This window comes from Ciceribacter sp. T2.26MG-112.2, from assembly GCF_900492205.1.
GTDB lineage: Bacteria > Pseudomonadota > Alphaproteobacteria > Rhizobiales > Rhizobiaceae > Allorhizobium > Allorhizobium naphthalenivorans_A.
Genome location: NZ_UEYQ01000001.1, coordinates 278,002 through 333,120, shown reverse-complemented (window position 1 = coordinate 333,120; position 55,119 = coordinate 278,002). Strand labels below are relative to the sequence as shown.

Genomic DNA, 55,119 nt, shown 5'->3' with positions numbered 1-55,119 from the left:
TAGGGGAACTGCTCAGCCGACGGCAGCATCGGGCGGATAGCGCGCCAGGCGAGCTTGCCGTGACCGATTTCGCGGCGGCCCGGGGAGCCCATGCGGCCCGTTTCACCGACCGAGTAGGGCGGGAAGTTGTAGTGCAGCAGGAAGCGTTCCTTGTACATGCCGGTCAGCGAGTCGACATACTGTTCGTCTTCGCCGGTGCCGAGCGTGGCAACCACGATCGCCTGGGTTTCGCCGCGGGTGAACAGGGCCGAGCCATGGGTGCGCGGGAGGATGCCGACTTCCGATACGATCGGACGAACGGTTTCCAGGTCGCGGCCGTCAATGCGGCTCTTGGTGTCGAGGATGTTCCAACGAACGATCTTCGCCTGCAGGGTCTTGAACACCGAACCGATGACTTCAGCCGTGTACTTGGCTTCGCCGCCCTCGGGCAGGAAGTGCGCCTTGACCTTCGCCTTCACGGCGTCGACGGCGGCGTAACGGGCGGCCTTCTCGGTGATCTTGTAGGCGTCGCGCAGTTCGGCCTCGGCCATCGCCAGCATTTCGGCTTCGAGCGCGGAATAGTCTTCCGGATCGAAATCGCGCGGTTCCTTGGCGGCAACCTCGGCGAGCTTGATGATCGCGTCGATGACCGGCTGGAAGCCCTTGTGGCCGAACATGACGGCGCCGAGCATGATCTCTTCGTTGAGTTCCTTGGCTTCCGACTCGACCATCAGGACGGCGTCCTGCGTGCCGGCGACGACCAGGTCGAGAACCGACTCGTCCATCTCGTCGAGATGAGGGTTCAGGACATATTCGCCGTTGATGAAGCCGACGCGTGCGCCGCCGACCGGGCCCATGAAGGGTACGCCGGAAAGCGTCAGTGCTGCCGAAGCGGCGACCATGGACAGGACGTCCGGATCGTTTTCAAGGTCGTGCTGGATAACGGTGACGACGACCTGAGTGTCGTTCTTGTAGCCATCGGGGAAGAGCGGGCGGATCGGGCGGTCGATCAGGCGGGAAACCAGCGTTTCCTTCTCCGACGGGCGACCTTCGCGCTTGAAATAGCCACCCGGGATCTTGCCGGCGGCATAGGTCTTTTCCTGGTAGTTGACGGTGAGCGGGAAGAAGTCCTGGCCCGGCTTCGGCGACTTGGCCGAAACGACGGTGGCGAGAACGACGGTCTCGCCGTAGGTGGCCATGACGGCGCCGTCAGCCTGACGGGCGATCTTGCCGGTTTCGAGCTTGAGCGGGCGGCCTGCCCACTCGATTTCCACGCTATGGATATCAAACATGTGTCTTGTCCTTCTTCCGCGGTTGCGGGCCTTCAAGGCCTGGCTCGAATTGAGCCGTTCGCATCCATGGGAATGCTGACGCATCACGGGCAAGACAGCGGGAGGCTCTCCTGAAAGATATCCTGAAGGTCTGGGACATCTTCTCTGACAGGTGCCGAAGGTCTTCGGCGAAAGCATCCGGCAATCCTGCCCCATGACAGGTCATCGGTTGGTTTTGGCAGCGCCGGCCCATCCGGCCTGCCCTTTTCGTGGGATCGCAAGGCAAGTCTGCCCATTGCGATCCGCCGGGACGGTGCCCCGAAAGGAACCGGCGGACCATCGCAAGGACGGTCCGCCGGAAGATTTTTTAGCGGCGAATGCCCAGGCTCGTGATGAGCTTCGTGTAGCGGCCTTCGTCCTTCTTCTTGAGGTAGTCAAGAAGCGAGCGGCGGCTCGACACCATCGTCAGCAGGCCACGGCGGGAATGGTTATCCTTCTTGTGGTCCTTGAAGTGTCCGGTGAGGTTGTTGATCCGCTCGGTGAGGATCGCAACCTGGACTTCCGGAGAACCGGTGTCGCCTTCGACGGTTGCGTATTCCTTGATGAGGGCAGCCTTGCGCTCTGCAGTGATCGACATCGGAAATCCTTTCTGAATATCAGGAGAAAAAGTCGCCATATGCCGGGATGTCGTCCAGCAAAGGCCGTGAAAGCAGGCGGAAAGCCGCCGTGCTGGCGTGCCTATAACGCATCCCGGGGTGAAATGAAAGTGTTGATTGTCCGGGCGCGGTTCAGGTGAAAACCCGCCGCGGGCGGAACTCACCTTCGCCGATCTCACCGATCGCCACCAGCTTGCCGAAGCAGGTGGCAAAGGCGTCAGCCTCTGCGACCGGCGCATTGCGACCCCTGAGCAGGATCGGATTGCCCATCCGCAGGCGATGCGCCTGGTCTTCGGTAATGGCGATGTGCGGCAGGCTGGACAGGGCTTCACCGGTATCGATCAGGAACGCATCGAGCGCGGCCAGCCGCTCCTGCTTGTCCTCGATCGCCTCCAGTGCCGTCAGTTCGGCAAGCGGAACCATCATCTCTTCGGCAAAGGGAGCGACGAAGGTCCGCCGAAGCGACGAAATGTGGCCGTAGCAGCCGAGTTCGCGGCCAAAATCGCGGGCGAGCGAGCGCACATATGTGCCCTTGCCGCATTCGACTTCGAAGCGCGCGCTGTTTACATCCGGACAGCCGATCAGCGTCAGGCGGAAGATCTCCACCTCGCGCGAGGGGATGTCGACGGTTTCGCCTTCGCGCGCAAGGTCGTAGGCCCGCTCACCGGCGATCTTGATCGCGGAGAACTGCGGCGGGGTCTGGGAAATCACACCAGTATAGTTTGGCAGCAGGGCGCGGATCGCTTCTTCGCTCGGACGATTGACCGAAGTTTCCGTCGCCTCGCCCTCGAGGTCGTCGGTCGTCCGCTCTTCTCCCCAGGTCACGGTGAATTCGTAGATCTTGCGGCCATCCATGACGTAAGGCACGGTCTTGGTGGCGTCGCCGAGCGCGATCGGCAGCATGCCGGAGGCGAGCGGATCAAGCGTGCCGGCATGGCCGGCCTTCTGCGCGTCGAACAGCCACTTGATCTTGGAGACGGCCTCGGTGGAGCCGAAATCGACCGGCTTGTCGAGGATCAGCCAGCCGGAAACCGGCCGGCCCTTGGGTTTGCGGGGTTTGGACATGCGCCTCTATTCTTGTTCGTCGTCGCTGTCGGTGTGCCCCAGATCGCGCTGGACCTCGGGCGAGCGCAAGAGCGCGTCGATCTTCTGGTAATTGTCGAAGCTGGTATCGTCGCGGAACCGGACCTCGGGCATGTATTTCAGCTGCCGGAGCTGGGGCCCGAGCCGTCCGCGGATATATTTGGCGTGGTGGTTCAGTGCGTCGATCACCGCCTGGTGGTCGGCCACGCCGAGCGGCGTCACATAGGCGTTGGCGACCCTTAGGTCCGGCGACATGCGAACCTCGGAGATCGAGATCACCGTCTTTTCAATCAGCGGATCGCGCACTTCGCCACGCTGCAACACCTGCGAGATCGCGGCGCGCACCTGTTCGCCGACACGCAGCATGCGCTGGTTGGGCGCGGAAGTCGTTGGTTTGGTCATATCTTTTCGCCTTAAACGAAGCGAGCGCCGGATCGTCCGGCGCCCGTCCTGTTATTCCGTGCGGATGGTCGCCTTAAAGCGTGCGGGTGATATGTTCCACGCGGAAGCACTCGATCGTGTCGCCGGCGCGGATGTCTTCGTAGTTCTCGAAGGCCATGCCACATTCCTGACCCATCGGCACTTCGGCCACTTCGTCCTTGAAGCGCTTGAGTGTCTTGAGCTTGCCTTCGTGGATGACGACGTTGTCGCGCACCAGACGGACACCTGCACCACGTTCGACCTTGCCTTCGATGACACGGCAACCCGCGACCTTGCCGACCTTCGTGATGTTGAACACCTCGAGGATCTCGGCATTGCCGAGGAAGGTTTCGCGCCGTTCCGGCGACAGCAGACCCGACATCGCCGCCTTCACGTCATCCACCAGATCGTAGATGATGTTGTAGTAGCGGATTTCGATGCCGGCACGCTCCGAGGCCGTGCGGGCCTGGGCGTTGGCGCGGACGTTGAAGCCGATGATGGCGGCATTGGATGCCTCGGCAAGCGAGATATCCGATTCCGTGATCGCGCCGGCGCCCGAATGGACGATGCGGGCCCGAACCTCATCGGTACCGAGCTTGTCGAGAGCCGCAATGATCGCTTCGACGGAGCCCTGCACGTCGCCCTTGATCACCAGCGGGAATTCCTTGAAGCCGGTATTCTGCAGCTGGGTCATCATCTGTTCCAGCGAACCGCGCTGGCCGGACTGACGGGCAGCGGCCTTGTCGCGGGCCAGTCGCTGGCGGTATTCGGAGATCTCGCGGGCGCGGGCCTCGTTTTCGACCACGGCGAAGCGGTCACCGGCAGCGGGCGTACCCGACAGACCGAGGATTTCGACCGGCATGGCCGGACCGGCTTCCTTGACGTGTTCGCCCTTGTCGTTGACGAGCGCACGCACGCGGCCCCACTGGTCGCCGGCGACGATGATCTGGCCGGGCTTCAGCGTACCCTTCTGCACCAGGACGGTGGCAACCGCACCGCGGCCACGGTCGAGCTGCGCTTCGATGACGGTGCCTTCGGCGGTGCGCTTCGGATCGGCCTTGAGGTCGAGAATTTCGGCCTGCAGCAGGACGGCTTCGAGAAGCTTGTCGAGGTTGATCTTGTTCTTCGCCGAGACCTCGACGTCGAGCACTTCGCCGCCCATCGATTCGACGAAAACTTCGTGCTGCAGCAGCTGGTTGCGCACCTTCTGCGGGTCGGCCTCATGCTTGTCGATCTTGTTGATCGCCACGATGATCGGCACGTTGGCGGCCTTGGCGTGGTTGATCGATTCGATCGTCTGCGGCATGACGCTGTCATCGGCCGCAACCACCAGAATGGCGATGTCGGTCGCTTGGGCGCCGCGGGCACGCATCGCGGTAAAGGCGGCGTGACCGGGGGTGTCGATGAAGGTGATCTTCTGGCCGTTCTGCTCGACCTGATAGGCGCCGATATGCTGCGTGATGCCGCCGGCTTCGCCCGATACGACCGAGGTCTTGCGGATGGCGTCGAGCAGCGAGGTCTTGCCGTGGTCGACGTGGCCCATGATGGTCACGACCGGCGGACGCGACACCAGTTCGCCTGCGTCGTCGGCAACATTGAAGATGCCTTCTTCAACGTCGGATTCCGAAACGCGCTTGACGGTGTGGCCGAATTCGGTGGCGATGAGTTCGGCAAGGTCGGCGTCGATGACGTCGCCCGGCTTCATCATCTGGCCTTCCTTCATCAGGTACTTGATGACGTCGACGGCGCGTTCGGACATGCGCTGCGACAGTTCCTGAATGGTGATTGTCTCGGGCAGGATGACTTCGCGCATGACCTTTTCACGCGTTTCCTGCATCTGCGACCGGCGGAACTTCTCCTGGCGGCGGCGCTGGGCTGCCATTGAGCGACCGCGGGCGTTGCCGTCATCGTCGACATTGGCCGTGGTGACGGTCAGCTTCCCGCGACGACGCTCTTCTTCGGCCTTCGGACGCGGCGGGACCTTGGCGGGGGTCGGAGCAACGACCTTGCCACGAACCGGAGCGCCGCGGCTGACGGTGCGTTCTTCCTCTTCCTCGTCGCCGGCCTTGCGGCCACGCACGAAGCCCGGCGCCGCGGGAGCGGACGGAGCAGCGGCGGGCTTTGCGCCCGGACGCGTTTCCGCTGCCGGCGCTGCGGCCTGGGTTTCGGCGACAGGTGCCGGTTCTTCCGGCTGGGGTTCGGCAGCACGGCGGGCAGCCTCTTCGGCAGCCAGACGTGCGCGTTCCTCAGCCTCCGCCACGCGGCGGGCTTCATCGATGACGCGCTGCTTGGCTTCCTCGACTTCGCGAGCCTGGGCTTCGAGCAGGGCGCGACGGCGCGCTTCCATCTCGCCGGCCGACAGGTCGTGCAGGACGGCGCCGCGCGGGCGTTCCTGGCGGACGGGCGGCTGCGGCGTGGGGCGCTGCGGCTGTGGGGTCGGCTGATGCGTGCGGGTCTGCTGAGCAGGTGCTGCGGGACGTGAAGGGACGACCGGTGCCGCCACGGGTTCTGCAGCGCGCGCGACCGGTGCGGCCGGCGTTACGATCTTTTCGTCTTCGGGGCGGATCGGGCGGCGCTTGCGCGTCTCCACCACGACGGCCTTGGTTCGACCGCGACCCATATCCTGGCGCACGGTCCCCTGGGTCACGCCTGACGGTTTCAGTGTGAGGGTCTTCTTGGGCGCGCTGAGTGTCTTGTCGTCGTTGTTGTCGGTCATTCCGTTCCGTTCCTTGGACAAGGACGGATGCGGCGCATCAGACCTCGTCGTTCAATTCGTCATTCCGATAAAGCGTCCGGCTGATACCGGTAGCCGCGTCATTGCTTCGGCATGTCAGAGACATCCTTTTTCTGGGACAGTCCGCCAGTGCGGTACTGTTCAAGCACGTTTGCGCGCTTCACTACACCTTCACCCGCCTGCCCTGCAAGCGCGCAAGCATGGATAAACGCATTCTGGCCCATCAGTTCGTCCATTTCCGCCCCTGAGAGCAGTTGGTAGGACGGTATTTCCGCGTCAGTCCCCATGCCGAGGTGCCAGGCCTTGCGCGCCTGGTCGATCTTTCTTACGCCATCGGCCGCCGCATCGGTCGAATGGAAGACGGCAAGCGCCTCGCCACTTCGCACCGCAGCCTCGACCTTTGCCGAGCCTGAAACGAACTGACCGGCCTTGCGTGCCAGGTTCATCATGCCGGCCAGTTGCTGGGCGAGCAACCGGTCGACCGTTTCGCCGAGATTGGCGTCCACCTTCACGTCCCGCTTCAAGGCACGGGCGAAGAGTTTCTTCGCCACGGCCTTGTCGACGGCCGCCCGGCTGGGCGAAACCCAGCAGCCCCGACCGGGAAGCGCGCGCTTCAGGTCGGGGACAATGGTACCGTCGGGTGCCGCCACGAACCGGATCAGCGTCTCAGGCGAGCCGCTTTCCCGCGTGGCGATGCACATGCGCCCGTTCACTTCGCCCACATCGAGGTCCTCCTCGTCGTCGGCGATGTCCGGCGCCCCGTCGATCATCACGCTTCCTGCTCGCCTTCGGCTTCTTCTTCAGCCGCGGCCTCGGTTGCGAGGTCTTCCTCGGTGATCCAGCCGGCCGCAAGGCGCGCCTGGACGATCATGTTCTCGGCCTCGGCACGCGAAACGTCGAACTTCGAGAACAGGCCCTCGAACTTCTTCGTCTCGCCGTCCTTGCGTTCGCTCCAGCCGACCAGGTCGTCGGCCGCGCAACCGGCAAAGTCCTCGACCGTCTTGATGCCGTCTTCGCCGAGAGCGACCATCATCTGCGAGGTCATGCCGTCGATCGAGCGCAATTCGTCGGCCACGCCGAGTTCCAAGCGCTTGGCGTCCATTTCCGCCTCGATCTTCTCCAGGTACTCGCGGGCGCGGGTCTGGATTTCCTGGGCGGTGTCCTCGTCGAAGCCGTCGATCGAAGCGATTTCCTCGAGGTCGACATAGGCGACTTCCTCGACCTGGGCGAAGCCTTCGGACGCCAGCACCTGGCCGACCATTTCGTCGACGTCCAGCGCGTCCATGAACAGGTTGGTGCGCTCGTTGAATTCCTTCTGGCGGCGCTCCGATTCCTCGGCTTCCGTCATGATGTCGATGTCCCAGCCGGTCAGCTGCGATGCGAGGCGCACGTTCTGGCCGCGGCGGCCGATGGCGAGCGACAGCTGCTCGTCCGGAACAACGACTTCGATGCGCTCGGCATCTTCGTCGAGAACGACCTTGGCGACTTCCGCCGGCTGCAGCGCGTTGACGATGAAGGCGGCCGGATCGTTGGACCACGGGATGATGTCGATCTTTTCGCCCTGAAGCTCGCCGACGACGGCCTGGACGCGGGAACCGCGCATACCGACGCAGGCGCCGACCGGATCGATCGAGCTATCGTTCGAGATGACGGCGATCTTGGCGCGTGAACCCGGGTCGCGGGCAACCGACTTGATCTGGATGATGCCGTCGTAGATTTCCGGCACTTCCATGGTGAACAGCTTCACCATGAACTGCGGATGGGTGCGCGACAGGAAGATCTGCGGGCCGCGCTGTTCGCGACGTACGTCGTAGACATAGGCGCGGACACGGTCGCCGTAACGGAAGGCTTCGCGCGGGATCATCTCGTCGCGGCGGATGATGCCTTCGCCGCGGCCGAGGTCGACGATGACATTGCCGTATTCGACGCGCTTGACGGTGCCGTTGACGATCTCGCCGACGCGGTCCTTGAACTCGTCGAACTGGCGGTCACGCTCGGCTTCGCGCACCTTCTGCACGATGACCTGCTTGGCCGACTGGGCAGCGATTCGGCCGAAATCCATCGGCGGCAGCGGGTCGGCGATGAAGTCGCCGATCTTGGCTTCGATGTTGCGGTCGCGGGCAAGTTCCAGTGCGATCTGGGTCGAATAATCCTCGACAGTGTCGACGACTTCGAGAAGACGCTGCAGGCGGATTTCGCCGGTCTTCGAATTGATGTCGGCGCGGATATTGGTTTCCGAGCCATAGCGCGAGCGGGCGGCCTTCTGGATGGCGTCGGCCATCGCGGCAAGGACGATTTCGCGGTCGATGACTTTCTCACGGGCGACCGCATCTGCGATCTGCAAGAGCTCGAGCCGGTTAGCACTGACTGCCATTGTCTTAAGTCTCCGTCTTCCTGCCGGGGCCCAGGCCCTCAAGGCGGTTAGTCAAACTTTATGCGTCGCTGTCTTCGTCATTCTGGTTGGCGGCCTGCGCCTTGGCCTGCTTGTCGGCGCGAAGCGCATCGCGAATGAGATCGTCCGTCAGGATCAGCTTCGCTTCGCTGAGCGTATTGAACGGGATCTTCACCCGCGGCTCTTCGCCATAGGCCACCTGATCGCGCTCGAGCATGAAGCCTTCGCTGTCGACCTCGGTGATCTTGCCGCGAAACCGCTTGCGGTTGTCGACCAGAATGGAGGTCTCGCACTTGACGATATGACCCTGCCAGCGCGTGAAATCCGACTTGCGCACCATCGGTCGATCGATGCCCGGCGACGACACCTCGAGGTGGTAGGCCTTTTCGACGGGGTCTTCGACATCGAGAACCGGAGAGATGGCCATGGAGACCTCCTCGCAATCGGTTACGGTCATCGTTCCATCGTTCTTCTCGGCCATGACCTGCAGCGTCAGGCCGTTCTGGTTCATCAGCCGCGCCCGAACCAGCTTGTATCCCAAGGCAACCAGAACCGGCTCGATGATCTCGGCGATGCGCCGGTCGAGACCCGTCTCGATGATGATCCGTGCTTCGCCGGCTTCCGGCGTCGGCATGCTGTCAGTCAATCGTCATACTCCTGGATAGGTCCGATCGCCAACAAAAAAGAGCGGGTCCTCGCGGCCCCACCCTTCATCTGTCGATCAAGAATTTACGGTTCGTATACGCCGGTTTCGGCCCGATTGCAAGCTTTTCGCGCGGCAAGGCCTATCTATGCCTTCAGGCTGCGGGATGGTAGACCATCGGCAAGATCCCCCTTGTCACCGGAGTGCCGGTTCCGCCGCGATCGAGACCTTCGAAAGGGTAAGTCCAAGTGCCCGAGCGCAGATCCTTCCTGTCCCCGCTGAAGCATCCGGTCTACCGCAGGATCTGGGGCGCCAGCATTGCCTCCAATCTCGGTGGACTGATCCAGGGCGTCGGCGCCGCCTGGATGATGGCCTCGATCTCCCAGTCGGAAAACATGGTGGCGCTGGTGCAGGCATCGACCACGCTGCCGCTGATGCTCTTCTCGCTGCTGTCCGGTGCGATCGCCGACAATTACGACCGGCGCCGCGTCATGCTGACGGCCCAGGTCTTCATGTTCTGCGTCTCGGCGCTGCTGGCGCTGTTTGCCTATCTCGGCCTGATTACCCCCTGGCTGCTCCTGCTGTTCACCTTCCTGATCGGCAGCGGTGCGGCACTCAACAATCCGTCCTGGCAGGCCTCCGTCGGCGACCTGGTGCCGCGCGAGGATCTGCCGGGCGCGGTTTCGCTCAACAGTGTCGGTTTCAATATTACCCGCAGCGTCGGCCCGGCCATCGGCGGCATGATCGTTGCTGCGGCCGGCGCGGCGGCGGCCTTCGCCGCCAATTCGCTCAGCTATTTCGCTCTCGTCTTTGCCCTTTATCGCTGGAAGCCGGATCTGCCGAAGCGCACCTTGCCGCGCGAGGCGCTCGGCCGGGCGATCTCGGCCGGTCTGCGTTACGTCGCCATGTCGCCGAATATCACCAAGGTCCTGTTCCGGGGCTTCGTCTTCGGCCTGACGGCGAGCGCCGTGATGGCGCTGCTTCCCATTGTGACGCGCGACCTGATCGGTGGCGGGGCGCTGACCTATGGTGTCATGCTCGGTGCGTTCGGCGCCGGCGCGATCGCCGGCGCGCTTGGCAATTCGAGGATTCGCGAAGTGCTCACGAGCGAAGATATCGTCCGCTGCGCCTTCGCCGGCTTCGCCCTAAGCTCGACCATCATCGGCATCAGCCCCTATGCGGTCGTGACTGGTCTCTCGCTTGTCGTTGCCGGCGCCTGCTGGGTGCTGGCGCTGTCGCTGTTCAACACGGTCGTGCAATTGTCCACGCCGCGCTGGGTGGTCGGCCGGGCCTTGTCGCTCTATCAGACAGCGACCTTCGGCGGCATGGCGGGCGGCAGCTGGATCTGGGGCCTGGTGGCGGAAAGCCATGGCGTCACGGCGGCCTTTTTCGCCTCCGCCCTGTTGATGATCCTCGGCGTCGGCATCGGACTCTTCCTGCCGATGCCGCCCTTTGCCTCGCTGGATCTCGACCCGCTCAATCGTTTCGCCGAGCCGCCGCTGAGACTTGACATCCGGCCGCGCAGCGGCCCGATCGTCATCAATATCGACTATGAGATCGCCGACGAGGACCTGCCGGAATTCCTGGCGGTCATGGTCGAGCGCCGGCGGATCCGCATCCGCGACGGCGCCCGCAACTGGGCGCTGATGCGCGACCTCGAGAATCCCGACATCTGGACGGAAACCTATCACACGCCGACCTGGGTCGAATATGTACGGCACAACCAGCGCCGCACCATAGCCGATGCCGAAACGACCGACCGGCTGCTGGCCCTGCATCGCGGCAAGGGGAAGCCGAGGGTCCACCGGATGATCGAGCGCCAAGCGATCCCGCCAACCGACGACGTCTTCCACAAACCGCATATCGAGCCGCATTGAACGGGACTTCTTGGCCTCAGCGCAGCTTGCCCTTCAGCGAGGCATCCGGATAGCAGGTCGGTTTCATTCCGTTCTTTTCCTGCCAGTCGCCCAGCGACCGCCGCGTCTTGAAGCCCGGCAGGCCGTCGACATTGCCGACGTCATAGCCCTTGGAGACGAGCGCCTTCTGCATGGCAAGCACGTCGGAGCGCAGCATCTTGCCGACGTCACCGAACGGAGCCTTGAACGCGCCGCTGCCATAGGCGATGCGGTCGGCAAGATTGCCGATGAAAAGGGCATAGAGGTCGGAGTTGTTATACTCCTTGAGCACGTAGAAGTTCGGGCTGACGAGGAATTCCGGGCCGTGCGTTCCGGCCGGCACCAGCATCATCGTCGAGGCGGAAAGTTCGCTTCCCGGAAAGGCCTTGCCGGAGATCCGGGTGATCCCCTGCGCCGACCATTCCGACAGCGGCTTGGCCCGGTCCGGGCCTTCCTGGGCGCAAGATACGCCATCTGGTATCTTGACCTCGAAGCCCCAGTCACGTCCCGTCTGCCAGCCGCTTTTCTTCAGGTAGTTGGCGATCGATGCCAGGCTGTCGGGCACCGAGTTCCAGATGTCGCGATGGCCGTCGCCGTCGAAGTCGACGGCATATTTGAGATAGCTGGTCGGCATGAATTGCGGCTGGCCGAGCGCCCCCGCCCAGGAGCCCTTCATCTGGCCCGCCCCGATATCGCCGCCCTCGATCATGTGCAGCGCCGAGATCAGTTCGCGGCGGAACAGGTCCTTGCGGGTCGACATGAACGCCTTTGTGGCCAGAACCTCGACGGCGGAATAGGGCAGCCTTGCGCCGCCGAAGCCGGATTCCCGGCCCCAGATGGCGACGATGATCGAGCCGGGAACGCCATAGGCCGCCTCGACCTTGCGCAGCGTCGAGGCGTGGCGATCGGCAAGGCTGCGGCCGGTGGCGGCCAGTCCCTGCAAGCGCTTTTCCGAGAAATAGGCGCCGGGCGAGGAGAACTCCGCCTGGCTCTGCTTCCGATCCTTGGGCGGTGCCGTCCCCGGGGGCACGAGGTCCGGCAGGTCCCAGTTGAGTGTCAGGCCGGCGACCGCCTTGTCGAAGGCCTGACGGGAAATTCCGGCCGTCTTCGCCTCCGGCCAGAGGTCGTTGGCAAGCCAGGCCTGGAACTGCTGTTCGACGGCCGCCTTGGACGGGGCGGCGATGGCGGCAGGGACGCTCCAAAGCAGGCAGACAGAAAGCACCAGCGCAAGGCTGCGTCGAACGCCCTTCCTAGGGATGGACTGCCCGACAGGGCGGAGGGGGCTAAGGCCGGTCATGACAGGTCTCCCGTCGTCGTACAGAGAATCAGATGACTGTCCTGGCGCGCAAAGCGGCCGAAAGTGTGCCTTCGTCGAGATAATCCAGCTCGCCGCCCACCGGCACGCCATGCGCCAGCCGCGTGATCCTGACATCGAGGCCGGCCAGGTGGTCGGTGATATAGTGGGCTGTCGTCTGGCCCTCGACGGTGGCGTTGACGGCGATGATGACCTCGCGGATGCCGCCCTTGGCGACGCGATCGATCAGCCCCTTGATGTTGAGATCGTCCGGCCCGACGCCGTCCAGCGGCGAGAGCGTGCCACCGAGCACGTGATAGGCGGCGTTCATCGCGCCGGCTCGCTCCAGCGCCCAGAGGTCGGACACATCCTCCACGACGATGATCATCGACTGGTCGCGCCTGTCGTCGGTGCAGACAGTGCAGGGATCGACGGTGTCGACGTTGCCGCAGTGCGAGCAGACCTTCACCTTGTCGAAGGCATCGCCCATGGCATGGGCGAGCGGACCCATCAGCTGGTCCTTCTTCTTGATCAGGTGGAGTGCCGCGCGGCGGGCCGAGCGCGGGCCCAATCCCGGCACCTTTGCCAGGAGCTGGATGAGTTTTTCGATTTCGGGACCGGTGACTCGCTTTGCCATTGGCCGCTTCTACTCCATATCCTCGCTAAACGGAATCGCCGAAGGGAGTGCCGCCGCATGAAAATCCTCGCCGTCTGCCGTGGCAGTGCCGAAATCCTGCCCGGCAAGAAATACAAGACCGGCATCAACAAGATGGCCGTGAACGGCCCGGTCATGGTCGACGCCCACGGCATTGTCGGCGATGCGATCTGCAATGGTGAACTGCATGGCGGCGAGGAACAGGCGGTCTATATCGAGGGCGCAGAGACGCTCGCTTGGTGGGCCGGTGAGCTCGGCCATCCTCTGGAGCCCGGGACTTTCGGGGAGAATCTGGTGATCGAGGGGATCGACAATCGAGACATCGCGGTCGGCGACCGCTTCATTGTCGGCGATGTGGTGCTGGAGGTGACCTCCACCCGCATCCCCTGCGCCACCTTCGCCGCAAAGATGAACGACCCGAAATTCCCCAAGCGCTACATGAAGGCCGGCCGTGCCGGCGCCTATGCGCGGGTGCTCTCCGGCGGTATTCTAAAGGCCGGTCAGACGGTCGACTACCAACCCTTCGCCGGCGAGCGCATCACCATGCCGGAACTCATGGAAAGCTACGGCAAGAAACTTAAGGGCGCCGAGCGTGACCGCTACCTCGCCGTGCCGCTGCATGCCGAACTCAGGGCTTTCCTCAACGACTGACGAAAGCGGCCGCCGGAAAGGCGGCCGTTGTCAAAGGCAGGTTTGAACTGAGGATTAGAACGGCAGCTTCATGCCGGGCGGGATCGGCAGGCCGGCGGTCATTTCCTTGGTCTTTTCCGCCATCACGGCCTCGGCCTTGTCCTTGGCGTCCTTGTGGGCGGCGACGATCAGGTCCTCGAGGATCTCGACCTCGTCTTCCTTGAACAGTGAAGGATCTATCTTCACGCCCTTGAGATCGCCCTTCCCGGTCATGGTGACGTTCACCAGCCCGCCGCCCGACTTGCCTTCGACTTCGAGCGAGGCGATCTCCGCCTGCATCTTCTCCATCTTGGCCTGCATTTCCTTGACCTTGCCCATCATGCCCATGATGTCGCGCATGTGCTGTCTCCTTGTATGTGTAAATCGAACTGGATTGCGTCAGAACTCGATGTCGTCGCCGGGCAGAATGTCGCCCTCGGCCGATTCCGCCGCCGCCGGCAAGCTCGGCATCTCCTCTTCGACCACCGGTGCGCGGATCCTCACATCGGTAACCTTGGCCCCGGGAAAGCGGGAGAGGATTGCCGCCACATCGGGATCCTGGCGGGCATCGACGAAGCGGGCCTCACGGGTCGAAGCGTCCGCCTCGACAAGGGTCGGCTGTCCCTCTTCGCGGCTGAGGATCACCATCCAGCGGATTTCGGTCCATTCCTCAAGCCGCTTCTGCAGATCGCTGACCAGTGTCTTCGGCGCTTCAGCCGGCAGGTTGATTTCCAGTCGACCCGGCTCGATGCCCACCAGCCGGACAAAATTGCGCAACAGCGCCCTCAGCTTCGGGTCGCGGTGTCGGGTGCAGAGTTCGGCCACATCTTCGAGCGAGTTGATGTGCACCTTGGGTTGGGGCCGGGGCTCGGCCGGCTTCGTTTCCGTGCGGGCGAGCGTCATTGGCGCATTGTCCGGCTGCGGAACGCTGTGCAGGTGCGCAACCGGTTGCGCCGGCGTGATCCGGGCGGAGACGTCGACGGACTGCTGGGCCACGGCCGCCGTGCGATAGGCGGCGGATGCACCGCCGCCATTGCCGCCGCGCGGCGCAGCCCCGGGCTGGGCCCCATCGCCGCCTTCGGATAGCGCCAGCAGCCGGCGCGCGGCATCTTCCGGCGAGGGCAGGTGGGCGGCATGAGCAAGGCGAATGATCACCATTTCGGCCGCGCCGGCCGGACGGGAGGAATTCTCGGCTTCCGGAATGCCCTTGAGCAGCATCTGCCACATCCGCGACAGGGTGGTAACCGACACACTGTCGGCCAGCTCCGCACCGCGCACCCGCTCCACTTCGCTGAGCGACGGATCCTGCGCGGCGGAAGGGATATACTTGAGCCGCGTCACCAGATGGGTGAAGTCGGCAAGATCGGTCAGGACCACGGTCGGATTGGCGCCGGCCTCATACTGGCTGCCGAATTCGGAAAGGGCAGCGGCGGCATCGCCACGCACGATATGGTCGAACAGGTCGACGATCCGCGCACGGTCGGCGAGGCCGAGCATGCCGCGGACGGCCTCGGCCCGCACGATGCCGCCGCCGTGGGCGATCGCCTGGTCGAGCAGCGACAGACCGTCGCGCGCCGAGCCTTCGGCGGCCCGGGCGATCATCGCCAGCGCCTCTTCCTCGGCGGTGATGCCTTCCTTGGCCGAAATGGTCGAGAACAGCCCGACCAGGTCCCCGGCGCTGATCCGGCGCAGGTCGAAGCGCTGGCAACGCGACAGCACCGTGATCGGAACCTTGCGGATTTCGGTGGTGGCGAAGATGAACTTCACATGCTCGGGCGGCTCCTCGAGAGTCTTCAACAGGCCGTTGAAGGCCTGGGTCGACAGCATGTGCACTTCGTCGATGATATAGACCTTGTAGCGCGCCGATACCGGGCGATAGCGCACCTGCTCGATGATCTCGCGAATGTCGTCGATGCCGGTATGCGAGGCGGCGTCCATCTCGATCACGTCGACATGGCGGCCTTCCATGATTGCCTGGCAGTGCTCGCCGGGGATCTTCAGGTCGATCGTCGGCTTGTCAATCTCGGCGGTCTTGTAGTTCAGGCCGCGCGCCAGAATGCGGGCCGTGGTGGTCTTGCCCACCCCGCGCACCCCGGTCAGCATATAGGCCTGGGCGATGCGTCCGGTCTCGAAGGCGTTGGTGAGGGTTCTCACCATCGGCTCCTGGCCGACCATCAGGTCGGTGAAATCCTTGGGGCGATATTTGCGGGCGAGAACCCGGTAGCCGGTGGCGCTACCCTCGGAATTCGATGCTTTCGGCTCGAAATCACTCATCGCCCTGCCAGCGTCTCTTAAAGACCCGGTGACCGGGCGCGCACTGGCCAGCATCGTAGCCGGCCAAATAAAACGGAAGGTGGGAGGCTGGCACGATGACCCGTGCCGCGCTCGTTAGGGCTGCTTCCTTCCGGACCTGACCCGGTTGGCGAGTGGCTCGTCCACCACCAACCTCCCGAGCCACATATCGGCAATTACGCGATCAAATGCAAGCCAAGCCGGTAAAAAACTGCTATGAGGGGGAAAAATGCCAGGAGGGACGCCTTGGACAAATTCCTACTCGACGAGCGGCTTGCGCGCGACAGCGATTTGCTGGTCCATCTCGGCCTTTGCGAACTGCGGCTGATCAATGACAGCCGCTGGCCCTGGCTGGTGCTGGTGCCGAAGCGCCCGGGCGTCTCCGAGGTCTTCGATCTGACCCCGCTCGACCAGGCCGTCCTGACCTTCGAGCAGAACACGGTGGCAGCCGCGCTCAAATCCGCGACCGGAGCGACCAAGATCAATGTCGCGGCGATCGGCAACATCGTCCGCCAATTGCATGTCCATGTCATCGCCCGCAAGGAGGGCGATGCCAACTGGCCGGGCCCCGTCTGGGGCCATGGAACGGCCGTGCCCTATGGCGAGGACGAACGACGGACCTTCCAGCAGAAGATACTCGAAGCCATTCACTCATGAAAAAATCGATATTCGACTTCGACGGCCCGCATCCCGAGCCGAGCGACCTGACCGCCTTTTCCCGCAATGCCCTTGCCCGCGACAGCGAGCATCGAGACGAGACGTCGCTGGAAAAGGCGCTAGCGGTGGAAGGCACTCATATCCTCGCCTTTTGCGATGCAAAGCTCGTGTTGAAGCACGACGGCCAGGTGCTAGACCCGCTCTTTGCTCCTTACGAGCTTGCGGAACTGGCACCCGATTTCGACAATGCCGTCCTGCTCGGTTTCCAGCCGACCGGGGAACCGCGGATCGCCGTTCCGGTCCAGTGCCCCGCCGAGGATCTGGCGAGCCACTACAAGCCTGCCGATGCGCGTGCCCTGTTTCGCGATCGGCTGATCGGCGAGGACCTGGTGGGTGAGGCGGCCCAGGCGCTCAGCCTGTTGCGGTGGAACGCCGACAATCGTTTTTGCGGCCGCTGCGGGTCCGCGATGGAAAGCCGTATCGGCGGCTATAAACGCGCCTGCACGTCCTGTGCTCACGAGATCTTCCCCCGCACCGATCCGGTGGCGATCATGCTGGCGATCGACGAGAAGCACGACCGTTGCCTGCTTGGCCGCAATCATCGTTTCCCCGAGGGCATGTATTCTAGCCTCGCCGGCTTCGTCGAACCGGGCGAGACGATCGAAAATGCCGTTCGTCGCGAAACGCGCGAGGAATCGCGCATCGAGATCGGTCGGGTGCGTTATCACGCCTCGCAGCCCTGGCCGATGCCGCACCAGTTGATGATCGGCTGCTATGCCGAGGCGCTCTCGTTCGACGTCCAGGCGGATGCCGCCGAGTTGGCCGATTGCCGCTGGTTCGGCCGTGCGGAGATTGCCGAACTGATCGAGCAGGGCCCGGTCAACGGGTTGAGCCTGCCGATCGAGGGGACGATCGCCCGGCGGCTGATCGTCGATTGGCTCGACTGGAAACGCTGAGGCCCTGAGCCTCAGCCACCGAGCTTGCCGCGCATCGGATGTCCCTTGTAGACGCCGAGGATGCGAACCTTTTCGGAAAAGAACCGGAGCTCTTCCAGCGCGCGCCGTACGGGCGCGTCCTCCGGATGGCCCTCGATGTCGGCATAGAACTGGGTTGCCACGAACTTGCCGCCTATCTGGTAGCTCTCGAGCTTCGTCATGTTGATGCCGTTGGTGGCAAAGCCGCCCATCGCCTTGTAGAGGGCGGCGGGAATGTTGCGGACATTGAAGACGAAGGTGGTGACGATCAGCTCGTCTGGGCTCAGGCGCTGGGCGATCGATTCTTCCCGCGACAGGACGACGAAGCGGGTCACGTTGTTCTCGGTGTCCTCGACATTCTCGGCGACGATGTCGAGACCGTAGAGATCCGCCGCAAGGCGCGGCGCAAGCGCGCCCATCGTCCGGTCGCCACGCTCGGCGACGAGCTTGGCAGCCCCCGCCGTGTCGCCCGCCACCACCGGTTTCCAGCCATTGGCCCGCATAATCTTGCGGCACTGGCCGAGCGCATGGATATGGCTGTGCACCGTGCGGATCTCGTCAATCGACACGCCCGGCAGCACCATCAGCTGGAAGCGGATCGGCATGAAATACTCGCCGATGATATGCAGCCGCGATTCCGGCAGCAGGTAGTGAATGTCTGCGACGCGCCCGGCAATGGTGTTTTCGATCGGGATCATCGCGAGATCCGCCTCGCCATTCTCCACCGCCACGAAGGCATCTTCGAAGGTCGGGCAGGGGAGCGGCTCCATCTGCGGGAACATGTCGCGGCACGCCATGTCGGAATTGGCGCCGAACTCGCCCTGGAAGGCGATCCTGTTGGTTCTGGTCGTCATCGGATATCCGTTCTTCACTGGGCCTTGCGGCTGAGGATGTGCCGTGCTTTTTCGAGGTCGGCGGGCGTGTCGACGCCAAGCGGCACCGAATTGACGATCTCGACGTCGATGCGCATCCCGGCCTCAAGCGCCCGAAGCTGCTCCAGCGATTCGCGCTTTTCCAGCGGCGAGGGCTGAAGGGCGACGAAGCGTTCGAGCGCGGCGCGGCGATAGGCGTAAAGACCGATATGGTGATAGAGCGGCCCTTGGCCATGCGGGGCGGTCGTGCGGGTGAAATAGAGCGCCCGCAGCCGCGTGTCGGAAAGCGGTGATCCGACCACCTTCACGACGTTCGGATTGGTCTTTTCCTCCTCGTCGGTGATCTCGACGGTCAGTGTCGCGATGTCGACGGAAGGATCCTCCAGCGGCCTCAGCGCGGCGCGGATGGTCTCCGGTTCGATCGTCGGCAGGTCGCCCTGGACGTTGATGACTGTCTCGACGACGCCATCCGGATCGGCCTTGGTCAGCGCCTCGTGGATGCGGTCCGAGCCGGACTGGTGATCGGCGCGCGTCATGACAACCTCGAAGCCCGCGGCCTCGACCGCCTCGAACACCCGGGCGTCGTCAACGGCGACAATGATCCGCCCGACATTCGCCTCGCGCGCCCGCATGGCAACCTGCACGATCATCGGAAGGCCGCAGATGTCGGCAAGGGGCTTGCCGGGCAGACGGGTCGAGGCCATGCGCGCCGGGATCAGCACGAGGGTCTTGCCCAATTCGTCTTTATTCATGGTCAGCCCCTTCAAATCACGCAGGAAAAGTGTCAAAAAGTCCCGAATTGGGGATCACAATCGTGTTGCAACTGTCAAGCAAAAGACATAGGTTCCGCGCGATTTCAAGATCGTCCGGTTGCTGATCCGCCGGCTGCATGGGAGCGTTTGCAGATGAACTCATATGTGAACATGGGCGTTGGTGCTCTTCTTGGCACCGTTTTCGTCCTGATGACGGTATCCATCACGTCGGAAGGCATTTTCCACGCGGAGGTTCCGGAGAAGGAAGGCTACGCCATCGTCGCCGAGGCTGCATCCGAAGGCGAAGCCGGTGCTGATACAGCCGCTGCCGCAGAGACGCCGATTGCCACGCTCCTGGCAAGCGCCGACGCTGCTGCCGGCGAAGCAGTCTTCAAGAAGTGCGTGAGCTGTCACACCGCCGATAAGGGTGGCGCCAACAAGGTTGGCCCGAACCTTTTCGGCATTGTCGAGCGTCCGGTCGCATCGCATGAAGGTTTCGGCTATTCGGCCCCGATGACAGAGTTTTCGCAGGGTGGCGCGGTCACCTGGACCTATGACAATCTGAGCCACTTCCTGGCTGCCCCGAAGAAGTTCATCCCCGGCACCGCCATGGGCTTCGCAGGTCTGAAGAAGGAAGACGAACGCGCCAATCTGATTGCCTATCTGCGTACGCTGGCCGATACGCCGGTAGCGCTGCCTGCTGCGGATGCCGCCGCTGCGCCGGCCGAGGCCGCACCTGCACCGGCCGATGCAGCAGCGACCGAAGCGGCCCCTGCTGCTCCCGCTGCGGATGCCGCTCCTGCTGAAGCTGCTCCGGCACCGGCTGCCACCGACGCGGCGCCTGCGACGGATGCCGCTCCGGCACCGGCTGCCAACAACTGAGTTCCAGCCTTTAAAGATTGAATTGAGGACTATGCCCGGCTTTGCCGGGCATTTTTCGTTCTGGCCCCCGTGGGTGGGGGCGGCTTACTGCAGCATCCAGGCCCAAAGCGTGACGCTCAATACGCCGACCGCTGTGGATAGCGAGATCGCCGAGGCGGCGAGCCCGTGTCCCACACCGAAGCGGTTGGCGATCAGCCAGGCGTTGATGCCGGTGGGAACCGAAGAGGTGAGCACCAGGGCGGCGGTCCAATCGGCGCTCAAGCCGAGAAGCCTGCATGCGAGCCAGACGCAGCCGGGCATCAGCAAGAGCTTCAGCGCGGCAATGACGGCGGCGATCCGGACATTGCCGTGGATTCCATATTTGTTGAGCGCCATGCCCAGCGAAATCAGGGCAGCCGGCGCCGCCATGGCGGTGATCTGGTCGACGACGCTCGCCAAGACGCCGGGAAGCGCAAGTCCGCTCACATGCATGATGAGGCCCGCCGCAAGGCCGATCACCAGCGGATTGCGGAGGAGATTGGTAGCCACCTGCCGAAGCACATTGAGCACCCCGCGGGCCTGACCGCCGTTGACCTTGTGCTCGGCGCGCTCCATCAGCACCGTACCGATGACCATCATCAGCGGCAGGTGCACGGCAAGCAGGATCGACACGGCGACGATGCCGTCGCTTCCGACGGTCCGCTCCACCAGCGGCAGGCCGATGAAGATGTTGTTAGCGAAGGCCGACGACACCCCAGCCAGCACACCGACCCGAGCATCGCGGCCAAAGATCCTGGTCGCCAGGATGTGTCCGACCGCCCAGGTGATCGCGACGCCGGAAAAATAGGCGATCCACAGGCGGAACGGCGATGCTCCGTGGAAATCGGCCTGGGAGATCGTCCGGAAGAGGAGGACCGGCACTGCGACCTTGAATACAAACTCGCCGAGACCGTCGCCAATGTCGGCATTCAGCACCCTGGTCTTCACCAGTCCCCAGCCGAACAGGATAAGGATGAAGATCGGAAAGACGTCCTGGGCAATGGCATACATGTGCGAAATGGCTCTCGGGAGCAAGCGTTGGGGACCAAGCCTTACCGCGATGCCTGGCGGGCGGCCAGTGCGTTTTGATTATTGTTAGTACGGCCCGCAAACGAAAGAAGCGGGGCTTCCCCCGCTTTCCCTGCTCGATCCCGTCGAGCCCAGAATTCACATCGCCAGTACATCCGTGGTCGATGCGATCCTGGAAAGGGACAAATCATGTCCCGAGCGGACGGCGTTGCGTGTGAGGCGCTCATGCCGTCGTCACTTGAGGCTTGTCTAATCGGTCTGCGTGACAACGGAATGACGTCTACGCATTTCCTCCTAGGCTGCAGGTTTTCGCTTTTCTGCTGAGGAAAAACAGCTATGACCGAGGCAGCCCAAACTATTGGAGATCCGGGATTCATGAGCAGGTTCGATGTTCTCACAGTCGGCAATGCCATCGTCGACATCCTCTCGCGTTGCGAGGATGACTTTCTCGTCGACAATGGCATCACCAAGGGCGCGATGAACCTGATCGACGCCGAGCGCGCCGAAAAGCTCTACGCCCTGATGGGTCCGGCGGTGGAAGCGTCGGGCGGCAGCGCCGGTAACACGGCTGCCGGCATCGCCAGCCTCGGCGGCAAGGCGGCCTATTTCGGCAAGGTTGCCGAGGATCAACTGGGCAAGATCTTCGCCCACGACATCCGCGCCCAGGGCGTGCATTACGAAACGAAGCCGGAAGGCACTTTTCCGCCGACCGCGCGCAGCATGATCTTCGTCACCGACGATGGCGAGCGCTCGATGAACACCTATCTCGGCGCCTGCGTCGAGTTCGGCCCCGAAGACGTCGAGCCGGAGGTCGTCGCACAGTCAAAGGTGACCTATTTCGAAGGCTATCTCTGGGATCCGCCGCGCGCCAAGCAGGCCATCCTCGACTGTGCCCGCATCGCCCACGAGAACGGACGTGAGATGTCGATGACCTTGTCCGACAGCTTCTGCGTCGGTCGCTATCGCGACGAGTTCCTCGACCTGATGCGCTCGGGCACGGTCGATATCGTCTTCTCGAACAAGCAGGAAGCTCTCGCCCTTTACGAGACGGAGGATTTCGATCTCGCGCTGGAGAGGATGGCCAGGGATTGCAAGCTCGCGGCCGTGACGATGAGCGAAGAAGGGGCGGTGATCCTCAAGGGTGGCGAGCGCATCCGGGTCGAAGCGACCGTGATTGACAAGCTGGTTGACACGACGGGCGCCGGAGACCTGTTCGCGGCAGGCTTCCTGTTCGGCTATACCCAAGGTCGCTCGCTGTTCGATTGCGGACGCCTTGGCTGCCTCTCTGCCGGCATCGTCATCCAGCAGATCGGTCCGCGTCCGTTCGGCTCGCTGTCGGAGGCCGCCCGCGACGCCGGGCTTATTTGAACGCTTCGCCGGGATAGGCACCCCAGATTTCGGCCTGTGCGACCCAGCCCGTGACGCCCCCGGCTTCCGCCAGGCACCAGTTGCCGGTGCATTCCTCGAGCCGGACCACAACGCCCGGCTCGAGCTTGGCGACGGCCGGGGCGCTGGACTGGGAATCGGCGCGCAGGATGACGAAGACGTCATCGCCGCGCATCCACGGCGCGGCGACCGCCGTGCGCTCGCCGGACAACAGGGTCTGGCTCACCCACCCCTCGGTGCCGTCGGCATCGCGAATACGCCGCCAGTTTTCGTATTCCTGGATGATCTCGACCGGAAGGCCGGATTTGAGATACAGCCATGACACCGCATAGTCGGTGCTCGGGCCGATCCGCAGATTGACGCGCTTTGCCTTCAGGCTGACGAAACGCGGCAGCGGCAGGCCGCTCGACCCCTTGGAGACGCCTTGGGCGTCGGCTGCCGGCCCGCCCATCGCGCAAAGCCCGAGGGCGATCCACGAAACGAGAGAGGCACGAAGCACGAAGTGACGCATGGCGGTTCCGATCGCTCAAAGATTTCAAGGGCTTCTTCGAGTTGCCGCCATCCGGTCAGCCGGTCTCGCCAGAAAACGGGCGCCGACCTGCGAGGTTTTGTTTGTCTTCGCTGACGGGTTTGGTAGAAAATGCCCTGAACGGGGAAATTATCCCCCGTCTTGGTTAACGACCTCTGAACAAGGTATCGATTCTTCCCATGACGAACAGGAAAAGACCCAAGGTCTACATCACCCGGAAATTGCCGGACGCCGTGGAGACCCGCATGCGCGAACTGTTCGAGGCGGAGCTCAATATCGACGACAAGCCGCGCACCCAGCCCGAACTCGTCGCGGCGGTGAAGACCGCGGACGTATTGGTGCCGACGGTGACCGATCGCATCGACGCGGCCCTGATCGAGCGGGCGGGGCCACAGCTGAAGCTGATCGCCAGCTTTTCCAACGGCATCGACCACATCGACGTCGATGCCGCCGCCAGAAAGGGCATCACGGTCACCAACACGCCGAATGTGCTGACCGAAGACACCGCCGACATGACCATGGCGCTCATTCTGGCCGTGCCGCGACGTCTGGTCGAAGGGGCGCGGATCCTGATGGACAAACCTGGCGAATGGACGGGCTGGTCGCCGACCTGGATGCTCGGTCGGCGCATCTGGGGCAAGCGCATCGGCATCATCGGCATGGGCCGCATCGGCACGGCCGTCGCCCGCCGCGCCAAGGCCTTCGGCCTGTCGATCCACTACCACAACCGCAAGCGGGTCAATCCGGCGACCGAGGATGAACTGGAAGCGACCTACTGGGACAGCCTCGACCAGATGCTCGCCCGCGTCGACATCGTCTCGGTCAACTGCCCGTCGACGCCGGCCACCTTCCATCTCCTGTCGGCACGGCGTCTCGCGCTGATGCAGCCGAACAGCTACATCGTCAACACCGCGCGCGGCGACATCATCGACGAGGACGCATTGATCCAGAGTTTGCGCGAAGGGCGGATCGCCGGCGCGGGCCTCGACGTGTTCGAAAAGGAGCCGGCGGTCAATCCGAAACTGGTCAAGTTGGCCAACGAGGGTAAGGTCGTGCTCCTGCCGCATACCGGCTCGGCGACCATCGAGGGGCGCATCGACATGGGCGACAAGGTGATCATCAACATCCGCACCTATTTCGACGGCCATCGTCCGCCGAACCGCGTGCTGCCCGGCCGCAACTGAACACGCTCCGTCAGGCGAGCGACTTGCGCATCTCGATCGAGGTGGTTCGATCATAGCCGGCATGACGGTTTTCCGCGGTCTTGGCAAAGCCCCAGGCGGCAAAGAGCCGGTGGTTCTCGGCGAGTTCGACGCGGGTCTCCAGCCGGAGACTGGAAAGCCCGAGTTGCCGGGCGGTTGCTTCGGCGCGCTCGAGCAGCAACCGGCCTGCGCCCTTGCCTTGCGCCGAGGGATGGACGGCGAGCTTGCCGATATAGAGGGCCGTCGCCTCCGGCTTGAGGAAGACGCAGCCGATCAATCCTTCATTGTCGATCGCGGCAAAGGCCAGTTCCTGCGCGGCCTTTTGCCGCAGTGAGGACGGCGTCAGCCCGTGGGCGGAGGAGGGCGGGTCTATCCGCCCGTCCATGAAGGCGAAGGCCGCGAGGATCAGTTCGTGCAGTTCCGCGTAGCGGTCGAAGTCTGCACCGATGCGCACGATCTCGGTCTTCATGGCGAAGGCGCAGTCTTGCGCCGCCGATAGCGGATCGTGTCGAACCGCGCCGACAGCGCGTCGTAGAGCAGCAGGCGGCCCACGAGGGGCTCGCCGATCCCGGTGATCAGCTTGATCGCCTCCATTGCCATCAGCGTGCCGATCACCCCTGTCAGGGCACCGACGATGCCGGCCTCGGCGCAGGCCGGCACCAGCCCGGCCGGCGGCTGTTGGGGGAAGAGGTCGCGATAACCCGGATTGGGTTCTCCTTCGGCATTCGCCTCATAGGGCTTCAGCACGGTCAGCGAACCGTCGAACCGACCCACGGCGCCCGTCACAAGCGGGATCTGCCGCGCTTCGGCGGCATCGGCGGCCGCATAGCGCGTGTCGAAATTGTCGGAACCGTCGATCAGCAGGTCGAAGCCGCCGAGATGCGTCGCGGCGAACGCACCGTCGAAACGCGCCTCGAAACGCCGCACCCGGACATGGGGATTGAGGCGGGCAATTGAGCGCGCGGCGCTCTCCGTCTTCTCCTCGCCGATCGTGCCGCTGTCGTGGATCACCTGGCGCTGGAGGTTGGAGAGCGAGACATGATCGTCGTCGGCAATGCCGAGCGTGCCGACGCCGGCGGCGGCAAGATACAACAGGGCAGGCGCCCCCAGTCCGCCGGCACCGATCACCATGACACGGGCGGCCTTGAGTTTCTGCTGGCCTTGTCCGCCGATCTCGGGGAGCAGGATATGCCGGTGATAGCGGGAGATTTCGTCGGGGCTGAGCGGATCCATGAAAGCAATGATCGCACGGTTGGCGCGCTTGGGGAAGGCGGTGAAGGCCGTCAGGCGGAGAGCACGCTGTCGCGGACCGTGACGAACTGGGCACGCTCGCCGAGCGCCGAGAACATCGCCCGGTCCGTGCCGGTCATGAAGGCCTGGCCGCCCAGCGCGTCGATGCGGTCGAACAAGGCTGCGCGCCGACCCTCGTCGAAATGGGCGGCGATCTCGTCGAGCAGGAGGATGGGCGCGTGGCCGGTCATGGTCGCGACCAGGCGCGCATGGGCAAGCACCAGGCCGACAAGCAAGGCCTTCTGCTCGCCGGTCGAACAGCGTTCCGCCTCGATGTCCTTGTCGGCATGGCGGACCAGAAGATCGGCGCGGTGCGGACCTTCCAGCGTCCGGCCGGCGGCCGCGTCGCGATAGCGGCCAGTGGCAAGCGCCGCGAGATATCTGTCCTCGATCTCGATCGCCGGTGCTTCACCTTCCTCATCGAGGAAGCCGCTGAGGGCGAGTTGCGCCGAAGGGAAGCTCGAATCGTCCTGCCGGGCGGTCAGGCCGGCCAGCAGCCCGAGCATTTCCCGGCGCGCGAGCATCATCGCCACGCCGAGCCCGGCCATCTGCTGTTCGATGCCGGTGAGCCAGGCCGGATCGAACCGCCCTTCCGACAGCAGCTTGTTGCGGCTGCGCATGGCCCGTTCAAAGTCGCTGGCGCGGCGGCCGTGTGCCGGATCGAGGGACAGGACCAGCCGGTCGAGGAACCGGCGGCGTTCCGAGGCGGAGCCGGTGAACAGGCCGTCCATGGCGGGTGTCAGCCAGAGGATGCGCAAGTGGTCGGTCAACTCGTCGACCGATCTGGCCGGCGTTCCGTTGATGCGCAGTCGCCGAACCACGCTCTCGCCTTCGCCCTCCGAGCCCGTGCCGATCTCGACCTCGCCCTCGATGCCGTCGACCTCGGCGAAGACCGAAAAGCCGCCCGGTGCGCCAACGCGCGCGACATCCGCCAGCACCGCCCGGCGCAGGCCCCGGCCGGGCGACAGGAAGGATACGGCTTCCATCAGGTTGGTCTTGCCGGCGCCATTCTCCCCCGTCAGCACGACGTGCCGCCCGTCGAGCGCAAGGGCCGCGGTCGCATAGTTGCGGAAATCCGTGAGCTTCAGCCGGTGGATCGAGGTCTTGTGCGTCATGATGGTCCGGGTTCGGTCTATCCCTGAGCTAGGCTGAAAGGCCGTCGATGGCAAGGCGGGCGCGGGCTTTTCCCGGACAAGGCACGGAACGATCGGCAGGGCGCGGACGTTCCGACGCATGGACCATCGTGCGGCATGGGTGTATTGGGTCGTTTCGCCGGGGGGATAGCAGGGACAGGCACATGAATACCGATCGAGACGAACTGACACCGGAAGAGGCGCGCCGCGATCATTGGGAAATGCTGCGTTTCCTCGGTACCAACGCACTGTTCGGCGCGGGTCTCGGCCTTGCCGTCGCCGTCTTGCTGATCTGGCTGGATATTGGCGGGCTCGGCAGCCATCTCGGGCACAGCCGCAACCCCTATCTGCCCGCGGCGATGATCGCCATTCCGCTGGCGCTCACCTTTGCCGCGGCGGTGACCGCATCGGCCATCATGCTGATGCCCTACAAGAAAAAGAAGCAGCGCTAGCCCCGGGGAACTCATCCGCCGGTTGACCGGGCGGCGGACATCCGCCAGAACCGCCTTTGACCAACAAAGGGAGCAGATTATGGCCGACCCGGAAGACCGCATCTTGCGGCTGGAAGAAACGGTGGCGCATCAGGCCCGGGTCATCGAGGAACTCTCCGACCAGATCACGGAACAGTGGAAGGTGGTCGAGCAGACCCGCGCCAAGCTTGATCGGTTGACCGAGCGCTTCCTGTCGCTCGAGGAGCAGGGGCTAGAAGCGCCCGCCATCACCCGGCCACCTCACTACTGAAAGCCTGTTTCTGCACGGCGACACCGTCCACCACGGCCGAGACGATCTGCTCGATTTCCTCTCGGGCGACGTCCAGCCGGCTGGTGAGCAGCCTGTTCCAGGCGAAGCTGGAGAAGAGTTCGATCAACAGCGCCGGATCGATGTCCACCCGAACCTCGCCGCGCGCCTGTCCGCGTTTCAGGATGGCGCCGCTCTGCCGGCATCTGGATATGGCATAGGCCTGCAGGGCCTCCAACGCGCCGGGATCGCTCTGCGCTTCGGCGATGATGGAGCGGAAGATCGCCCCTCCGCCATCACGCCAGAAACCGAGCAGGCCTGCGAGGAACAGCGAGAGATCCTTGCGAATATCCCCGGTGTCAGGATGGGGAACGCCGTCCTTCTGGCGATGGTAGACGTCGAGCAGCAGCGCGGCTCTGGACGGCCACCAGCGGTAGATCGTCGGCTTCCCCGCCTTGGCCCGCCGCGCGACCGCCTCGATCGAAAATGCGGACAGGCCGCCTTCGAGCAGGATGTCCTGCGCGGCCTTGAGAATGGCCTCCTCGCTCGCCGGATTGCGCTGCGAGCCGATCGAGGTGCGCCGGTTCTCCGCCTGTTTCGTCATTGTCACGCTGCCTCCGATTTTCTCATTGCCATAGCATGGTTTCCTATTGAACGAAACGATCCGTTCCTATATAGAACGAAACGTATCGTTCTTATGGAGAAGCAGATGTCCGATATTTCCGCCACCCGTCCCGTCCCCTCCAAGCTCCGCCTGTCCATCCTGATGCTGGCGGCCGTCTACCCCTTCGTCACGGCCATCCTCTATGTGCTGATGCCGCTGACCGATGGCTGGCCGCTGTGGGAGCGAACAGCCATCCTGGCCCCCGTCATGGTCTTCAGCATCGTCTACGGGATCGCGCCGACCATTCAGCGCCGGTTCGCCTGGTTCATCCTTCGCCAACCTCGCCCGGCGGTCGCCTGAGGTCGGAGCGCAAAAAAGAAGCGAGCCGGAGAGGTCTCCGGCTCGCTTGAAGTCTCGCCAAAACTGACTGATCCGCTCAGTCGCTCAGCGTATCGAAGAAGTCCTTCATCCGGGCGAAGAAGCCCGTCGATTCCGGATTGTTCTCCTTCGACGACAACTGCTCGAACTCCTGCAGCAGTTCCCGCTGCCGCTTGGTCAGCTTCTGCGGCGTCTCGATCTGGATCTGGATATAAAGGTCGCCCGTCTGCGTCGAACGCAGAACCGGCATGCCCTTGCCCTTCAGGCGGAACTGCTTGCCGGGCTGGGTGCCTTCCGGGACGGTGACGCGCGACTTGGCACCGTCGAGCGTCACCACGTCGAACGTGCCGCCAAGGGCGGCCGTCGTCATCGAGATCGGCACGGTACAATAGAGATCCGCCCCGTCACGCTGGAAGAACTCGTGCGGCTTGACCGACAGGAAGATATAGAGATCGCCCGCCGGACCGCCCCTGAGGCCGGCCTCGCCCTCGCCCTGAAGGCGGATGCGGGTGCCGTCCTCGATGCCGGCGGGGATGTTGACCGACAGGGACCGCTCTTCCGTAACCCGGCCCTGTCCATGGCACTTGCCACAGGGGTCGGAGATGGTCTGGCCACGGCCGTGGCAGGTCGGACAGGTCCGCTCGATCGAGAAGAAGCCTTGCGCCGCGCGGATGCGGCCCGTTCCCTGGCACGTGGCGCAGGTCGTCGGCTGGGTTCCCGGCTTGGCCCCGGTCCCGGTGCAGACCTCGCAGGTGATCGAGGTCGGAACCCTGATCTGCGCGGTCTTGCCGGTGAAGGATTCCTCGAGCGAGATTTCCATGTTGTAGCGCAGGTCGGCACCGCGTTCGCGACCACCGGTCGAGCGGGCCCGGCCGCCACGCCCGCCGCCCATCATCTCGCCGAATATGTCCTCGAAAATATCGGAGAAACCACCACCGGCAAAACCGCCGCCGCCCGGATGGAAGCCGGCGCCGCCGCCCTGCTCGAAGGCGGCATGGCCGAAACGGTCATAGGCGGCACGTTTTTGCGGGTCCTTGAGCGTCTCATAGGCCTCGTTGAGTTCCTTGAACTTCTTCTCGGCCTCGGCGTCGCCCGGATTCTTGTCCGGATGGAATTTCATCGCCAGCTTGCGAAAGGCGCTCTTCAGCTCCTTCTCGTCAGCGGTCTTGGTGACCCCGAGGGTCTCGTAGAAATCTGCTTTTGCCATGGTCTTACAAAGCTCTCAAAGCTTTCTCCACGCTCGTGTGGCTGCCAGTTCTCTTGCCGGCCTGCTTCTCGCAGCCGGCCATGTCCTTCTGGAAGTCAGACGCCGCGGCGCGTGCATCTTCGATCAGCATGCGGCGGGGCTCGCCCTTGTTGGCCAGTCCGTCAGCCACCGACACGGCGAGAAAGGCCAGGGAATGGGCCGCCAGGTCGCAGGACGTCACGGTCCCGCCATCCTCGCGGCGCTTCAACGCCGCCTCTATGATCCGGCCGAGTTCCGTGCCTGTCCTGGAGAGTAGCCGGCTGTCGCCCGCGCCGATCGCCTTGGCGATGGTGGCCTCGGCGGCGCTCACCTTGCGAAAGACCGCTTCCATTTGGCCATCGTCCTGCGCCGAAACGGCGCTCGCACACAGGGCCAATGAAAATGCGGCTGGCCCGAAGGCCAGCCTCTTGAAGGTAAAGCGTCGCTCAGGCCGCTGCATCAGGCCGACTTCTTTGCGTCGTCGTCCTTGACTTCCTCGTAGTCGGCATCGACGACATCGTCGTCCTTGCCGCCTTCGGAGGCGCCTGCGCCTTCCTCGGCCTGCTGGGCTTCATAGATCGCCTGGCCAAGCTTCATGGAAGTCTCCATGAGGGTCTGGGTCTTGGCCTGGATATCCTCGGCGTTAGGCTCGGAAGCTTCGATCGCGCCCTTGAGCGCGGCGATCGCATCCTCGATGGCCTTGCGATCGGTCTCCGAAACCTTGTCGCCATACTCCTTGAGAGACTTTTCCGTCGAATGGACGAGGCTCTCGGCATGGTTCCGGGCTTCGACGCCGGCACGACGCTTCTTGTCTTCCTCGGCATGGGCCTCGGCGTCCTTCACCATCTTCTCGATGTCGGCGTCGGACAGGCCGCCCGAGGCCTGGATGCGGATCTGCTGTTCCTTGCCGGTGCCCTTGTCCTTGGCCGAAACCTGGACGATGCCGTTGGCGTCGATGTCGAAGGTCACTTCGATCTGCGGGACGCCACGCGGAGCCGGCGGCAGGCCGACGAGGTCGAACTGGCCGAGCAGCTTGTTGTCGGCCGCCATTTCGCGTTCGCCCTGCGAAACGCGGATGGTCACCGCATTCTGGTTGTCTTCGGCGGTCGAGAAGGTCTGGCTCTTCTTCGTCGGGATCGTCGTGTTGCGATCGATCAGACGGGTGAAGACGCCACCGAGGGTCTCGATGCCGAGCGACAGCGGGGTCACGTCGAGCAGCAGGACGTCCTTGACGTCGCCCTGCAGAACGCCGGCCTGGATCGCCGCGCCCATGGCGACGACTTCATCCGGGTTCACGCCCTTGTGCGGCTCCTTGCCGAACAGCTGCTTCACCACTTCCTGGACCTTCGGCATGCGGCTCATGCCGCCGACCAGAACCACTTCGTCGATCTCGGCGGCGGTCACGCCGGCATCCTTGAGAGCGGCCTTGCACGGCGCAACGGTCCGCTGGACGAGATCATCGACCAGGCTTTCGAACTTGGCGCGGGTCAGCTTCAACGTCAGGTGCTTCGGACCGGAAGCGTCCGCCGTGATGAACGGCAGGTTGATCTCGGTCTGCTGCGAGGACGACAGTTCGATCTTGGCCTTTTCAGCAGCCTCCTTGAGGCGCTGCAGGGCAAGCTTGTCGTTCTTCAGGTCGATGCCCTGGTCCTTCTTGAACTCGGCTGCGAGATATTCGACCAGACGCATGTCGAAGTCTTCACCACCGAGGAAGGTATCGCCATTGGTCGACTTCACTTCGAAGACGCCGTCACCGATCTCAAGAACCGAAATATCGAAGGTGCCGCCGCCAAGGTCGTAGACGGCGATGGTCTTGCCGTCCTTCTTGTCGAGACCATAGGCAAGCGCTGCAGCCGTCGGCTCGTTGATGATGCGCAGGACTTCGAGACCAGCGATGCGGCCGGCATCCTTGGTTGCCTGGCGCTGCGCGTCGTTGAAGTAGGCGGGAACGGTGATGACTGCCTTTTCGACCTTCTCGCCGAGATAGGCTTCTGCCGTTTCCTTCATCTTCTGAAGGATCATGGCGGAGATTTGTGCCGGAGAATAGGCCTTGCCCTGGGCTTCGACCCATGCGTCGCCATTGTCGCCCTTGACGATGGGGAAGGGAACGAGACCCTTGTCCTTCTCGACGGTCGGGTCTTCATAACGGCGGCCGATCAGGCGCTTGACGGCAAAGAGGGTATTGGTCGGGTTGGTCACGGCCTGGCGCTTGGCCGGCTGGCCGACGAGGCGCTCGCCGTCGTCGGTGAAGGCAACCATCGACGGGGTCGTGCGCGCGCCTTCGGAATTCTCGATGACCTTCGCGTCCTTGCCGTCCATGACGGAAACGCAGGAATTGGTCGTTCCAAGGTCGATACCGATTACTTTAGCCATGTCATTCTCTCCTTGAAGCAGGCCGTCGGAACCCCCGAAAGGCATTCCCCTGACGGCCCCTCGACGTGGATGGTCTGGGATCTCGCAGCCTTGGCTGCGGTTATGTCGCGTATATAAGAAGCGGTTTTTCTGACTGCAAGGCTGGAAACGGGGCGTAATCCTGTAAAAAGAACAGATTGGCGCCGATTGCCCGGCCTTTTTGCGGCCCGAAAATTGCTGCGAACTCGGCTAGACCGATAGCGGTCAAGCCTTGTGCCGGGCTGCATGCGAAAAGATGGTTCCTGCCACGCGCCGAAACAAGACGTCTGGGCTCATTGCCCCATGATGATGTCCAGAAGGGTCGTGCGACGGCTCGCCGGCTGGACCGGTGATGGAGTGCCGACATCGGCTGGCGGAACAGGTCCGCCCGCCCCCTGTTGATACGGATCGGCCTGCGGGATTTCCGCCGGCGGCCCGCCTGCCCGCGGGGCCTCCTCTTGCCGGACGGCGGGCGCGTTGGGCGCAGCCGGATAGCGCTCTTCTCCGCCGGAAAAAACGTCCGAAAGGATGGTGCCGATCGTCATCGGTTGCGCCTGCGGCTCGACATAGTCTTCGCCGGCGAGAGGTACGGGCGTCAGGCCTGCATGGGCGGCCGTCATGAAATCGTGCCATGCCTTGGCGGGAAGCCCGCCGCCCGTCACCTTCTTCATCGACTGGCCGTCGTCATTGCCGAACCATACGCCGGTCGTCAGGTTGCTGGTATAGCCGACGAACAGCGCGTCGCGGAAGGACTGGGTCGTGCCGGACTTGCCCGCTGCTTCCCAGCCGTCGAGACGGGCCTTCTTGCCGGTGCCGTCGGTGATGACGCCCTTCAGCATGCGGTTCATGGCGGCGACCACGGGTTCGCCGAGCACGCGGGGCGGTTCGGCATAGTCGTTCTCATAGAGCACCTTGCCTTCGGCGGTGGAGATGCGACGGATGATGTGCGGCGTCGCCTTGTAGCCGCCGTTCATGAAGGGCGCATAGGCGGCCGTCAGCTCGAGCAGCGACACTTCCGACGTGCCGAGCGCGATCGAGGCATTGGATTGCAGCTCCGATTCGATGCCGAGCCGGTGGGCAAGCTTGATGACATGGTCCGGACCCACCTCCATCACCAGCTGCGCGGCAATGGTGTTCAGCGAATTGGCCAGCGCATGGGAAATGGTGACAGGCCCGCGATATTTTTCGTCATAGTTCTCCGGAGTCCAGTTTCCGATCCTGACAGGTGCGTCATTGCGGGTGGATTCGGGGCGCACGCCCGTTTCCAGCGCCGCGGCGTAGACGAACGGCTTGAAGGCCGAGCCCGGCTGGCGCCTGGCCTTTACCGCGCGGTTGAACTGGCTCTCGGCATAGTCCTTGCCGCCGACCAGGGCGCGGATCGCCCCCGTGCCGTCGATCGATACGAGCGCGGCCTGTGAGGCCTTGAGCTTGTCACCCTCGGCCTCGAGGCTTTCGACGATCACGGCCTCGGCCTTCTTCTCGAGGGTCATGTCGATCGTTGTCTCGACGACGAGATCCTCGCTGATCGTGCCGATGAGGCGCTTGGTTTCGTCGAGCACCATGTCGGCCACGTATTGGCCGGCACCGGTCCAGTAGCGCTTGGCCGTGGTCGGGGTCTGCGACATCGCCGTCTTGGTCTCGTCGTCGGAGATGAAGCCTTCCTCGCGCATGGCGCCGAGAACGACCTGCGCGCGCGCTTCGGCGGCTTCAGGGTCGCGTGCCGGGGAAAGGCGCGACGGAGCCTTCAGCAGGCCGGCCAGCAGTGCGGCCTCGCCGAGGTTCACATCGCGGGCCGACTTGGAGAAATAGCGCCGCGATGCCGCCTCCACGCCATAGGCGTTCGAGCCGAAATAGACGCGGTTGAGATACATCGCCAGGATCTGGTCCTTGGTGAACTTGTGTTCGAGCCAGAAGGACAGGAGCACTTCCTGGATCTTGCGTTCGATCGTGCGTTCGGGTGAGAGGAACAGGTTCTTCGCCAGCTGCTGCGTCAGCGTCGACCCGCCCTGCACCGTACGGCCGCTGGCCAGGTTGGTCACCACCGCGCGGGCAAGCCCGAGTGGATCCACGCCGAAATGCGAATAGAAGCGCCTGTCCTCGATGGCCATGACCGCCTGCGGTATGAACGGCGACATGTCTTCGAGCGCCAGCGCCTCGCCGCCGGTCGCGCCGCGATTGGCGATGACGGTTCCCTCGACGGAGACGACCTTGAGGTTGGGTGGACGCTCGGGGATCGACCAGGAACTGGCGCTCGGCATGCGCGCGCCGTAATACATGACGATCCCGCCGACGCCGATCGCGCCCCAGATGCCGAGCACGATGCACCAGTAGATCAGCCGGCCGAGCAGGCCGGACAAACCGCTAGAACTGCGCTTCGTCTTGCCCCTGCCGCGGCCCGACGAGCGCGACTTGGGCGCGGCCTTTGCCGTCTTGCCGGTCTTTGCCTTGGTGCCCCGGCCCGTGCGCTTGCCGCCGATCCGGTCGCCGGCATCGACGCGAAGCTCGTCACCGCGCTCGTCCTCCTCCTCGAAGGTCGGCTCGACGCGTTCACGGGATTTGCCTCTGCTTGCCATGGCCGGCGATCTTGCTCCAGAAACCTGTGCGCCAGCGTCCTTGGCCTTTGCCGTGACGCGCTTTGCGCTGTGTGTTGCAGCCGCATGACAAGCAGGAAGGCGCGGCCGGAGGATTGGAGTCTAAATGCGGCTATTTAAGGGGGGGTTAACACGCGGTAAACATTCCCCTGTCGCGCCGTTCCTTCGGCCCTGCGATGAGCCAGCGCGCTCCGGCGCGTGATGGATACCGTCCTACTGGCAGAGATCCGCCCACTCGGCATTGGTCAGTTCCGCCATGCGGCCGGGCGCAATGTGGACCGCCGAATTGGTGGCGCCGGCGGCGGGCACGACCTGGTCGAACGATTTCAGCGACACGTCGCAATAGACCTTGAGGGGTGAGGGCAGGCCGAACGGACAGACGCCGCCGACCGGATGGCTGGTGACCTCGACCACGTCTTCCGGCCCCAGCATGCGCGGCTTGACGCCGAAGCGGTCCTTGAACTTGCGATTGTCGAGTCGTCTGGTGCCGGCGGTCACCACCAGCACGACGTCGTCGCCGATCCTCAGGCAGATCGTCTTGGCGATCTGGTCCGGTTCGACGCCATGAGCTTCGGCGGCAAGCGTTACGGTCGCCGAACTCGCATCGGTGACGATGACGTCGATGTCGGGGGCTTTTTCGGCAAAGAAGGAACGGACGGACTGGAGGCTCATGGGCCTAATTTATCCGCAGCTGTCATCGACAGGCAAGCCTCGTCCGAGAAGACCCCTTGATAAGCAGGTCCGGGCTTCCCATTTGAGGTCCAACAAATGCTGCGGCCGCTACAAGATGGTTGCAGCGTTTCGGATCAGGAATGAGCGAGGCGTTAACCTTTCGTTAATCACTTCAGGTCATTCTAATGATCATGGGACGCGCGCCGATGCCGAGAGGCTGAGGCCAATGTCCGGAAATGCGCATTGCTCGTTTCCGCCCCTGACCACGGATGTACTGGCACGGGCGTCGAAACGGCAGAGGAAAGGTCGGGTAACTCCCGGCCTTTTTGCGTTTTTGCCCTCGCGGACCATCGGCCTCCCTGTGGGCCTCGAAGGCGAGGCGCGCTGCCACAAGGGACAGCGCGCTACTTCCTGGTCAGGCCGAAGCGAGTGCATCCAGGATGCGGATCCACGAGCGGATGCCCTTGTGGAACGAGTTCAGGTCGTACTTCTCGTTCGGCGAATGAATGCGGTCGTCGGTCAGGCCGAAACCGACCAGCAGCGAGTCCATGCCGAGCATCTTCTGGAAATCGCCGACGATCGGGATCGATCCGCCCATGCCGATGACGACGGCCGGCTTCGGCCATTCGTCGGAAAGCGCGTTCTTGGCCTTGGTCAGAACCGGCGAATCGTAGGACAACTGGATCGCCGGCGAGCCGCCATGCTCATGGAAATCGACCGAGCAGTCGGCCGGGATCTTCGAGCGGACATAGACGCGGAAGCTCTCGCGGATCTTCGCCGGGTCCTGGTCTCCGACCAGACGGAACGACACCTTGGCCGAGGCCTTGGCCGCAATCACCGTCTTGAAACCCTCGCCGGTATAGCCGCCGGTAATGCCGTTGACTTCCGCCGTCGGCCGCGCCCAGGTGAGCTCGAGCACCGAGCGGCCCTTTTCGCCCGAGGGCACAGACAAGCCCACTTCCCCAAGGAAGCCTTCCGCCGTGCGGCCGAGCGTTTCCCACGATGCCTTGATGTTGGCCGGCGTCTCCTCGACCCCGTCGTAGAAGCCGGCCAAGGTGATGCGGCCGGTTTCGTCATGCAGCCCGGCCAGGATGTCGACCAGGATGTGGATCGGGTTGGCGGCGGCACCGCCGAACAGGCCGGAATGCAGGTCGCGGTCGGCAGCCGTGATGGTGATTTCCTCGCCGACCAGGCCGCGCAGCGCAGCGGCGATCGCCGGCGTCTCGGTGTTCCACATGCTGGTGTCGCACACCAGTGCATAATCGGCCTTCAGCTCTTCGGCATTGGCCAGAAGGAAGGGCTTCAGGGACGGCGAGCCGGATTCTTCCTCGCCCTCGAACAGGATGGTGATCTCGATCGGCAGGCTGCCATGGACCGCCTTGTAGGCGCGGCAGGCTTCGACGAAGGTCAGCAATTGTCCCTTGTCGTCGGAAGTGCCGCGGCCGGTGATCACCTTGCGGCCGGGCTCGATTTCCTTGATTGCCGGGGCGAAGGGATCGTTTTCCCAAAGGTTCAGCGGATCGACCGGCTGGACGTCGTAGTGGCCGTAAAACAGGGCATGCGGCGCGTTTGCCGTCGCGCCGGCGTGATGGGCGACGACCATGGGGTGACCGGGTGTGTCGCGCACCGAAGCCGTAAAGCCGAGCGCGGTCAGTTCCTGAACCAGCCACTCGGCGGCCTTGCGGCACTCTGCCTTGTAGGCCGGATCGGTCGAGATCGAGCGGATACGGACGAGGTCGAACAGCCGGTCGAGGCTCTGCGGCAAGGCCTTGTCGGCGCTGGCAAGCACGGCGGAAATATCGGTCATGGCATTTATCCTGCAAATTTGAAAATCGGCGGGACGATAGACCAAAGGCTTTTGGGATTCGAGGCCGGTCGACATTAAATTTCGTCGTGGGGCGGAGGGTTTCCGCTCACAGCTTGCGGGCGTTGTCGACCGCCCAGCGGATATATTCGAGCATCAGCTCCTTCTCGAAGCGGCGAAATCCGGCAAACAACGCCTGGTCGGCCTCGTCAGCTGCGGAAAGCGCCTCGTCCTTCATGTCGCGTGCCTTGCCGGTGAGGTAAACGAGCTGGGCCCGGCGATCGGTCGGATGGGGGCGGCGCTCGATCAGGCCGTCGCGCTCCATGCGCGACAGCGTATTGGCCATGGTCGCCTGTTCGATGTCCACTCTGTCGAGGAGCTGCTTCTGGGTCAGCCCCTCTTCGTTCCACAGTTCTATCAGAATGGGCAGCTGGCCGGCCGAAAATCCCAGTTTCGCCGCACGCACCTGCAGGGCGCGGGCAAATCCCTTGGCCAGTTGACCGGCGAGATAGGTGGCGGAATCGGAGCGATTTCGGGCCATGCCAATGGGTAAGCCTGTTTGCGGCTTCCCTCAAGAATAAATCGTAGGCGATCTATCTCTGTCTGCGGAGTTCCGATGGCTGGGCGGCGAGGGAAAACCATGGCCGGGACGTGAAGAAGCCGCCATTGCGTGGAGGCGGACGCGATGGCGGCTTCGAAACGAGGGACAAAGGCCCGGAGAGGGGGATAAGGCCTTTGTCCAGTCTGAAGCGGCGGGGGACGAGCCTCTTTCAGACTGCGGCGTGATCAGGCGCCGGTGACTATCAAATGTGCGGTGAAATATGGTTTTTCAAGGGAAGACCGGATTACAAATTCGTAACGTTTCCGTGTTTGCGGCCGGGTTCCCGCGCCAAGTTTATATGGACGCCTCGAACGCCCCGCGCTATCCATGCCGACATGAAAAAAGGCGATCATCTCTTCCTCGTCGACGGCTCGGGCTTCATCTTCCGCGCCTTCCACGCCCTTCCTCCGCTGACCCGCAAGTCCGACGGGCTGCCGGTTGGCGCCGTCTCGGGTTTCTGCAACATGCTGTGGAAGCTGCTGACGGACGCGCGTGACACGAATGTCGGGGTGACGCCGACCCACTTCGCCGTCATTTTCGACTATTCGTCCAAGACCTTCCGCAAGGAACTCTATCCGCAGTACAAGGCCAATCGGTCGGCGCCGCCGGAAGAGCTGGTCCCGCAGTTCGGCCTGATCCGCCAGGCGACCCGCGCCTTCAACCTGCCCTGCATCGAAACCGAGGGTTTCGAGGCCGACGACCTGATCGCCACCTATGCCCGCCAGGCAGAGGCGATCGGCGCCGACGTCACCATCATCTCCTCCGACAAGGACCTGATGCAGCTCGTCACCCCCACGGTCCACATGTATGACAGCATGAGGGACAAGCAGATCGGCATTCCCGACGTCGTGGAAAAATGGGGCGTGCCACCGGAAAAGATGATCGACCTGCAATCGTTGACCGGCGATTCGACCGACAATGTGCCCGGCGTTCCCGGTATTGGCCCGAAGACGGCGGCCCAGCTGCTGGAGGAGTTCGGTGATCTCGATACACTGCTGGCCCGTGCAAGCGAGATCAAGCAGGTCAAGCGCCGCGAAAGCATCATCGCCAATGCCGATCTCGTGCGCCTGTCGCGCCAGCTGGTGACGTTGAAAACCGATGTGCCGCTCGAAATGCCGCTCGATGCCCTGGTGCTGGAAAAGCAGGACGGACCGAGGCTGATTGGTTTCCTGAAGACGATGGAATTCACCACGCTGACGCGTCGCGTCGCCGAGGCTTGCGGCTGTGATGCCTCCGCCATCGAGCCGGCTCCGGTCACTGTCGAATGGGGGCCAGCCGCCCACGGACCGGACCTCGACGCAGCAGTACCGGCAAATGGCGGGGCCTCCGCTCCGTCCGCCGCACCGGTTGAGGCCGGCAAGGCAGCCCAGCTTTCATCACCGACGACCGGCGATCCGAGACCGGCGGATCTGGCCTCCGCGCGCGCGGCAGCGTTCCATGGCGCCAAGATCGACACGACCGGTTACCAGACGATCCGCGACCTCGATACGCTGAATGCCTGGATCGATGCTGCGCGCGAAACCGGCCTTGTTGCCTTCGATACCGAGACGACTTCCATCGATCCGATGCTGGCCGAGCTGGTCGGTTTCTCGCTGGCCATCGCCGACAATGGCCAGCAGTCCGGCTCGACCGACATTCGCGCCGCCTATGTGCCGCTTGGCCACAAGACCGGCCGCGACGACCTGTTCAGCGACGGCCTGAAGCTGGCCGAGGGCCAGATCCCGATGGCGGCGGCGCTCGATGCACTGAAAAGCCTGCTCGAAGACCCGTCGATCCTCAAGGTCGCCCAGAACCTCAAATACGACTACCTGCTGATGAAGCGTTACGGCGTCGTCATCAAGGGCTTCGACGACACCATGCTGATGTCCTATGTGCTGGATGCCGGCAAGGGCAATCACGGCATGGATGGCCTCTCTGAGAAATGGCTCGGCCACACGCCGATCGCCTACAAGGATGTCGCCGGCACCGGCAAGTCGTCGGTCACCTTCGATCATGTCGATATCGACAAGGCGACCGCCTATGCCGCGGAAGACGCGGACGTGACGCTGCGCCTGTGGATGGTGCTCAAACCCCGGCTCGCGGCCGACAAGCTGACGCGCATCTACGAGCGGCTGGAGCGCCCGTTGATCCCGGTTCTCGCCGACATGGAAGAGCGGGGCATCTCGATCGACCGGCAGATCCTGTCGCGCCTGTCCGGCGAACTCGGCCAGAAGGCAGCCGCCTTCGAGGACGAGATCTATGAACTCGCCGGCGAGCGCTTCAACATCGGTTCGCCCAAGCAGCTCGGCGACATCCTGTTCGGCCGCATGGGCCTTCCCGGCGGCTCGAAGACGAAGACCGGCCAATGGTCCACCTCGGCCCAGGTGCTGGAAGACCTCGCCGCCGAAGGTGCGCCGCTGCCGCGCAAGATCGTCGACTGGCGCCAGCTGACCAAGCTTAAATCGACCTATACGGACGCCCTTCCGGGCTTCGTCCACCCTGAGACAAAGCGCGTTCACACCTGCTATTCGCTCGCTTCAACGACGACCGGCCGCCTGTCCTCGTCCGAACCAAACCTGCAGAACATTCCGGTGCGCACCGCCGAGGGCCGCAAGATCCGCACCGCCTTCGTCTCGACCCCGGGGCACAAGCTGCTGTCGGCCGACTACAGCCAGATCGAGCTGCGCGTGCTGGCCCATGTCGCCGATATCCAGCAGCTGCGCCAGGCCTTCGCCGACGGCATCGACATCCATGCGATGACGGCTTCCGAAATGTTCGGCGTGCCGGTCGAGGGCATGCCGTCGGAAGTGCGCCGCCGCGCCAAGGCGATCAATTTCGGCATCATCTACGGCATTTCCGCCTTCGGGCTGGCCAACCAGCTCGGCATCGAGCGGTCGGAAGCCGGCGACTACATCAAGAAGTATTTCGAGCGCTTTCCGGGCATCAAGGACTACATGGAAAGCACCAAGGCCTTTGCCCGCGAAAACGGCTATGTCGAAACCATCTTCGGCCGTCGCGCCCACTATCCGGAAATCAGGTCGTCCAACCCGTCGATGCGCGCCTTCAACGAGCGCGCAGCGATCAACGCCCCGATCCAGGGCTCGGCCGCCGACATCATCCGCCGCGCCATGATCAAGGTCGAGCCGGCGCTCGAGACGGCCGGCCTGAAGGAACGGGCACGCATGCTTTTGCAGGTGCATGACGAACTGATCTTCGAGGTCGAGGACGAGGCGGTCGAGGCCGCCATGCCGATCATCGTTGCGACCATGGAGCATGCCGCCATGCCGGCCGTTTCCATGCGCGTGCCGCTCAAGGTCGATGCCCGCGCCGCGCACAATTGGGACGAGGCGCACTGACGAGCAGGTTCAGATCAGCGCAGTCCGCGCCGCCACATGGTTGCGGATCGTCTGTTTCATCAGGGCGAGCGCAGCACTTGGCTCAACGGCCGCCGGCGTCGTCAGCCCGACCGCACCCCGCGTCTCGCCCATGTCGATCTCCAGCTCGGCCGACCGGCCGCTTTGCAATTCGTCGGCCACCACCCCGCGCGAGATGAACCAGATGGCGTTGTGGCGCGTGACGAAGGCGCGGCCGAAGGAATCGGAGACGGTTTCCACCGTGTTCGGCAGTTCCGGAATGCCGTTGGTCAACAGCAGCCGGTCGACGAAGGGCCGGATGACCGAGTTCTTCGTCGGCATCAGCACGGTGTAGTTGGCCAGCGCCCCGAGCGTGAAGTTGCGTCGGGCGAGCAGCGGGTGGTTCGGTGAAACGATGATCGCCACTTCCTCGCTGTAGAGGGGCTCGAAGCTAAGGCCGGTCATGTGTTCCGGCGCCGCCAGCCGCCCGACCACCAGATCGAGTTCCCCCAGTCTCAGCGAATTGAGCAGGACGCGGTTTTCTCCAGAGACGATGGTGACCTGGCTGCCCGTTCCAATCGCCAGGAATTCGGCCACCGCATCGGGCATGATGGTCGCGGACGCAGTGGGCAATGTGCCGATGCGGACGGGCGGTCCTTCCGATTTGAGCGCCTGGGCAAGCGAGTCCATTCCGCGCTGCACGGCGGCAAGGCTTTCTCCGGCATGTTTCAGAAATACTTCGCCGAAATGCGAGACGCGGATGCCGCGACCGTCCTTCTCCAGCAGAGCCACCCCAAGGATATCCTCGAGTTCCCGCATCGTCCGGGTCACCGCCGGCTGGGTGATCGCCAGTGCATCTGCGGCCTTGCCCACGCTTCTCTGGCGTGCGACCTCAAGGAACGTCTGAAGGTGTCTGAACTTGATCCGCTGATCCATCATTCATGCCAGTTTGATTATGGGTTGGGGAGGAAATATCATTTTACCCACCAAAATGCATCGAATATCGTTTCACCCAGTGAGGAGAATCCCATGGCCTTCGCCACTATCAACGGCATCACAGTTCACTACGAGCTTCTCGGCGAACCCGACGCGAAGAATCTCGTCGTCTTCTCGAACTCGCTCGGCACGGATTTCCGCATCTGGCTGCCGCTGTTCGATGAAATCAGCGAAGATATATCCGTGCTGCTCTACGACAGCCGCGGCCATGGCCTGACCGGCGACGCCGACAAGCCGTTCGACATGGGCGACCTGGTCGATGACCTGATTGCACTGGTCGAGCATGTCGGCATCAAGCGGGCGGTGTTCTGCGGCCTGTCGGTCGGCGGACTCATCTGCCAGGGGGTATGGCAGAAAAGGCCGGACCTGGTGAAGAAGCTCATGCTGTGCGACACGGCGGCCAAGATCGGCACCGCGGACATCTGGAACGCGCGCATCGACGCGATTGCCAAGGGTGGGCTGGAAAGCATAGCCGACAATGTGATGCAGCGCTGGTTCACGCCGGACTTCCACAACGAGCGTGCGGACGACCTCGCCGGCTATCGGCTGATGATGACCCGCCAGCCTGCGAACGGCTATTCCGCCACCTGCGCGGCGATCCGCGACACCGATTTCACCGATGCGCTCGCGACGATCTCCGTCCCCGTCCTCTGCGTGGTGGGCGATCAGGATGGCTCCACCCCGCCGGAACTGGTCGAGGCGATGGCTGGCGCAATCCCGAACGCCCGGTTCGAGATCATCGAGAGCTGCGGCCATATTCCCTGCGTCGAGCAGCCGGAGGAACTGGCCGAACTGCTGCAATCGTTTCTCAAGAAGGCATGAAGGACTGACATGAGCCAAGCCCCGGAAAAGTCTCCCCGCTACCATCAGGGCATGGCGACCCGCCGCAGCGTGCTCGGCGACAGCTATGTGGATCAGGCACAAAAGTCGAAGACCGCCTTCGACGAGCCGTTCCAGGACCTGATCACGGAGGCTGCCTGGGGCCATGTCTGGTCACGACCGACCTGGACCAAGCGCGAGCGCTCGATGGTGACCATCGCGCTGCTCGCCGCCCTTGGCCACCACGACGAGGTGGCCATGCATGTGCGGGCGACGAAGAACACCGGTGCGACGCCCGACGACATCATGGAAGCGCTGCTTCATGTGGCGATCTATGCCGGGGTGCCGGCCGCGAACCACGCGATCAAGATTGCCAGGAATGCGCTCCAGCAGATGGAAGCCGACAGTGAAAGGGAGGAAGGACGATGAACAATATGAAGCCCGAGACGGGGGCATTTTTCCCCCGCGACCGCGAGATGCACCCGCCAGCCTACACGCCTTGGTACAAGACCAGCGTGCTGCGCTCTCCGCAGCGTGCGCTGCTGTCGCTCGAAGGAACGAAGAGCGAGATCACCGGCCCGGTCTTCGGCCACAACATGCTCAACGAGTTGGACAACGACCTGATCGCCAACTATGCCAAGCCCGGCGAAAGCCCGATCGGCCAGCGCATTCTGGTGCATGGCCGCGTCGTGGATGAACGCGGGCGCGGTGTCGCCGGCGCGCTCGTCGAGTTCTGGCAGGCCAATGCCGGCGGTCGCTACCGGCACAAGAAAGATACCTATCTTGCGCCGCTCGATCCCAATTTCGGCGGCGTCGGCCGCACCATCGCCGACGAGGACGGTTACTACTGGTTCAAGACGATCAAGCCCGGCCCCTATCCCTGGCCGAACGGCGTCAACGACTGGCGCCCGGCGCATATCCACTTCTCGATCTTCGGCCACGGCTTTGCCCAGCGGCTGATCACCCAGATGTATTTCGAAGGCGATCCGCTGATCTGGATCTGCCCGATCGTCAAGACGATCCCGGACAAGGAGGCGATCGAGCGGCTGATCGCCCCGCTCGACATGAACGCCACCATGCCGCACGACATGCGCGCCTACAAGTTCGACATCGTGCTGCGCGGCCGTCGCTCGACGCTGTTCGAAAATCGCAAGGAGGGCAACTGACATGGTACAATCACTCGGCTACCTCAAGGAATCGGCCTCCCAGACCGCAGGTCCCTACGTCCATATCGGTTGCACGCCCAGCTTCACCGGCATCGAGGGCGTTTATGAGAAGGATCTCGGTTCCGGACCGCTCTATGATGACAAGACCCGTGGCGAGCGCATCACCATTCGCGGCCGCGTCATCGATGGCTCGGGCACGCCGCTCAAGGATGCGATGGTCGAAATCTGGCAGGCCGACGCCGACGGTTTCTACAACAGCCCGTCGGAGACGCGCGGCAAGGCCGACCCACATTTCCTCGGCTGGGGACGCTGCCCGGCGCACATGGACACCGGCGAATTCGTCTTCCAGACGATCAAGCCCGGCCGCGTGCCGTTCAACGACGGTCGGCTGATGGCGCCGCACATCACGATGTGGATCGTGGCGCGCGGCATCAACATCGGTCTGCATACCCGCATGTACTTCTCAGACGACGCGGAGGCGAATGCCGCCGATCCGGTGCTGGCGCGCATCGAGCACAAGGTGCGCGTTCCGACCCTGATTGCCAGCCGCGAAGGCGACACCTACACGTTCGACATCCACCTGCAGGGTGAGAACGAAACGGTGTTCTTCGACATCTGACCCCTACGCTCCGACGCGGGCGGCGAGCCTCTCCCAGCCTTTGGGAGGGGCGCGCCGTCTTTTAGCGGCTGCGTGCCTTGATCGTTGTTAATTGTTGACGATCGGCGAGTGTTTCGGTGAGGGTGGAGCCTTCGAATTGGAGTGCGTTTGACTTATGGCGTTGACGATGTTGCCTTATCATAACCGCCTGCTCGGCGATGCCGAAGTATCCGCCATGCTGGGGGAGGCGGCGGATCTTGCCGCCATGCTCCGCTTCGAGGTGGCGCTTGCGCGCGCCGAAGCCGCCAGCGGACTGGTGGGCGCCGCGGCTGCGGCGACGATCGCGGACAGGCTGGAGCATTTCCGGCCGGATATGATCCGCCTGACCCAGGCGACGCTGAAGGACGGTGTCCCGGTGCCGGACCTTGTCTCACAGATGCGCCAGGCGATCGGCGGTGAAGCCGCATCGGCCCTGCATTTCGGCGCAACCACACAGGATGTGGTCGACACGGCGCTTGCCCTCAAGCTCAAACCCGTCTTCGCGCTGCTCAAGCAGCGGTTCGAGGCTGTCGACCGTATTCTCGCCGACCTGATCGACAGGTTCGGAGACCGGCCGCTGATGGCCCGCTCCCGCATGCAGGCCGCAATCCTCATCGATGTCGGCGATCGCCTCTCCGTCTGGCGCAAGGCGTTGGCGCAGCTTGCTGCGGCGCTTCCCGCCGTGGCCGACCGGCTGCTGATCCTGTCGCTCGCCGGGGCGGCCGGCACGGCGGAAAAATTTGGTGACAAGATCGATCCGGTACGGGTCGCCATGGCGCAGGAACTGGGCCTGTCGGTGCCGGAATACGTGCCCCATACCGATCGGGACCGCATCGCCGATCTCGCTTCCTTCCTGTCCAGGGTCACGGGCGCGCTCGGCAAGGTCGGCCTCGACATCGCGTTGATGGCGCAGAACGGCATCGACCAGATCGAGATCGCCGGCGCGGGCGGTTCCTCGGCCATGCCGCACAAGCGCAACCCCATCCTTGCCGAAGTGCTGGTGACCCTTGCCCGCTACAATGCCACGCAACTCGCGGGCATTCATCAGGCATTGGTGCATGAACAGGAACGCTCCGGCAGCGCCTGGACGCTGGAATGGCTGATCCTGCCGCAGATGATCGAGGCGACCGCGGCAGCACTCGCGCATGCCGCGTCGCTGCTTGGCTCGGTCGAACGTCTCGGCGATCCCGACTGACTGGCGGGGTCAGCCCCTGGCGCGACCCGCCAGCACCGCCTCGAGCGTCGAGATCAGGTTTGCCCCCGCCTCGGCGAGTGCGCCGCTGTTGTCGATGGTGACGACGTCGTAGTCGCCATCGACAGCGAGGGACCCACGCTTCAGCCGCTCGAGGATTTCTTCCCGGCTTTCACGGCCGCGCGCAACCAGGCGTTCCGCGAGCACCTCCGGCGAAGCCGTGACATTGATGACCAGAAGAGACGGAAACGCCTTGGCCCAGTGCGGCAGCGCCGAACGCGACCCGTTGGCGACCACCAGATGGCCGAGCGCCAGCTTCTCATGCACCGAGGCGGGAATGCCGTAGCTGAGGCCATGGGCGTCCCAGTCGACCGCGAAAGCGCCTTGCTCCCGCATCGCCTCGAACTCGGCGGGCAATACCCCGCGGTGCTGCTCGCCGCCGGAATCGGCCGGCCGCGTGATCACCCGCTGGACGAAATGCACGTCCGGCCGGCCGGCGAAATGTTGCGTCGCCAGGTGGATGAGGCTGTCCTTGCCGGCGCCGCTCGGCCCGACGATGGCGACCATCGTGCCCGCCGAACCCTGTCTCCGCAATCTGCCGGTCCGGCTGTCCATCAAGCGACCCTGCGCCCCTCGCGCCACACCGAGCGCACCACCGGCACGCCATTGTCTCGGCGCACCCGAACCAGGTCGGCCCGCAGACCAGGCGCGATCCGGCCGCGATCGTCAAGTCCGACAGTGCGAGCGGGCGTCGAGGTGACCATGGCAAGCGCCCGGGGCAGGCTGATGTCGTCGAAATCGTCGGCCAGAACAAAGGGCGCATGCAGCAGGCTTAGCGGCACGTAGTCGGACGAAAGGACGTCGAGGACGCCACGACCGGCGAGATCGCGTGCGGCAATATTGCCGGAATGGGATTTGCCGCGCACCACGTTCGGTGCCCCCATCAGCACGCTCATGCCGGCCTGGTGCGACGCATCGGCGGCTTCGAGGCTGGTCGGGAATTCGGCAAGCCGCACCCCGTAGCCCTTGGCCTCCTCGACGTGGTCGAGCGTCGCATCGTCATGGCTGGCGACCGTGATGCCGCGCGCGGCGCAGACACGTGCCAGTGCGTCACGGTGGGGGGCTGCGTATATCGCCGAGGATTCCTGGCGGCGGGCGACGAAATGGGCAAAGGCCTCATCCGACAGACCGCGCTTGGTCTTGTAGTAGAGCGTGTACTGTTCCATCGTCTGGAACTGCCGCTGCCCCGGCGCATGGTCCATCAGCGAGACCAGCCGCACATAAGGGTCGGTCTCGAAATCGGAGAAATGATCGAGCACGTCTGCGGCGGATACTTCGCAACGCAAGTGGATCAAATGCTCGGCGCGCAACCTGTCCGCGCGCTCGGCCGCCTGGATGGCATCGGCCATTTCGCGCATCTCGCCTTTCGCGAAGCCGCCGTCCTCGTCCGAGCCCATGCGCAGGCAGTCGAAAACCGTGGTAATGCCGGCGGTTGCCACCTGGGCGTCATGCGCCTGGATCGCCGAAGTCTTGTCCCAGCGCACGCCCGGGCGCGGCGAGTAGTGCGATTCGAGGTGGTCGGTGTGCAGCTCGACGAGGCCGGCGATCAGATAGTCTCCGGAAAAATCCTCGCCGGCGCGCATAGGGCCTTCCGAAATATCGGCGATGCGGCCGTCGCGGATCTGGACGGAGCCTTCGATGACCTGGTCGTCAAGGACGATGCGGGCATTGGAAAGAATGGTTTCGGCGGACATGCGATCGACTTTCGATGGTTCAGGCGCCGGTGAGCGGCTGCCAGGTGTGGACAGTGAAGGGTGCGCCCCGTTCCGGTTCGATGAAGAGTGCGAGGCCGGAAATTTGGAGCGGTTTGTTGGTGAAGGCGGCGAAGCGCGAAGATGCGAGCTCGCGCATGGCATCCGCCTGCTCAGGTTCAACCGGGCCGGTTAGCGTCATGTGGAAGCGGAATTCCTCCCTGACATACGGATAGCCCCAGCGCAGCAGATACGCGCGCTGAGTCTCGCTCAGGCGCTCGGGCTTGCGCCGCGCGATATCGGCGTCGGTGAGGGCTGCGCGAAACGGCTCGAAAGTCTCCACCACGGCTGTCGCGAAGTCTTGCAGCGGCGGTTGCGTCTCGGCGGGGATCAGCGCGAAAAAGGGGCCGAGCTGACCGACCACGATGGACGGGATGTCGAAGGCCGGATGTACGGCGCAAAACCCCTCGAACGCTGCGATCAACTCTGCTTCGGTCCGGTCCGGGGCCAGTTCGAACGGCGCCTTGAGCGTGGCGTGAAATCCGTAGCGCCGCGGATCGGCGGTGAGGCTGGCCATGGTTCCGGCGGGAAACGCATCTGCCGCCTCGATAGCAATGGTTTCCCCGGAGAACGCATCGCGGCCGAGCCATTGGGCGGCGCTCCGGGTCAGGGGATCGTCGGCGGGGGGAGTGAAATAGAGCGCATAGCGCAAGGGTGGGTCCTCGTAAGATGAAGTCGCCGCCACAATGACGTGTCATCGGGGCGAGGGACAAGTCGGTTTCGCTAGCCGATCACCGTGACAGATTGATGATACGGCCAGCGACGGCGGTCGAGATTCAGTGCTTTGTCCCCATCAAGCGTGAGCGCAATGCATTTGAAATACCGTCGAACACGAAGACGACGATCAGAATCAGCAAGACCATGTAGGCGACGTTCTCCCAGTCCGAGTTGGTCCGCATGGCTTCCCAAAGCTTGAGGCCGATACCGCCTGCGCCGACCGCGCCGATGATGGTGGCTGAGCGGGTGTTCGATTCCCAGAAATACAGTGCCTGCGATGCAAAGAGCGGCAAGACCTGGGGAAGCACGCCGAAGCGTTGCACGGCGAGCGGTGCTGCGCCGACCGATTTCACCCCTTCACGCTGCTTGTCGTCGATGTTCTCCAGCGCCTCGGCATAGAGTTTTCCGAGCGTGCCGGTGTCGGTGAAGAAGATCGCCGACATGCCGGCGAGCGGTCCGGGACCGAAGGCGCGGGTAAAAAACAGCGCCCAGATCAGCATGTCGACCGAGCGTTGGAAGTCGAAGAAGCGCTTGATGATCTGGTTGGCCAGCCGGTTGCGGAAGATGTTTCGTGCCGCAAGGAAGGACAGGGGAAAGGCGATGATCATGGCGAACAGCGTGCCGATGAAGGCCATGACGATGGTTTGCAGCAGCTTTGTCCACACGTCGAGATGCTGCCAGGACGGATTGTAGAGAATGTCGTTCCAGGCCAGCGACAGATTGCTGCGCGCCGGATCGAGACGCTCGCCGACAAAGATCAGGCCGATCACTTCGCCCGCACTCTTGCCGAAAAAGGCGGAATCGGTATCGAAGAAGAAATTCTCCCAGCCGAAGAAGCGTTTGCGGATCTTCACCTTGTCGGCCTGCACCTCGACCCATCCGGTCAGGCCGAAACTGGCGACCACCTTGGCGCCGGGCTGGCGCTGTTCGGCCCAGTCGGGAAGCGCTGCCGTGGCGTCGACGGTATCGCGGGCGCCATCGAGATCAAGCATGACGGTCTCGCCGTCGCGTGAAAGGATCACGCGGTCGGGCATGATTTCGACCGTGCGGCCACTGCCCATTTCCACCACGGCCTGGGTGACGACTTCCTCGCTCCGGACCTCGGGGCTGGCGGCCTCCGCGGCGGTCTCTCCGGTCTGCCCAGTCGGCGCGGCAGGTGCCATGAAGCTGAAACTCGAGGATTTCGCCGCTGCGGGAGCCGAAGCGCTCGGTGCCAGGGCGGGTGCTTCGCTCGTACGGCTCACGGTTTCCCGCGTCGCCTTCAGCCAGTCCGGGTTGGCATTGGGGCCGAGCGGGTCGAAGCGGGGATAGGTGATTTCCATGGCGCCGTCGGCGGCGATCGAGATGTCCGGACGCACCTCGTAGGACACCCAGTCGGCGAGGTAGGAGCCGGCGATCGACCAGTTGGCGTTCGTGACAACCTTGCCGATCGAAAAGAACCACCAGGCGAAGACGAAATAGAGAAGAATGCCTCCGGCGATGAAGCCGACCTTGAAGCGCTGCCAGACGGAGCGCTGCAGGATGCCGGGGTGACGGGCGGCGATCGCCTCCAGTTCGCTCATGTTCATGGTTTGCATGGACGTGGTCCTCACTGGATGCTCTGGAAGGCCTGCTCGCCGACAAGCTTGCGGCGCAGCCAGGCGGAAAACTGGTCGACGGCGATGATGGTGCAGAGAAGCAAAAGCACGATCGCCAGCGTCTTGGCCTCATGGCCCTGGCCGATCGACAGTCGCAGAAGTTCGCCGATGCCGCCGCCGCCGACCGCGCCGATGATCGTCGAGGCGCGCACGTTGATCTCGAGCCGCAGCAGGAAATAGCTCATGAAATTCGGCATGACCTGCGGCACCATGCCGAACCAGACCCGCTCGATCCAGTTGGCGCCGACCGCCTTCAGGCCCTCATCCGGCTTCATGTCGGCATTCTCGATAACCTCGAAGAACATCTTGCCGAGCGCCCCGATCGTGTGGATCGACACGGCGATGATCGCCGGGATGGGCCCGAGCGAAAAGATGGCGAGGAAGAAGCCGGCTATGACCACCTCGGGAAAGGCGCGCAGCAGTTCCATGATGCGCCGCGCAGCGCCGCGGACCCAGGGGTTGGTCATCATGTTGCGGGCGGCGAGAAAAGACAGGCAGAAGCCGATCAGCAGGCCGATCAGGGTCGACAGGATGGCGATGTTGACCGTCTCGACCATCTTGTGGATGTATTCCGGAATGTAGAGCGTCTCGGTGAAATACAGACGGCCCTCCGGATAATTGTATTTCATGCTGCCGTCGTCATACGGCGAGGGCAGGTCGAAAAGGGCGCGGACGACTTCCATGCCGTCGCGCGGCACGAGATCTTCGATGAAGTCGAAGAAATGCGGGATGCGGTCGAAGAACTTGCCGGAATTGGTGTCGTTGGCGAACCACAGCGAGCCGCCGACGGCCAGGAGAAGGAAGGCGATGCCGAGGAGCGAATAAAGGCGGCGCTTCGCCGCAAGTTCCTGCCAGTGGCGCTCCATCCGGGCGCCATTCTCGCCCAGAGAAGGCGTCGTCGAAAACGTCATGCTATTTTCCCTTCCGGCAGAACAGGCGGTTCGCTGCCTCAAAAAAACCGCCGGACGAGAGCTCGCCCGGCGGCCTTGTTGATGCGTTTCGATCAGCCGCCGATGGTGGCCTTGCGGGCGTCGATGATCGGCTTGTAGAAGTCGACGTTGACTTCGGTGAAGCCGGTGAAGTCACCGCCCTGGATGGCCGAGAAGCAGGCCGGATCGGACTTCGGCAGTTCCATCATGAAGGTCTTGAACTTGGTCTTCATGTCTTCGTTCATCGACGAGCGGACGACGACCGGGCCGTTCGGGATCAGCGGGGACTTCCAGAGTTCGACGAGGTCGTCCATGTTCAGGATGCCCTTGTCGACCATCTTCTTCAGGTTGCCCGAGGTGTAGCCGTCCTTGAATTCGCCGACGCCAGAACCCCAGGTCGTACCGGCAACGAAGGTGCCCTTGAGGACTTCGAGGACGAGGTTTTCATGGCCGCCGCCGAAGCCGGTTTCGCCGAAGAATTCCTTGATCGGGGCGCCGACGGCCTCCGGAAGGGTGACGAGCGGTACGAGATAGCCGGAGGTGGAATCCGGGTCGGCGAAGCCGAGCTTCTTGCCCTTCATGTCTTCGAGCTTGGTGATGCCCGAATCCTTGCGGGCGACCATGATCGAGTGATAGCCGGTCGAGCCGTCGGTCTGGACGGTCGTCAGGATCGGTTCGACCGCGTCGGCCTTCGTGAGATAGACCTTGGCGAAGCCCGAGGCGCCGAGTTCGGCGTAGTCGAGCGTGCCGCCGAGCAGGCCCTGGATGACGCCGTCATAGTCGGCAGCCGGGAACAGCGAGACCTTCTCGACGCCGAGAACGGCGGGAAGCTTTTCGGTCATGCACTGGAAGTTGCGCAGGCGGTCGGCTTCGTTTTCACCGCCCAGAATGCCGATGCGGAATTCCTTGAGGTCTTCGGCAGCGGCGACGCCAGCGAGCGACACGAGCGCCACGGCGGCAAGAAGGGTCTTCTTCAGCATGAGTTTCTCTCCTGTTGTCCGGCCGGGCCGGAACATTTTCTGATCAATGAAATGCCCTTCACGCGGGCGGTCGATCGTCGTGATTTCAGGCTTCGGCGACGGCCAGGGTCCTGAAACCGGGGGATGCGGGGACGCCGACGGCGGCCGCGGCGCCGGGGATGCGAATGCTCGTCGAGGTCATGCTCTCGTCGATGCCGGCGCCATGGCTGTCGGCGCCGTAAATCTCCTGGACCGTATCGGCAGTCAGCTGGTCCGGGGTGCCGTCGAATACGACGCGGCCCTGCGCCATGCCGATGATGCGGGAGCAGTAGTTGCGCGCCGTGTCGAGCGTGTGAAGGTTGGTGACGACGGTGATGCCCTCGCGCTCGTTGATGTCGCGCAGTGCATCCATGACGATCTTGGCGTTGAGCGGATCGAGCGAGGCGATCGGCTCGTCGGCCAGCACGACCTTCGGCCCCTGCATCAGGGCACGGGCGATGGCGACGCGCTGCTGCTGGCCGCCGGACAACGTACCGGCCGGCTGCAGGGCCGTCTGCTCGATGCCGAGGCGCTCGAGCGCGGCGATCGCCATGATCCGCTCCTCTCGGGAGAAGACGTTGAGAATGCTGAGCGCCGTCGGGCGGTGATTGAGACGGCCGAGCAGCACATTGGTCAAGACGTCGAGACGCGGCACCAGGTTGAACTGCTGGAAGATCATCGCGCAGTCGCGCTGCCAGTTGCGCAGGCCGGCACCCTTGAGTGCGGAGACTTCGACATCGCCGAAATGGATAGAGCCGGACGAGGGATCGACCAGACGGTTGATCATGCGAAGCAAAGTGGACTTGCCGGCGCCCGAGCGGCCGATGACGCCAACCATCTCGCCCTTGTCGATCTCGACATTCACGCCGTCGACGGCGAGATGTTGGCCGAACTTGCGGGTGACATTCTTCAGCTGGAATTTCATGTCGGCTCTTTCGACGTCCTGTTCAATGGGTCGCACTGGCTTTAGACAGGGTGCGTGAAGCGCGAATGTCAGATTTGTGTAGATTTTGTTAAATTCACCAAGTCTGTGAAATATATGAATTAACCGGCGTATTTCTCGACGAAGTCCTCGGCGCTGAGGGCACGGAAATCGCCAAGCGCGGCAAACAGCCGGTCGTGGTCCCAGTTCCACCAGGCGAGGGCCTCCATGCTCTCCGCTGTCACGGACGCAAAGCGTTCGCGGATTAGCCGAGCCGGTACCCCGCCGACGATGGTGTAGGGGGCGACATCCTTCGAGACGACAGCCCCGGCGCCGATCACCGCGCCATTGCCGACGGTCACACCTGGAAGCACGGTGGCGCCATGGCCGATCCACACGTCATGGCCGATGGTGACCTTGTTGTCCCGCCGCCATTCGAAAAAGTCGTGATCGTTTTCGGCGCCCTCGAAATAGTCCGCGGCACGATAGGTGAAGTGATGCAGAGTCGCGCGCCAGGTCGGGTGATTGGTGGCGTTGATGCGCACGGATGCCGCGATATTGGCGAACTTGCCGATCTCCGCGCACCACACCGCGCCATCGTGCATGATGTAGGAATAGTCGCCCATGGCGACCTCATCGAGGCGGCAGCGCTCCGAAACCTCGGTATAGCGGCCGAGCGTCGAGTTCGTCACGCGGGCGCTGTCATGGATCAGGGGCTCAAGCCCGAGTTTCCGGCTCATGCGGCAACCTTCCGCGGCGAAAACTGTGAGACGTCGAGAACGCGGTCGGCGACGGCCTCGCGCACCTCCTCGTCGTGGAAGATACCGAGGAGGGCGACGCCTGCAGCCTTCTTGGCGCGGATCATCTCGACCACCACGGCGCGGTTGGACGCATCGAGGGAGGCTGTCGGCTCGTCGAGCAGCAGGATTCGGTGATCGGTGATGAAACCGCGGGCGATGTTGACGCGCTGCTGCTCGCCGCCGGAGAAAGTGGCGGGCGGCAGTTGCCAGAGATCGCGCGGCAGGTTGAGCTTTTCCAGGAGTTCCGCGGCGCGTTGGCGCGCCTCTTCTGTGTCGACCCCGCGAGCGACCAGCGGCTCGGCGACCACGTCGATGGTGGCGACGCGCGGCACGGTGCGCAGGAACTGGCTGACATAGCCGAGCGTGGCGCGCCGCACCTCGAGCACGGAGCGCGGATCGGCACTGGCGATGTCGATGATGCGGTCCTTGTGCTCGATCAGGATCTGGCCGGCATCCACGGCATAATTGCCATAGAGCATCTTGAGGATCGAGCTCTTGCCGATGCCCGACGGGCCGCCAAGCACGACGCATTCGCCTGAGGCGACCGAGAAGGAGACATTGGCGACGACGGGCAGGCGCAGGCCGTCGCGCAGGTGCATGGTGAAGCTCTTGGAGACTTCCGAGACGACGAGGGGCGTGGCCATGGGGATTTCCTCTTGCGGCTTCAGACTTGCAGGATCGAAGAGACGAGCAGCTGGGTATAGGGCTCGCGCGGGTCGTCGAGGACGCGGTCGGTCAGGCCCTGCTCGATCACATGGCCGTCCTTCATCACCATCATCCGGTGCGACAGCAGGCGGGCGACGGCAAGGTCGTGCGTGACGACGATCGCCGAAAGCCCGAGATCGTTGACGAGGCCTCGCACCAGGTCGAGCAGGCGCGCCTGCACCGAGACGTCGAGGCCGCCGGTCGGCTCGTCCATGAAGACGAGGCGCGGGCCGGTCACCAGATTGCGGGCGATCTGCAGGCGCTGGCGCATGCCGCCGGAAAAGGCGCGCGGCTGGTCGTCGATGCGGTCCGTGCTGATTTCCACCCGCTCCAGCCAATCGCTGGCCGTGCGGCGGATATTGCCGTAGTGCCGGTCGCCGATGGCCATCAGCCGCTCGCCGACATTGGCGCCGGCCGAGACGGTCATGCGCAGGCCGTCGGCCGGGTTCTGGTGGACGAAGCCCCAGTCGGTGCGCATCAGGAAGCGCCGCTCGGCCTCGCTCATATGGTAGAGGTCGCGGTAGCCGCCGTCGCGCATGTGGTACTCGACGCTGCCGGTGGTCGGCATCAGCCGGGTGGACAGGCAGTTGAGCAGGGTCGTCTTGCCGGAACCCGACTCGCCGACGATCGCCAGCACTTCGCCGGGCCAGAGCTCGAAGGCGACATTGGCGCAGCCGATGCGTTTGCCGTAGAATTTCGAAAGGTCGCGGACCTTGAGAAGCGGCATGTCGCTCATTCTGCGGCCTC

The 55,119-nt window shown here is 63.8% G+C and carries 55 protein-coding genes and 1 other RNA gene (2 of these 56 cut by a window edge); 16 read left to right on the top strand and 40 right to left on the bottom strand.

The window, feature by feature from the left end; all coding sequences use genetic code 11:
- The 8 genes from pnp to rimP all read right to left on the bottom strand — a co-directional run.
- Positions 1-1,271, bottom strand: the 5' portion of a protein-coding gene (gene pnp / locus DYZ14_RS01685) for a polyribonucleotide nucleotidyltransferase (RefSeq protein WP_154719055.1). It extends 874 nt beyond the left edge of the window; only the first 1,271 of its 2,145 coding nucleotides appear in the window; its start codon is at positions 1,269-1,271; its stop codon lies beyond the left edge, outside the window.
- Between the two features lie 346 nt (positions 1,272-1,617).
- Entirely contained in the window at positions 1,618-1,887 is a 270-nt protein-coding gene (gene rpsO, locus DYZ14_RS01680; protein WP_034512717.1) for a 30S ribosomal protein S15, read from the bottom strand.
- Positions 1,888-2,038: 151 nt separating this feature from the next.
- Entirely contained in the window at positions 2,039-2,971 is a 933-nt protein-coding gene (gene truB / locus DYZ14_RS01675; protein WP_154719054.1) for a tRNA pseudouridine(55) synthase TruB, read from the bottom strand.
- Between the two features lie 6 nt (positions 2,972-2,977).
- On the bottom strand, positions 2,978-3,391 hold the full coding sequence (gene rbfA / locus DYZ14_RS01670; RefSeq protein ID WP_028737448.1) for a 30S ribosome-binding factor RbfA: 414 nt from the start codon (positions 3,389-3,391) through the stop codon (positions 2,978-2,980).
- 73 nt (positions 3,392-3,464) lie between these two features.
- On the bottom strand, positions 3,465-6,125 hold the full coding sequence (gene infB, locus DYZ14_RS01665) for a translation initiation factor IF-2 (RefSeq protein ID WP_154719053.1): 2,661 nt from the start codon (positions 6,123-6,125) through the stop codon (positions 3,465-3,467).
- Between the two features lie 98 nt (positions 6,126-6,223).
- Positions 6,224-6,913: an RNA-binding protein gene (locus DYZ14_RS01660; protein WP_154719052.1), complete on the bottom strand. Its 690-nt coding sequence runs from the start codon at positions 6,911-6,913 to the stop codon at positions 6,224-6,226.
- Positions 6,913-8,517 (bottom strand): transcription termination factor NusA, encoded by a 1,605-nt coding sequence (gene nusA / locus DYZ14_RS01655; RefSeq protein ID WP_154719051.1) that lies wholly within the window; start codon positions 8,515-8,517, stop codon positions 6,913-6,915. Before nusA ends, DYZ14_RS01660 begins: the two co-directional genes overlap by 1 nt.
- A 58-nt stretch (positions 8,518-8,575) precedes the next feature.
- Positions 8,576-9,169 carry a ribosome maturation factor RimP gene (gene rimP, locus DYZ14_RS01650; RefSeq protein ID WP_154719398.1) on the bottom strand — a complete coding sequence of 198 codons (594 nt, stop codon included), beginning with the start codon at positions 9,167-9,169 and terminating at the stop codon, positions 8,576-8,578.
- Positions 9,170-9,426: 257 nt separating this feature from the next.
- Between rimP and DYZ14_RS01645 the strand changes: the two genes are divergently transcribed.
- Positions 9,427-11,055, top strand: coding sequence for an MFS transporter (locus DYZ14_RS01645; RefSeq protein ID WP_154719050.1), 1,629 nt, complete (start codon positions 9,427-9,429; stop codon positions 11,053-11,055).
- 16 nt (positions 11,056-11,071) lie between these two features.
- On the opposite strand, the gene DYZ14_RS01640 is transcribed toward DYZ14_RS01645, so the two are convergent.
- Together DYZ14_RS01640 and recR are read right to left on the bottom strand one after the other, a co-directional pair.
- Positions 11,072-12,370 carry a lytic murein transglycosylase gene (locus DYZ14_RS01640; RefSeq protein WP_232365403.1) on the bottom strand — a complete coding sequence of 433 codons (1,299 nt, stop codon included), beginning with the start codon at positions 12,368-12,370 and terminating at the stop codon, positions 11,072-11,074.
- A 28-nt stretch (positions 12,371-12,398) separates the two neighbouring features.
- Positions 12,399-13,004 (bottom strand): recombination mediator RecR, encoded by a 606-nt coding sequence (gene recR / locus DYZ14_RS01635; protein ID WP_154719048.1) that lies wholly within the window; start codon positions 13,002-13,004, stop codon positions 12,399-12,401.
- Positions 13,005-13,061: 57 nt separating this feature from the next.
- Between recR and DYZ14_RS01630 the strand changes: the two genes are divergently transcribed.
- Positions 13,062-13,673: an MOSC domain-containing protein gene (locus DYZ14_RS01630; RefSeq protein WP_154719047.1), complete on the top strand. Its 612-nt coding sequence runs from the start codon at positions 13,062-13,064 to the stop codon at positions 13,671-13,673.
- Positions 13,674-13,727: 54 nt separating this feature from the next.
- Here the strand turns inward: DYZ14_RS01630 and DYZ14_RS01625 are convergent, their stop codons facing one another.
- The 3 genes from DYZ14_RS01625 to ffs form a co-directional block, all read right to left on the bottom strand.
- Entirely contained in the window at positions 13,728-14,051 is a 324-nt protein-coding gene (locus DYZ14_RS01625) for a YbaB/EbfC family nucleoid-associated protein (protein WP_154719046.1), read from the bottom strand.
- Between the two features lie 39 nt (positions 14,052-14,090).
- Positions 14,091-15,965, bottom strand: coding sequence for a DNA polymerase III subunit gamma/tau (locus tag DYZ14_RS01620; protein ID WP_154719045.1), 1,875 nt, complete (start codon positions 15,963-15,965; stop codon positions 14,091-14,093).
- Between the two features lie 79 nt (positions 15,966-16,044).
- Positions 16,045-16,141, bottom strand: an RNA gene (gene ffs, locus DYZ14_RS01615) — signal recognition particle sRNA small type.
- Positions 16,142-16,199: 58 nt separating this feature from the next.
- Between ffs and DYZ14_RS01610 the strand changes: the two genes are divergently transcribed.
- On the top strand, positions 16,200-16,640 hold the full coding sequence (locus DYZ14_RS01610) for an HIT family protein (protein WP_195949780.1): 441 nt from the start codon (positions 16,200-16,202) through the stop codon (positions 16,638-16,640).
- Positions 16,637-17,596 carry an NAD(+) diphosphatase gene (gene nudC / locus DYZ14_RS01605; protein WP_154719043.1) on the top strand — a complete coding sequence of 320 codons (960 nt, stop codon included), beginning with the start codon at positions 16,637-16,639 and terminating at the stop codon, positions 17,594-17,596. Before DYZ14_RS01610 ends, nudC begins: the two co-directional genes overlap by 4 nt.
- 11 nt (positions 17,597-17,607) lie before the next feature.
- Here nudC and DYZ14_RS01600 read toward each other — a convergent pair whose 3' ends face one another.
- Positions 17,608-18,468 carry a prephenate dehydratase gene (locus tag DYZ14_RS01600; RefSeq protein WP_154719042.1) on the bottom strand — a complete coding sequence of 287 codons (861 nt, stop codon included), beginning with the start codon at positions 18,466-18,468 and terminating at the stop codon, positions 17,608-17,610.
- Positions 18,469-18,482: 14 nt separating this feature from the next.
- Complete coding sequence (locus DYZ14_RS01595; protein WP_154719041.1) at positions 18,483-19,238, bottom strand: 3-deoxy-manno-octulosonate cytidylyltransferase; 756 nt, start codon at positions 19,236-19,238, stop codon at positions 18,483-18,485.
- A 153-nt stretch (positions 19,239-19,391) separates the two neighbouring features.
- On the opposite strand from DYZ14_RS01595, the gene DYZ14_RS01590 reads away from it, so the two are divergent.
- On the top strand, positions 19,392-20,120 hold the full coding sequence (locus tag DYZ14_RS01590) for a c-type cytochrome (protein ID WP_154719040.1): 729 nt from the start codon (positions 19,392-19,394) through the stop codon (positions 20,118-20,120).
- A gap of 84 nt (positions 20,121-20,204) precedes the next feature.
- Here the strand turns inward: DYZ14_RS01590 and DYZ14_RS01585 are convergent, their stop codons facing one another.
- Positions 20,205-21,149, bottom strand: coding sequence for an AEC family transporter (locus DYZ14_RS01585; protein ID WP_154719039.1), 945 nt, complete (start codon positions 21,147-21,149; stop codon positions 20,205-20,207).
- A gap of 393 nt (positions 21,150-21,542) precedes the next feature.
- Between DYZ14_RS01585 and DYZ14_RS01580 the strand changes: the two genes are divergently transcribed.
- Positions 21,543-22,535, top strand: a complete 993-nt coding sequence (locus DYZ14_RS01580) for an adenosine kinase (RefSeq protein WP_154719038.1) — start codon at positions 21,543-21,545, stop codon at positions 22,533-22,535.
- Here DYZ14_RS01580 and DYZ14_RS01575 read toward each other — a convergent pair.
- A complete protein-coding gene (locus DYZ14_RS01575) occupies positions 22,528-23,064 on the bottom strand; it encodes an SH3 domain-containing protein (protein ID WP_195949779.1) in 537 nt (178 codons plus the stop codon). The genes DYZ14_RS01580 and DYZ14_RS01575 overlap by 8 nt on opposite strands.
- Before the next feature lie 197 nt (positions 23,065-23,261).
- On the opposite strand from DYZ14_RS01575, the gene DYZ14_RS01570 reads away from it, so the two are divergent.
- Positions 23,262-24,266, top strand: coding sequence for a 2-hydroxyacid dehydrogenase (locus tag DYZ14_RS01570; protein ID WP_154719037.1), 1,005 nt, complete (start codon positions 23,262-23,264; stop codon positions 24,264-24,266).
- A 10-nt stretch (positions 24,267-24,276) separates the two neighbouring features.
- On the opposite strand, the gene DYZ14_RS01565 is transcribed toward DYZ14_RS01570, so the two are convergent.
- From DYZ14_RS01565 to recF, 3 genes are read right to left on the bottom strand one after another with little or no spacing between them, the layout of a single operon-like run.
- Positions 24,277-24,753 carry a GNAT family N-acetyltransferase gene (locus tag DYZ14_RS01565; protein WP_154719036.1) on the bottom strand — a complete coding sequence of 159 codons (477 nt, stop codon included), beginning with the start codon at positions 24,751-24,753 and terminating at the stop codon, positions 24,277-24,279.
- Positions 24,750-25,517 carry a molybdopterin-synthase adenylyltransferase MoeB gene (gene moeB, locus DYZ14_RS01560; RefSeq protein WP_154719035.1) on the bottom strand — a complete coding sequence of 256 codons (768 nt, stop codon included), beginning with the start codon at positions 25,515-25,517 and terminating at the stop codon, positions 24,750-24,752. Before moeB ends, DYZ14_RS01565 begins: the two co-directional genes overlap by 4 nt.
- A gap of 50 nt (positions 25,518-25,567) precedes the next feature.
- Entirely contained in the window at positions 25,568-26,689 is a 1,122-nt protein-coding gene (gene recF / locus DYZ14_RS01555; protein ID WP_154719034.1) for a DNA replication/repair protein RecF, read from the bottom strand.
- A gap of 182 nt (positions 26,690-26,871) precedes the next feature.
- Between recF and DYZ14_RS01550 the strand changes: the two genes are divergently transcribed.
- Positions 26,872-27,159 (top strand): hypothetical protein, encoded by a 288-nt coding sequence (locus DYZ14_RS01550; RefSeq protein WP_154719033.1) that lies wholly within the window; start codon positions 26,872-26,874, stop codon positions 27,157-27,159.
- Positions 27,160-27,238: 79 nt separating this feature from the next.
- Positions 27,239-27,448 carry a SlyX family protein gene (locus DYZ14_RS01545; RefSeq protein WP_445292216.1) on the top strand — a complete coding sequence of 70 codons (210 nt, stop codon included), beginning with the start codon at positions 27,239-27,241 and terminating at the stop codon, positions 27,446-27,448.
- Here DYZ14_RS01545 and DYZ14_RS01540 read toward each other — a convergent pair.
- Positions 27,426-28,049 (bottom strand): TetR/AcrR family transcriptional regulator, encoded by a 624-nt coding sequence (locus tag DYZ14_RS01540; RefSeq protein ID WP_154719395.1) that lies wholly within the window; start codon positions 28,047-28,049, stop codon positions 27,426-27,428. The genes DYZ14_RS01545 and DYZ14_RS01540 overlap by 23 nt on opposite strands.
- A 105-nt stretch (positions 28,050-28,154) precedes the next feature.
- Here DYZ14_RS01540 and DYZ14_RS01535 point away from each other — a divergent pair, with 105 nt between their 5' ends.
- The gene (locus DYZ14_RS01535) at positions 28,155-28,409 is read left to right on the top strand and encodes a hypothetical protein (protein ID WP_154719032.1); all 255 of its coding nucleotides are present in this window, start codon (positions 28,155-28,157) and stop codon (positions 28,407-28,409) included.
- A 76-nt stretch (positions 28,410-28,485) separates the two neighbouring features.
- Here DYZ14_RS01535 and dnaJ read toward each other — a convergent pair whose 3' ends face one another.
- From dnaJ to DYZ14_RS01500, 7 genes are all read right to left on the bottom strand, one after another.
- A complete protein-coding gene (gene dnaJ / locus DYZ14_RS01530) occupies positions 28,486-29,634 on the bottom strand; it encodes a molecular chaperone DnaJ (protein WP_154719031.1) in 1,149 nt (382 codons plus the stop codon).
- Positions 29,635-29,638: 4 nt separating this feature from the next.
- Positions 29,639-30,004, bottom strand: coding sequence for a hypothetical protein (locus tag DYZ14_RS01525; RefSeq protein WP_232365402.1), 366 nt, complete (start codon positions 30,002-30,004; stop codon positions 29,639-29,641).
- 107 nt (positions 30,005-30,111) lie between these two features.
- Positions 30,112-32,025 (bottom strand): molecular chaperone DnaK, encoded by a 1,914-nt coding sequence (gene dnaK, locus DYZ14_RS01520; protein WP_154719029.1) that lies wholly within the window; start codon positions 32,023-32,025, stop codon positions 30,112-30,114.
- A gap of 311 nt (positions 32,026-32,336) precedes the next feature.
- On the bottom strand, positions 32,337-34,616 hold the full coding sequence (locus tag DYZ14_RS01515) for a transglycosylase domain-containing protein (RefSeq protein WP_154719028.1): 2,280 nt from the start codon (positions 34,614-34,616) through the stop codon (positions 32,337-32,339).
- A 231-nt stretch (positions 34,617-34,847) separates the two neighbouring features.
- Positions 34,848-35,306 carry a YbaK/EbsC family protein gene (locus tag DYZ14_RS01510; RefSeq protein ID WP_154719027.1) on the bottom strand — a complete coding sequence of 153 codons (459 nt, stop codon included), beginning with the start codon at positions 35,304-35,306 and terminating at the stop codon, positions 34,848-34,850.
- A gap of 415 nt (positions 35,307-35,721) precedes the next feature.
- Positions 35,722-37,113 carry a M20/M25/M40 family metallo-hydrolase gene (locus tag DYZ14_RS01505; protein ID WP_154719026.1) on the bottom strand — a complete coding sequence of 464 codons (1,392 nt, stop codon included), beginning with the start codon at positions 37,111-37,113 and terminating at the stop codon, positions 35,722-35,724.
- A 106-nt stretch (positions 37,114-37,219) separates the two neighbouring features.
- Positions 37,220-37,651: a MarR family winged helix-turn-helix transcriptional regulator gene (locus tag DYZ14_RS01500; RefSeq protein WP_154719025.1), complete on the bottom strand. Its 432-nt coding sequence runs from the start codon at positions 37,649-37,651 to the stop codon at positions 37,220-37,222.
- Positions 37,652-38,046: 395 nt separating this feature from the next.
- Here DYZ14_RS01500 and polA point away from each other — a divergent pair, with 395 nt between their 5' ends.
- Positions 38,047-41,046 (top strand): DNA polymerase I, encoded by a 3,000-nt coding sequence (polA, locus tag DYZ14_RS01495; protein WP_154719024.1) that lies wholly within the window; start codon positions 38,047-38,049, stop codon positions 41,044-41,046.
- A 9-nt stretch (positions 41,047-41,055) separates the two neighbouring features.
- Here the strand turns inward: polA and pcaQ are convergent, their stop codons facing one another.
- Entirely contained in the window at positions 41,056-41,982 is a 927-nt protein-coding gene (gene pcaQ, locus DYZ14_RS01490; protein WP_154719023.1) for a pca operon transcription factor PcaQ, read from the bottom strand.
- Positions 41,983-42,072: 90 nt separating this feature from the next.
- Here pcaQ and pcaD point away from each other — a divergent pair, with 90 nt between their 5' ends.
- The 5 genes from pcaD (at position 42,073) to DYZ14_RS01465 (ending at position 45,856) form a co-directional block, all read left to right on the top strand.
- Positions 42,073-42,861 carry a 3-oxoadipate enol-lactonase gene (pcaD, locus tag DYZ14_RS01485; protein WP_154719022.1) on the top strand — a complete coding sequence of 263 codons (789 nt, stop codon included), beginning with the start codon at positions 42,073-42,075 and terminating at the stop codon, positions 42,859-42,861.
- A gap of 9 nt (positions 42,862-42,870) precedes the next feature.
- Positions 42,871-43,287: a 4-carboxymuconolactone decarboxylase gene (gene pcaC / locus DYZ14_RS01480; RefSeq protein WP_154719021.1), complete on the top strand. Its 417-nt coding sequence runs from the start codon at positions 42,871-42,873 to the stop codon at positions 43,285-43,287.
- A complete protein-coding gene (gene pcaH / locus DYZ14_RS01475; RefSeq protein ID WP_154719020.1) occupies positions 43,284-44,024 on the top strand; it encodes a protocatechuate 3,4-dioxygenase subunit beta in 741 nt (246 codons plus the stop codon). Before pcaC ends, pcaH begins: the two co-directional genes overlap by 4 nt.
- A gap of 1 nt (position 44,025) precedes the next feature.
- Positions 44,026-44,643, top strand: coding sequence for a protocatechuate 3,4-dioxygenase subunit alpha (pcaG, locus tag DYZ14_RS01470; protein WP_154719019.1), 618 nt, complete (start codon positions 44,026-44,028; stop codon positions 44,641-44,643).
- Positions 44,644-44,809: 166 nt separating this feature from the next.
- Positions 44,810-45,856 carry a 3-carboxy-cis,cis-muconate cycloisomerase gene (locus DYZ14_RS01465; RefSeq protein ID WP_232365400.1) on the top strand — a complete coding sequence of 349 codons (1,047 nt, stop codon included), beginning with the start codon at positions 44,810-44,812 and terminating at the stop codon, positions 45,854-45,856.
- A gap of 9 nt (positions 45,857-45,865) precedes the next feature.
- Here the strand turns inward: DYZ14_RS01465 and phnN are convergent, their stop codons facing one another.
- From phnN to DYZ14_RS01410, 11 genes are all read right to left on the bottom strand, one after another.
- Entirely contained in the window at positions 45,866-46,468 is a 603-nt protein-coding gene (gene phnN / locus DYZ14_RS01460) for a phosphonate metabolism protein/1,5-bisphosphokinase (PRPP-forming) PhnN (RefSeq protein WP_232365399.1), read from the bottom strand.
- A complete protein-coding gene (locus tag DYZ14_RS01455) occupies positions 46,468-47,607 on the bottom strand; it encodes an alpha-D-ribose 1-methylphosphonate 5-triphosphate diphosphatase (RefSeq protein ID WP_154719017.1) in 1,140 nt (379 codons plus the stop codon). Before DYZ14_RS01455 ends, phnN begins: the two co-directional genes overlap by 1 nt.
- Before the next feature lie 19 nt (positions 47,608-47,626).
- Positions 47,627-48,316, bottom strand: coding sequence for a DUF1045 domain-containing protein (locus DYZ14_RS01450; protein ID WP_154719016.1), 690 nt, complete (start codon positions 48,314-48,316; stop codon positions 47,627-47,629).
- A 124-nt stretch (positions 48,317-48,440) separates the two neighbouring features.
- Complete coding sequence (gene phnE, locus DYZ14_RS01445) at positions 48,441-49,958, bottom strand: phosphonate ABC transporter, permease protein PhnE (RefSeq protein WP_154719015.1); 1,518 nt, start codon at positions 49,956-49,958, stop codon at positions 48,441-48,443.
- Positions 49,959-49,969: 11 nt separating this feature from the next.
- Positions 49,970-50,929 (bottom strand): phosphonate ABC transporter, permease protein PhnE, encoded by a 960-nt coding sequence (gene phnE, locus DYZ14_RS01440; protein WP_154719014.1) that lies wholly within the window; start codon positions 50,927-50,929, stop codon positions 49,970-49,972.
- Between the two features lie 92 nt (positions 50,930-51,021).
- Entirely contained in the window at positions 51,022-51,927 is a 906-nt protein-coding gene (gene phnD, locus DYZ14_RS01435) for a phosphonate ABC transporter substrate-binding protein (RefSeq protein WP_154719013.1), read from the bottom strand.
- An 85-nt stretch (positions 51,928-52,012) separates the two neighbouring features.
- A complete protein-coding gene (gene phnC / locus DYZ14_RS01430; protein ID WP_154719012.1) occupies positions 52,013-52,870 on the bottom strand; it encodes a phosphonate ABC transporter ATP-binding protein in 858 nt (285 codons plus the stop codon).
- 119 nt (positions 52,871-52,989) lie between these two features.
- On the bottom strand, positions 52,990-53,607 hold the full coding sequence (locus tag DYZ14_RS01425; RefSeq protein WP_154719011.1) for a DapH/DapD/GlmU-related protein: 618 nt from the start codon (positions 53,605-53,607) through the stop codon (positions 52,990-52,992).
- Positions 53,604-54,311, bottom strand: coding sequence for a phosphonate C-P lyase system protein PhnL (phnL, locus tag DYZ14_RS01420; protein WP_154719010.1), 708 nt, complete (start codon positions 54,309-54,311; stop codon positions 53,604-53,606). The genes DYZ14_RS01425 and phnL overlap by 4 nt, the downstream gene beginning before the upstream one ends.
- 20 nt (positions 54,312-54,331) lie before the next feature.
- Complete coding sequence (gene phnK, locus DYZ14_RS01415) at positions 54,332-55,108, bottom strand: phosphonate C-P lyase system protein PhnK (protein WP_115668838.1); 777 nt, start codon at positions 55,106-55,108, stop codon at positions 54,332-54,334.
- A protein-coding gene (locus tag DYZ14_RS01410) for an alpha-D-ribose 1-methylphosphonate 5-phosphate C-P-lyase PhnJ (protein ID WP_154719009.1) crosses the window boundary here: on the bottom strand, positions 55,105-55,119 show its 3' end. 885 nt of this gene lie beyond the right edge of the window; 15 of the gene's 900 nt are visible here — the last part of the coding sequence; the start codon falls outside the window, past its right edge — the gene reads right to left on this strand; the stop codon is at positions 55,105-55,107. Before DYZ14_RS01410 ends, phnK begins: the two co-directional genes overlap by 4 nt.

What these genes read in the sequence shown, in the direction of transcription:
- infB (WP_154719053.1), bottom strand. Translation starts at nt 6,125, where the DNA reads ATGACCGACAACAACGACGACAAGACACTCAGCGCGCCCAAGAAGACC.
- pcaG (WP_154719019.1), top strand. Translation starts at nt 44,026, where the DNA reads ATGGTACAATCACTCGGCTACCTCAAGGAATCGGCCTCCCAGACCGCA.
- DYZ14_RS01570 (WP_154719037.1), top strand. Translation starts at nt 23,262, where the DNA reads ATGACGAACAGGAAAAGACCCAAGGTCTACATCACCCGGAAATTGCCG.
- DYZ14_RS01545 (WP_445292216.1), top strand. Translation starts at nt 27,239, where the DNA reads ATGGCCGACCCGGAAGACCGCATCTTGCGGCTGGAAGAAACGGTGGCG.
- DYZ14_RS01590 (WP_154719040.1), top strand. Translation starts at nt 19,392, where the DNA reads ATGAACTCATATGTGAACATGGGCGTTGGTGCTCTTCTTGGCACCGTT.
- DYZ14_RS01660 (WP_154719052.1), bottom strand. Translation starts at nt 6,913, where the DNA reads ATGATCGACGGGGCGCCGGACATCGCCGACGACGAGGAGGACCTCGAT.
- nusA (WP_154719051.1), bottom strand. Translation starts at nt 8,517, where the DNA reads ATGGCAGTCAGTGCTAACCGGCTCGAGCTCTTGCAGATCGCAGATGCG.
- pcaC (WP_154719021.1), top strand. Translation starts at nt 42,871, where the DNA reads ATGAGCCAAGCCCCGGAAAAGTCTCCCCGCTACCATCAGGGCATGGCG.
- pcaQ (WP_154719023.1), bottom strand. Translation starts at nt 41,982, where the DNA reads ATGATGGATCAGCGGATCAAGTTCAGACACCTTCAGACGTTCCTTGAG.
- DYZ14_RS01455 (WP_154719017.1), bottom strand. Translation starts at nt 47,607, where the DNA reads ATGTCCGCCGAAACCATTCTTTCCAATGCCCGCATCGTCCTTGACGAC.
- DYZ14_RS01540 (WP_154719395.1), bottom strand. Translation starts at nt 28,049, where the DNA reads ATGACGAAACAGGCGGAGAACCGGCGCACCTCGATCGGCTCGCAGCGC.
- dnaK (WP_154719029.1), bottom strand. Translation starts at nt 32,025, where the DNA reads ATGGCTAAAGTAATCGGTATCGACCTTGGAACGACCAATTCCTGCGTT.
- DYZ14_RS01535 (WP_154719032.1), top strand. Translation starts at nt 28,155, where the DNA reads ATGTCCGATATTTCCGCCACCCGTCCCGTCCCCTCCAAGCTCCGCCTG.
- phnK (WP_115668838.1), bottom strand. Translation starts at nt 55,108, where the DNA reads ATGAGCGACATGCCGCTTCTCAAGGTCCGCGACCTTTCGAAATTCTAC.
- DYZ14_RS01610 (WP_195949780.1), top strand. Translation starts at nt 16,200, where the DNA reads ATGAGGGGGAAAAATGCCAGGAGGGACGCCTTGGACAAATTCCTACTC.
- pcaH (WP_154719020.1), top strand. Translation starts at nt 43,284, where the DNA reads ATGAACAATATGAAGCCCGAGACGGGGGCATTTTTCCCCCGCGACCGC.
- phnE (WP_154719015.1), bottom strand. Translation starts at nt 49,958, where the DNA reads ATGCAAACCATGAACATGAGCGAACTGGAGGCGATCGCCGCCCGTCAC.
- DYZ14_RS01515 (WP_154719028.1), bottom strand. Translation starts at nt 34,616, where the DNA reads ATGGCAAGCAGAGGCAAATCCCGTGAACGCGTCGAGCCGACCTTCGAG.
- DYZ14_RS01465 (WP_232365400.1), top strand. Translation starts at nt 44,810, where the DNA reads ATGTTGCCTTATCATAACCGCCTGCTCGGCGATGCCGAAGTATCCGCC.
- rbfA (WP_028737448.1), bottom strand. Translation starts at nt 3,391, where the DNA reads ATGACCAAACCAACGACTTCCGCGCCCAACCAGCGCATGCTGCGTGTC.
- DYZ14_RS01600 (WP_154719042.1), bottom strand. Translation starts at nt 18,468, where the DNA reads ATGACGACCAGAACCAACAGGATCGCCTTCCAGGGCGAGTTCGGCGCC.
- DYZ14_RS01500 (WP_154719025.1), bottom strand. Translation starts at nt 37,651, where the DNA reads ATGGCCCGAAATCGCTCCGATTCCGCCACCTATCTCGCCGGTCAACTG.
- DYZ14_RS01620 (WP_154719045.1), bottom strand. Translation starts at nt 15,965, where the DNA reads ATGAGTGATTTCGAGCCGAAAGCATCGAATTCCGAGGGTAGCGCCACC.
- DYZ14_RS01505 (WP_154719026.1), bottom strand. Translation starts at nt 37,113, where the DNA reads ATGACCGATATTTCCGCCGTGCTTGCCAGCGCCGACAAGGCCTTGCCG.
- rpsO (WP_034512717.1), bottom strand. Translation starts at nt 1,887, where the DNA reads ATGTCGATCACTGCAGAGCGCAAGGCTGCCCTCATCAAGGAATACGCA.
- rimP (WP_154719398.1), bottom strand. Translation starts at nt 9,169, where the DNA reads ATGCCGACGCCGGAAGCCGGCGAAGCACGGATCATCATCGAGACGGGT.
- DYZ14_RS01510 (WP_154719027.1), bottom strand. Translation starts at nt 35,306, where the DNA reads ATGAGCCTCCAGTCCGTCCGTTCCTTCTTTGCCGAAAAAGCCCCCGAC.
- DYZ14_RS01525 (WP_232365402.1), bottom strand. Translation starts at nt 30,004, where the DNA reads ATGGAAGCGGTCTTTCGCAAGGTGAGCGCCGCCGAGGCCACCATCGCC.
- phnD (WP_154719013.1), bottom strand. Translation starts at nt 51,927, where the DNA reads ATGCTGAAGAAGACCCTTCTTGCCGCCGTGGCGCTCGTGTCGCTCGCT.
- moeB (WP_154719035.1), bottom strand. Translation starts at nt 25,517, where the DNA reads ATGGATCCGCTCAGCCCCGACGAAATCTCCCGCTATCACCGGCATATC.
- pcaD (WP_154719022.1), top strand. Translation starts at nt 42,073, where the DNA reads ATGGCCTTCGCCACTATCAACGGCATCACAGTTCACTACGAGCTTCTC.
- phnE (WP_154719014.1), bottom strand. Translation starts at nt 50,929, where the DNA reads ATGACGTTTTCGACGACGCCTTCTCTGGGCGAGAATGGCGCCCGGATG.
- DYZ14_RS01595 (WP_154719041.1), bottom strand. Translation starts at nt 19,238, where the DNA reads ATGAATAAAGACGAATTGGGCAAGACCCTCGTGCTGATCCCGGCGCGC.
- DYZ14_RS01550 (WP_154719033.1), top strand. Translation starts at nt 26,872, where the DNA reads ATGAATACCGATCGAGACGAACTGACACCGGAAGAGGCGCGCCGCGAT.
- phnC (WP_154719012.1), bottom strand. Translation starts at nt 52,870, where the DNA reads ATGAAATTCCAGCTGAAGAATGTCACCCGCAAGTTCGGCCAACATCTC.
- DYZ14_RS01640 (WP_232365403.1), bottom strand. Translation starts at nt 12,370, where the DNA reads ATGACCGGCCTTAGCCCCCTCCGCCCTGTCGGGCAGTCCATCCCTAGG.
- polA (WP_154719024.1), top strand. Translation starts at nt 38,047, where the DNA reads ATGAAAAAAGGCGATCATCTCTTCCTCGTCGACGGCTCGGGCTTCATC.
- DYZ14_RS01585 (WP_154719039.1), bottom strand. Translation starts at nt 21,149, where the DNA reads ATGTATGCCATTGCCCAGGACGTCTTTCCGATCTTCATCCTTATCCTG.
- phnL (WP_154719010.1), bottom strand. Translation starts at nt 54,311, where the DNA reads ATGGCCACGCCCCTCGTCGTCTCGGAAGTCTCCAAGAGCTTCACCATG.
- DYZ14_RS01575 (WP_195949779.1), bottom strand. Translation starts at nt 23,064, where the DNA reads ATGCGTCACTTCGTGCTTCGTGCCTCTCTCGTTTCGTGGATCGCCCTC.
- recF (WP_154719034.1), bottom strand. Translation starts at nt 26,689, where the DNA reads ATGACGCACAAGACCTCGATCCACCGGCTGAAGCTCACGGATTTCCGC.
- DYZ14_RS01630 (WP_154719047.1), top strand. Translation starts at nt 13,062, where the DNA reads ATGAAAATCCTCGCCGTCTGCCGTGGCAGTGCCGAAATCCTGCCCGGC.
- DYZ14_RS01625 (WP_154719046.1), bottom strand. Translation starts at nt 14,051, where the DNA reads ATGCGCGACATCATGGGCATGATGGGCAAGGTCAAGGAAATGCAGGCC.
- phnN (WP_232365399.1), bottom strand. Translation starts at nt 46,468, where the DNA reads ATGGACAGCCGGACCGGCAGATTGCGGAGACAGGGTTCGGCGGGCACG.
- DYZ14_RS01580 (WP_154719038.1), top strand. Translation starts at nt 21,543, where the DNA reads ATGAGCAGGTTCGATGTTCTCACAGTCGGCAATGCCATCGTCGACATC.
- recR (WP_154719048.1), bottom strand. Translation starts at nt 13,004, where the DNA reads ATGGCAAAGCGAGTCACCGGTCCCGAAATCGAAAAACTCATCCAGCTC.
- nudC (WP_154719043.1), top strand. Translation starts at nt 16,637, where the DNA reads ATGAAAAAATCGATATTCGACTTCGACGGCCCGCATCCCGAGCCGAGC.
- truB (WP_154719054.1), bottom strand. Translation starts at nt 2,971, where the DNA reads ATGTCCAAACCCCGCAAACCCAAGGGCCGGCCGGTTTCCGGCTGGCTG.
- DYZ14_RS01425 (WP_154719011.1), bottom strand. Translation starts at nt 53,607, where the DNA reads ATGAGCCGGAAACTCGGGCTTGAGCCCCTGATCCATGACAGCGCCCGC.
- dnaJ (WP_154719031.1), bottom strand. Translation starts at nt 29,634, where the DNA reads ATGGCAAAAGCAGATTTCTACGAGACCCTCGGGGTCACCAAGACCGCT.
- DYZ14_RS01565 (WP_154719036.1), bottom strand. Translation starts at nt 24,753, where the DNA reads ATGAAGACCGAGATCGTGCGCATCGGTGCAGACTTCGACCGCTACGCG.